The following is a 56,587-nucleotide window of genomic DNA, read 5'->3' as shown; positions in this document are numbered from 1 at the left end:
TCGACATCGTCGTCCCGCACGGGCTGGAGCGGCTGGAGGGCGCGGACCTGATCTGCGTGCCCGCCGACCGCGCGGCGGCGACCCGGGAGTACCCCGAGCCGCTGCTGGAGGCGCTGCGCCGGGCCGTCGACCGGGGTGCGCGGGTGCTGAGCGTGTGCAGCGGGGCCTTCGTCCTCGGCGCCGCCGGGCTGCTGGACGGCCGGCGCTGCACCACGCACTGGATGCACTCGCCGGCCCTGGCCCGGCGATTCCCGAAGGCGAGGGTGGACCCCGACGTGCTGTACGTGGACGAGGGGCCGGTGGTCACCGCCGCGGGCACTGCTTCGGGCATCGACGCGTGCCTGCACGTCGTCCGCCGGGAGCACGGCGCCGAGGTGGCCAACACCATCGCCCGGCGGATGGTCGTCCCGCCGCACCGGGACGGCGGCCAGGCGCAGTTCATCCAGCGGCCGCTGCCGCGCACGGCGTGCGACACGGTGGGCGAGGTGATCGGCTGGATGGCCCGCCACCTGGACGAGGAGATCACCGTCGAGCAGCTCGCCGAGCGCGCGCACATGTCACCGCGCACCTTCGCCCGCCGCTTCCTCCAGGAGACCGGGACGACCCCGTACCAGTGGGTGCTGCGGCAGCGCGTCCTGCTGGCGCAGGAGCTCTTGGAGGCTACGGACGACACGGTCGACGCGATCGCGGGCCGCAGCGGCTTCGGCAACGCAGCAGCCCTGCGCCACCACTTCCTGCGCGCCCTCGGCACGACCCCGAACGCCTTCCGCCGCACGTTCAGGGGCCCGCAGGCCGTGGCTTAGTCCGCGGGCCCGCAGGCCAGGGGCCAAGGGCCACGAAGGCTCAGGCGTTCGGGACCGTTTCGTAGCGCGGGGTGCCCTCTTCCATCTGGCGCAGGGCGTCCTTGCGGTCGCGCTTCGAGAGGCGGTCGATGTACAGGTACCCGTACAGGTGGTCCGTCTCGTGCTGCAGGCAGCGCGCGAAGTAGCCCGTGCCGCGCACCTTGATCGGGTTGCCCTGCGCGTCCTGGCCGGTCACCTCGGCGTAGTCCGGGCGGGCCAGCGAGGCGTACGCGGTCGGGACCGACAGGCAGCCCTCGTTCGAGTCGTCGAGCACGCGGGAGCCGGCCGGCAGCTCCACCAGCTTCGGGTTGACCACGACGCCGGTGTGGCGCACGCCGTCGTCGTCGGGGCAGTCGTAGACGAAGACCTTGGCGTCGACGCCGATCTGGTTCGCGGCCAGGCCCACGCCCTCGGCGGCCTTCTGGCTGGCGAACATGTCGTCGATCAACTGCGCCAGTTCGTCGCCGAACTCGGTGACGTCCTTGCACTCGTGGTGGAGGACCGGGTTGCCGACGACCGTGATCGGGCGGGCGGTGCCGCGCTCGCGGTGGGCGAGCTCGCGCTCCGCACAGTCCTCGGTGTCCACGACGTACCCGTCGTTCACAAGCTCGACGACCTCGTTCTCCTGCTGCGCCATGTCCGCCGTACGCCTTCCGTAAGTCCACCCGTTCACCAATGTGCCGGTACAGCCTACGGTGCCCGGTCAGCAGACTTCCTCGAGATCCCGCCACTCCCGGGTCTCCGGGCTGTCCGCGACCCAGCCGTCGAGCAGTCCGCGCACCAGGCCGGCCGGCGCCGCGATGCCGCATTCCCGCTCCGGCACCCACAGCGGGCCGGAACCGTTCGTACGGTGCCCGAGCGGTCCGGGATGTCCCGGTTCGCTGTGGTCGTGCGGGTCGAGGTGCTCGCCGTCGCCCTCGCCGCTCGGCATCACGCTCTCCGAGCAGGTCCGGCACAGCAGCCGTACCGACGACGACCAGTCCTCGGCGGCGAAGCCCGCGTCGGAGGCCAGCTGTTCCAGGGCGTCGCGGTCCGCCTCGGTGGCCGCCTCGAGCAGCACCACCCAGGTCGGCACCGGCGAGGGCGCCCACAGCTCGATCTCGTCGAAGACCGGGTACGAGGGTCCGGCCGCGGTGACCCGCTCGCCGTGCGGGACCCCGTCGTGCAGGACGACCTCGCCCCAGCGGCGTCCCGAGGAGGGCAGCGGGATCGACAGGACCTCCATGCGGGCCGGGTCAAGCCGGCGGCCCCAGACCACCTCGGCCTCCCCCTCGGGGGACAGCCGTACGGCGGCGCTGCCGAGCTCCATGCCGACCGGTTCGCCGCTGTTCTTCTTCCCTCCGGCGGCGGTGTCCCCGGGCACCTTCAGCCCGTACGCCTGCCAGGCCCGGCGGGCCAGCGGCCAGTCCTGAAGCGCGGTCGCGGCGATGCCGACGTTCCACCAGTCCGGGGCGCCGGTCTCGCGGTCCAGCAGGGCCACGGCGCGCAGTCCGGCGGCCCGCGCCTGCTCCCAGTCGTGCCGGAACTTGTGCAGCAGGGCCAGGTTGAACCAGGACTCGGACAGCCAGGGCTCCAGGTCCGCGGCTCTGGTCAGCAGCGCGCCCGCGTCCTCGTACCGCCCGTCGCCGATCAGCGTGAACGCGCGGTCGGTGGCCTGCCGCCACGAGGCGGAGGGCCGATGCCGTACCTTCCCGAAGATCCTCACGATTCCCGCCTGCCGGTCCAACGGTGCAGCCTTGCGGACACCCTCACGGACACTCCTACTGGCATCCAACCATGCCCACTCGGACGGCCGCTCATTACCCATGGGTTACCCAAGTGGGACTTGACCGACTCTGTCACGTCCGCCCCTGGCCAGAACCCTTGCAAGACACTCCACGACCTCTGGCTGATAGTCGCGCCCCGTGCCCAGCCGGAGCTGCTCCAGCACCGCCAGTGAGCCGCCCGGGTGACGGGTCCCGCCCAGCAGGTCGTCGTACGCGTTGACCGCCCGTACGATGCGCGCCAGGGCGGGCTGGTCCCGGTACGGGTCGGCCTGCCGCTCCACGACCACGGCCACCTCGGCGGGCACCCCGGTCTGGCGGGCGACCTCCCCGCCGAGCACGGCGATCCGGCGGGCCTCGGCGGCGGGCAGCCCGGCGGTGGCCCCGGCCCGGACCGGGTCGACGAGGGAGAGCTGGCCGATGTCGTGCATGAGAGCGGCGTATTCCAGCACGGTGAGCTCCCGCTCCGACAGCCCGAGCTCCCGGCCGACGGCGCAGCTCAGCGCGGCGACGCGGCGGGAGTGCCCCGGGCGGGTGCAGCCCGCGATCTCGGTGGCCCTGGCCAGGGAGGTGATGGTCTGGCGGTAGGTGGTGCGGATCGCGGTGATCCGGTGGAAGGACAGCTGGGTCAGCAGCAGCGGCACGCAGAGGACGGGCAGCGCCCACAGCCCGGCGACGGCCACCCCGAGGGCCATGACGACGCCGGTGGCGCAGATCGCCGAGCCGATGCCGAGCTGGGCGCGCAGCTCGTCGCGCAGCAGCGGCCCGTACGGCCGGCCCGTGCGGGCGCCGGCCGGCGCGGCGGCGAGCACGGCGTCGCACAGGGCGGTGAGGCCGAGCAGGAAGAGCAGGAAGAGGACGAGGTACGGGCCCTGTCCGATGCCGTGCTCCAGCCGGCCGGAATTGTAGAGCGGCTGGAAGCAGACGGCGGCGAAGGCGACGGTGAGGACCCGGCGGGCCAGGTGGTCGGCGGCGGGGCCGCGGCCCCGGGCGATGTGCGGGACGATCCCGGCGAGCGCCCCGGCGACGACGACCGCGACGATCTGGAGCACCCCGTGGTGGGTGGACTGGGCGGCGTTCGGGCCGAGCAGGGCGTACGCGAGGGCGCCGGCGGAGCCCAGCGGTGCGGGCTGGCGGTCCTCGGCCGCGTCCCGGCCGGCCGAGCGGTCCCGGGCGTCGCCCGGGTCGCGGCGGGCGAGCTCTCCGCAGGCGATGAGGGCGCCGAAGGCCAGGGCGGTGCCGGGCTCGACGACGCCGTACCACAGGGTGTGCCCGAGCCCGGCCAGGGTGAGCACCCCGGCGGCCCCGCGCACCGTCCACACGACCGTGGCCCTCATGCCCCGCTCCCGCCGTCCGGTTCCTGCCCGGCGCGCGGGTCCACGGTCCGTACGCCCAGGCGGGCGCCCTGCGCGGGGAGCCCGGACAGCGCGGAGCCGCCGGGGTCCGGCACGGCCGCGGCAGGTACGGCCGCCACGGGTGCCGCGGCGGCTGCGGCAACGGCCGCCGCCGCACGGCCGGGAGCGGAAGCGGAAGCGGAACCGGCCGGGATCACCTGCACGTCGTCGTCCGCGGTGGCCACCGGGTGCCAGCCGTCCCGGCCGATCGCGTCCACCAGCGCGTGCACCATCGCCGGGTCGAAGTGCGCCCCCGCACACCGTTCCAGCTCGGCCAGGGCCACCGGCACCGGCCGCGCCCGGCTGTAGGAGCGGGTCGAGGTCATCGCGTCGAAGGCGTCGGCCACCGCCACCACCCGGGCCAGCACCGGGATCTGCTCGCCGGCCAGCCCGTACGGATAGCCGGTGCCGTCGATCCGCTCGTGGTGGTGCAGGATCGCGGACCGGGCCTCCCCCAGGAAGCCGATGCCGCGCACCATCTCGTGCCCGTACTCGGGGTGCAGCTCGATGACCCGGCGCTCCTCGGGGGTCAGCGGCCCGTCCTTGCGCAGCAGCCGGGTCGGGACGCCGAGTTTGCCGACGTCGTGCAGGATCCCGGCGATCCGGACGACCTCGAGGCGGTCCCCGGCCATGCCCAGCTCGCGGGCGATCATCGCCGAGGCCTGGCCGACGCGCTCGCTGTGGCCGCGCGTGTAGCGGTCCTTGAGGTCGACGGCCTGGACGAGCGCCCGGATCGTGGCCTGGTGGGCGGCCCGTTCGCGGTGGTACTGGGCGAAGATCCAGCAGGAGATGTACATCGGCAGCAGGACGAGCAGCGCGGCCGGGAGCCCGTAGGGGCTGCGCCACATGACGGCCATCATCAGCCCGGCGAGGCCGTGCACGCAGTGCGGGGCCAGGGAGAGGGTGAGCAGTCCGCGCCACGTGGCTCGCGCGGGCCGTCCCTCGGCGGCGGCCAGGATGCCCGCGTCGAGGGCGGTCAGTACGAGGCAGAAGGCGACGGCCGCGGCCGCGGCGGGGAGCATCGCGTACGGGAAGTCCGCGAGCCGGCCGGCCGCGGCGGGCGGGCCGGACCCCCCGAAGGCCGCTCCGAACGACCCCTCGAAGGGGCTGCCGCCGAGCGCGTCCGGCCCGCCCAGCAGGGCGAACGTCCATCCCGCGGCCCCAGCGGCCGTGGCCTGCTGCGCCGCGTGCCACACCCGGCGCACCGGGGCGGGCCGCTGGACCACGGCCTGGGCGAACCCGCCGGGCAGCGCAACCAGCGCGGCGGCGGCCGGCGGCAGCAGGAAGACGGCGGCGAGCACCACGGGGAAGAAGGAGCCGATGCCCTCGGGGACCCGGCTGCGCCTGCCCGGCAGCGGGCACAGCCTGACGAGTTCGCAGCCCGGGCAGAGGAGGGCGAGAAGTCCTACGGCCGGCCAGGGGGTGCCGGAATCGGCGAAGGCCGGGGCGGTGCAGGCGCATGCCGTGAGGACGGCGCACAGGACGACGGCCCGCATGAGGGAAGGGCGCGCCGCCGGCGGAAGTACCCGCATGGCGCTCTCCTCCCCTGTGCCGTGCGCACCCGGTGCCGCCGGATCACCGGCACCGTCTGGGGAGAATAGGTGTGGCCCCTGGTGCAGCGGGCCACATTTTCGTATTGCGCCGTACGGGCGCCCCCGGATTAGCGCCTTCGGGTGAACGAAGTGGGTTTCCAGGGGCAGTTGTTCGATCAGCTGGTGGCGGGGTCCGCGGTGACGTCGTGATCGGGGACGGCCTGGCCCGAACGGATCAGCTCGATCCGGCCCATGACCTTCGAGCGCAGATCGGTCGGCACGTCGTCCGAACCGCAGCAGCGCTTCACCAGCTTCTTCACGGCCTGCTCGAGGCCGTACTTCTCCAGACAGGGATTGCACTCGCCGAAATGCGTCTCGAACTTCGTGCAGTCGCTGTCCGGCATCTCGTGGTCCAGGAACTCGTACAGGTGGTCCAGGACCTCAGAGCACTCCGTCTCGTGCGGCTCTCCGCAGCTCATGAGCCCGAGCCTTTCAGGTCGTTCGACTCTCCCGCGCCGGCGGGGACCAGCCCGCGCTCACGGGCATAGTCCTCCAGCATTCCGCGGAGTTGACGGCGGCCACGGTGCAGTCGCGACATGACCGTACCGATGGGTGTACCCATGATGTCCGCGATCTCCTTGTACGCAAAGCCCTCTACGTCGGCAAGATAGACCGCGATGCGGAACTCCTCGGGAATGGCCTGAAGCGCTTCCTTCACATCCGAATCGGGCAGGTGGTCGAGCGCCTGCGATTCGGCGGAACGCAGTCCCGTCGACATGTGCGACTCGGCGCGCGCCAGCTGCCAGTCCTCGATCTCCTCCGCCGCGCTGCGCTGCGGTTCACGCTGCTTCTTGCGGTAGGAGTTGATGAACGTGTTGGTCAGAATGCGGTAGAGCCACGCCTTGAGATTGGTGCCCTCGCGGAACTGGTGGAAGGACGCGTATGCCTTCGCGTACGTCTCCTGGACCAGGTCCTCGGCGTCGGCCGGATTGCGCGTCATGCGCAGTGCGGCCGAGTACATCTGGTCGAGGTAGCCGAGGGCGTCCCTCTCGAAGCGCGCATTGCGCTCCGGGGTCGTCTCCTCCGCGTGGCCTTCGTCGGTCCCAGCGACAGGACCCACCTCCTCCGACTGCGTGACGGCTCCGAAAGCGGACCCGCTCGAATCGGAGAATAGTCGACCATCCCGGCCTTCCGCCGCCTGAAGCTGGCTGCGCTTGGGCCCGGGCAGGACCGTCCAGTCCAGGCCTGCCGCCTGCGGACGGTGCTGGCTGATGACCTGGGTCATGCGCTCCCTCTCCTCCGACGATTTCCCGTGCGTTTCCGACATCCGGCACAACAGAAGGGCCGGGCCGTGCATTCCCGGGGTTTGCGGCCTCTGCCGGGCAGGCGGAGAAAGGTGACCGGATTCACATCAGAGGGGTAGTGCGGCGAGCCACGCGGCGACGGCCCCGGTGATCACCTCGAGGGTCTCCTCCTGGGTCGGACCGGTCTTCTTGGGCACCGCGAAGCCGTGATCGGCGTGCGGGACCTCCACCAGTTCGTACGCCGCCTGCGCGCTCGGCGGCGGGAACTCCTCGGGCCTCCCGAAGGGGTCCCGGCCGCCCTGGACGACCAGGGTGGGCCGCCCGGCGCCGGTCAGCTCCCCGGCCCGGGACTTCTCGGGCCGGCCCGGCGGGTGCAGCGGAAACGCCAGCGCCAGCACCCCGGCCGCCCCCAGCTCGGCGGCGGTCCGGCAGGCCACCCGGGCCCCGGCGCTGCGCCCGCCCGCCACCACGGGCAGCCCGGGCCCGGCCAGGGCCGGCCACAGGCCGCGCCAGCCCTCGTCGAGCACCTTGGGCGCGGAGGCCACCTTCTTCCCGGCGACCCGCCACGGCTGCTCGACCAGCGCCACGGTGACCCCCTGCGCGGGCAGCGCGCCGGCCAGGGCCCGGAGGTCGCGGGCCTCGATCCCGCCGCCGGCGCCGTGGCTCACGGCCAGCACGAGGCGGGCCGTACGGGCGGGGGCGGGGTGCCAGGTGATGCGGGCTTCGCCCGCCGGGGTGTCGACGCTCTCCGTACGCGTGGTCATGGACCCATCCTGCACGGGTCAGAACAGCGTGCACTCCTCCGGCGCGGCCAGCTCGTCGAGCAGCTCGGGCCCGTTGTTGCGCACGTTGCTGACGGCCGTGGACACCGGGTACGCGCGCATCAGCCCGCCCGGCGGCGGCGCGAGCAGGGTCTGGAGTTCGTCGGGGTCGGTGCGGGCCGGGTCCAGCCAGGCGTCCCAGCGGTCCGGGGTCAGCATCAGCGGCATCCGGGGGTGGATCTCGGCGAGCGAGGCCGGGCCCTCGGCGGGAGCCACGGCCAGCGGCCCGGTCTCGGCTTCGGCCGTGATCACCGAGCAGGTCGCCCACCAGGCCTGTGGGTGGTCGCCGGGGAGGGCCGGGTCGCGCCAGAACTCGTATATCCCGGCCATGGCGAAGACGGAGCCGTCGGCGGGGAGCACGAAGTAGGGCTGCTTGCGGGCCCGCTTCTTCTTGCCCTCGACCTCGAGCTGCCGTTCGTCGTGGGCGGTGACCCACTCGTAGTAGCCGTCGGCGGGGACGATGCAGCGGCGCTGCGCGAACGGCCTGCGGAAGGACGGCTTCTCGGCCAGCGTCTCGGACCGGGCGTTGGTCATCCGGGCGGCACCGTCGGGGTTCTTGGCCCAGGAGGGGACGAGCCCCCACCTGAGGGTGCGCAGCTGACGAACCGGACGCGGATCCGGAGCGTCCTTCACAGGACGGTCGAGGACGACGTGGACCTCCTTCGTCGGCGCCACGTTCCAGTCCGGGGCCAGGGTCTCCTCCGGCTCCCACCGCTCGATGCCGAAGGCCTCCACCAGGTCCTCGGGTCTGCGACTCGCTGCATACCTTCCGCACATGGCTGCCACACTGCCATCCCACCCGCCCACCACCGCAAGGAGTCCGCCACTCTATGGACAGCACCACGACCGCCGGCCTGTGGGACCGGCTGACCGGTATACAGACCCCGCCGCCCCTGTGGCTGGTGATCGTGACGGGCTTCGTCGCGCTGGCCGCCGTGGGGCCGCGCCCGCTGTGGCGGCTGTCCCGCAACGCCGTGACCATCGCCCACGAGGGGGGCCACGGGCTGGTGGCCCGGCTGACCGGACGGAAGCTCGACGGGATCCGGCTGCACTCCGACACCAGCGGCGTCACCGTCAGCGTCGGCAAGGCGACCGGGCCCGGGATGATCCTGACCGCCGCCGCCGGGTACCCGGCGCCCGCGCTGCTCGGTCTCGGCGGGGCCGCACTGCTGTCGGCCCACCGCATCACGCTGCTGCTGTGGGCGGCCACCGTGCTGCTCCTCGCGATGCTGGTGATGATCCGGAACGCGTACGGGGCCCTGATGGTGGTGCTGGCCGGAGCCGCGTTCGTCCTGGTCTCCTGGCTCGCCACCGCCGAGGTCCAGGCGGCCTTCGCGTATCTGGTGGTGTGGTTCCTGCTGATGGGCGCCGTACGGCCGGTCTTCGAGCTGGGGGCCCAGCGCCGGCACGGCGGGGCGCCGGATTCCGACGCGGACCAGCTGGGGCGGCTCACCCACGTCCACCCGGTCGCCTGGCTGCTCCTGTTCCACACCGTCGCGCTGTGCTCGCTCATCGGCGGCGGGCGCTGGCTTCTCAGCCTCTGAGACGGATCCCGCGCGGGCCCGCTGCGGCGGCGCGATCAAGATCTGGGCCCGGGAGGAGCCACTAAAGTGGGGGCCATGACCGAGACCCCCGCGCTCCACGCCCTCTGGCCCGCTCCGCTCGCCGACGGCACCGTCCACGCCACCGTCACCGTGCCCGGGTCGAAGTCGGTCACCAACCGCGCCCTCGTCCTCGCCGCGCTCGCCGCCGAGCCGGGCTGGGTGCGCCGCCCGCTGCGCTCGCGCGACTCCCAGCTGATGGCGGACGCGCTGCGCGCGCTGGGCGTCGGCATCGAGGAGACGGCATCCTCCAGTTCCGGCGACGGCTCCGGCGGCGAGGCCTGGCGCATCATCCCGGCCGGCCTGCACGGCCCGGCCACCGTCGACGTCGGCAACGCGGGCACGGTCATGCGCTTCCTGCCGCCCGTCGCCACCCTGGCCTCCGGCGACATCCGCTTCGACGGCGACCCGCGTTCCTACGAGCGCCCGCTCGGCCAGGTCATCAGCGCCCTGCGCACCCTCGGCGCCCGGATCGACGACGACGGCCGGGGCGCGCTGCCGCTGACGGTCCAGGGCGGCGGGGCCCTGGAGGGCGGCGTCGTCGAGATCGACGCCTCGAACTCCTCGCAGTTCGTCTCGGCGCTGCTGCTCTCCGGCCCGCGCTTCAACCAGGGCGTCGAGGTCCGGCACACCGGCACCGCCCTGCCGTCGATGCCGCACATCCGGATGACCGTGGAGATGCTGCGCGCGGCGGGCGCCCAGGTCGACACCCCCGAGGCGGGCGGCGAGCCGAACGTGTGGCGGGTCGCGCCGAGCGCGCTGCTGGGCCGCGACATGGTCGTGGAGCCGGACCTGTCGAACGCGCAGCCGTTCCTGGCGGCGGCCCTGATCACCGGCGGCACGGTCACGGTCCCGGACTGGCCGCGCCGCACCACCCAGCCGGGCGACGAGCTGCGCCGGATCTTCACCGAGATGGGGGGTTCCTGCGAGCTGACCGACGCGGGCCTGGTCTTCAGCGGCAGCGGCAAGATCCACGGCATCGACGTGGATCTGAGCGAGGTCGGCGAGCTCACCCCCGGCATCGCGGCCGTGGCGGCGCTGGCCGACTCCCCGTCCACCCTGCGCGGGGTGGCGCACCTGCGGCTGCACGAGACGGACCGGCTGGCGGCGCTGACCGCGGAGATCAACGGCCTCGGCGGCGAGGTCACCGAGACTGCGGACGGCCTGCACATCCGCCCGCGCCCGCTGCACGGGGGTGTCTTCCGCACGTACGACGACCACCGGATGGCCACCGCGGGCGCGGTGATCGGCCTGGCGGTGGAGGGCGTGCAGATCGAGAACGTGGCGACGACCGCGAAGACCCTGCCGGACTTCCCGAAGATGTGGGCCCGAATGCTCTCGGGAGCGGGAGCGTAGGGCCCGTCATGCGCAGGTACGGAAAGCACACCGACGAGGACGACATCCGCCAGCGGCCCAACCCCAAGGGCAACCGGCCCCGGACCACCATCCGGCCCAAGCACGAGGACGCGGCCGAGGGCTTCGTCCTGACCGTCGACCGCGGCCGGCTGACCTGCCTGGTCGACGGCCGCTCGATCACCGCCATGAAGGCCCGCGAGCTGGGCCGCAAGGCGGCGGTGGTCGGCGACCGGGTCTGGATCGTGGGCGACCTGACGGGCAAGAAGGACACCCTGGCGCGGATCGTGCGGATCGAGGAGCGCAAGTCCGTCCTGCGGCGCACCGCGGACGACGACGACCCGTACGAGCGGGTGGTCGTCGCCAACGCGGACCAGCTGGCGATCGTCACGGCGCTGGCCGACCCGGAGCCGCGGCCCCGGATGATCGACCGCTGTCTGGTGGCCGCGTACGACGCCGGGCTGGAGCCGCTGCTGGTGCTCACGAAGTCGGACCTGACCTCCCCGGACAAGATCCTGGAGATCTACTCCACGTTCGGCCTGAACTACGTGGTCACCAACCGCGAGGAGCTGGCGAGCGGCGACGCGGCCGACCGGGTGCGCGACCGCCTGAACGGCCGGATCACCGCCTTCGTCGGGCACTCGGGCGTCGGCAAGACCACCCTGGTGAACTCGCTGGTCGCCGAGGGCCGCCAGCGCGCCACAGGGCACGTCAACGCGGTGACCGGCCGCGGCCGGCACACCACCACGTCCGCGCTCGCACTGCCGCTGCCGGGCGGTGACGGCTGGGTCATCGACACCCCGGGCGTGCGCTCGTTCGGCCTGCACCACGTGGACCCGTCCCGGGTGATCCTGGCCTTCCCGGAACTGGTTCCCGGTACGGAGGGCTGCCCGCGGGCCTGCAGCCACGACGAGCAGGACTGCGCGCTCGACAAGTGGGTGGAGGACGGCCACGCGGATCCGGCGCGCCTGTACTCGCTGCGGCGGCTGCTCCAGACCCGCGAGCGCCGGGAGGGAGACTGATCGTCCGGCGGGGTTTGCCGGGTACCACGTCTGGTAAATGCATAATCCCACCACGTGACACGACGTCACCTGACGCGGGGAGGCATGCGCCATGGCGTGGCTGCTGGTGGTCGTCGCCGGAATGCTGGAGACCGGTTTCGCGGTCTGCCTCAAGCTGTCCCACGGGTTCACCCGGCTGTGGCCGACCATCGCCTTCGCCGCGTTCGCGCTCGGCAGCTTCGGGCTGCTCACCCTGGCCCTGAAGAAGCTGGACGTGGGCCCGGCCTACGCGGTGTGGACGGGCATCGGGGCCGCCGGGACGGCCATCTACGGCATGGTCTTCCTCGGCGATCTGGTCTCGACGCTCAAACTCGTCTCGATCTCGCTGGTCATCCTGGGCGTCATCGGCCTCCAGCTGTCCGGTTCGGCTCACTGAGCAGGCGCAGCAGCCGCATCAGCTCCCCGAGCCCCGGCTCCTCGCCCGGGGCTATCACGTACGACAGCGCGAGGCGCACGGCGAGCTCGCACCGCTGTGCGCCCTCTCCCGGGGTGAGCGCCGCCGATGCCCGGTCGCGGACGGCCCGGGCCAGCTCCCCGGGCCCCGGGGCCGGCACGCCCGGCCGCACTCCCTGCCCGGGCGGCACGGGTAAGTTCCCGTCCCAGCACCCCGTCAGCAGGGCCCGTACGAGGGGACGCGCGCGGGCCGCCCGTACGGTCCACTCCGCGACCGAGGCGAGGCGCTCGGCGGCCCCGGCCGGGGAGCGCAGGACCCGGTCCACCCCTTCCAGGTACCAGTCGGCCTCGCGGCGCACCAGGGCCCGGCCCAGGCCCGCCTTGCCGCCGAACTCGTTGTAGAGGGTCTGCCGGGACACCCCGGCGGTGGCCGCGACGTCGACCATCCGCACGGACGGCCAGGGGCGCGCCAAGAGCGCCGCTCCCGCCGCTTCCAGCAAGGACTCCCGGGCTGCCGGCATCTGCGCCTCCCCGCTCGACTTCCCCCGCTCCGATTCCCCGCTCGGCCTTCCCGCCAGAGTTGACGGACCGGCAGATCCTGTCAAGGGCGCCGGTGGGTCGCACCGTGGACGGCGCTCGCCCGGTCCGGGGAGTCCCGATACTGTTCGGCCATGCCCGAGTATGACGATGACCTCCGCCTTGCCCTTGAGCTCGCCGACGCGGCGGACGCCGCCACGATGCAGCGTTTCCGCGCCCTCGACCTGAAGGTCGAGACGAAGCCGGACATGACCCCGGTGAGCGAGGCGGACAAGGCCGCCGAGGAGATCGTCCGGGCCGGGATCGAGGCCGCGCGGCCCGCCGACGCCATCCTGGGCGAGGAGTACGGCCTCAAGGGCAGCGGCCCGCGCCGCTGGGTCGTGGACCCGATCGACGGCACGAAGAACTACGTGCGCGGCGTCCCCGTCTGGGCCACGCTGATCTCGCTGATGGCGGAGGGCGCCGACGGGGTCTTCCGGCCGGTGGTCGGCGTCGTCTCGGCACCTGCGCTGGGCCGCCGCTGGTGGGCCGCGCAGGGCGGGGGCGCGTACGCCGGCGGTGCGCTGGGCGGGACGCCCGTACCGCTCGGGGTCTCGAAGGTGGGCACCTTGGGCGACGCCTCCTTCGCGTACTCCTCGCTGAGCGGCTGGGAGGAGCAGGGCCGCCTCCCGGGGTTCCTGGACCTGACCCGGCAGTGCTGGCGCACCCGCGGCTACGGCGACTTCTGGCCGTACATGATGGTCGCGGAGGGCTCGCTGGATCTGTGCGCCGAGCCGGAGCTGAACCTGTGGGACATGGCGGCCATCGCGGTCGTGGTCCAGGAGGCGGGCGGCCGGTTCACCGATCTGGACGGCGTGGAGGGCGTGCACGGCGGGAACGCGGCGGCCTCGAACGGGCTGTTGCACGAGGAGATGCTGGGATGTCTGCGCCCGCGCGCCTGAGCCGCCCGGGCCCTGCGCCCGGACAACCGGGTGCGCCCTCTTGATGACCCTCCGTGTCCATGGGAATCTGAGAATCCATCCGCTTGTGCGCTTGTGAAGGACTTCTCTAAGTTCCGTGCCCGTTCGGTGCGGGCCTTCACCGGGTGCACCCACCCAAGCGGAGGGACTCTCCCCAGGAGGTGGCTCTCTTCATGCTCGTCCGTGACGCCATGAGCACCGTGATCCTCACCCTCGGACCCGCCCACACCCTCCGGCAGGCGGCCTGCCTGATGTCCGGCCGACGGGTCGGCGCAGCCGTCGTCCTCGATCCCGACCACAGTGGGATCGGCATCCTGACCGAACGCGACATCCTCAACTCCATCGGCGCGGGACACGATCCCGACCGGGAGTCCGTGGGCGCGCACACCACCAACAACGTGGTGTTCTGCACCCCGCAGGCCACCGTCCAGGAGGCTGCCGAGGCGATGGTCAACGGCGGCTTCCGCCATCTGATCGTGCTGGAGCACGGCGGCCCCGTCGGCATCGTGTCCGTACGCGATGTCATCCGCTGCTGGGTGCCGGCGCGGCGCAGCACCGTACCGGCGTAGCACCGCACGTACCGGCGCAAGCCGGAGGGCCGGACCCCGACGGGGTCCGGCCCTTCAGCTCTCGGCGAGCGGGGAATCAGCCGCGGAGGGCCTGGACCGCGGCCTCCAGCCGCTTGCCGAAGTCACCGTCCGCCTGGCGGAAGTTGTCGATCGCGCGCTCGGCGATGTCGTCACGGGAGACCTTGGCGATGAAGCCGGAGAGGTTCTCGATCAGACGGGACTTCTCGTCCTCGGACATCAGGCGGTAGAGGTTGCCCGCCTGGACGAAGTCGCTGTCCTCGGAGTGCACCGGGGCGGCGTGGTTGCCCGTACCGCCGGTGACCGGGGTGGACTGCCACAGCGGGCGGTCCGTCTGGAAGGGGCCGCCGAAGCTGTTCGGCTCGTAGTTCTTCGCACCCTTGTGGCGGCCGTCGTACAGGAAGCCGTCACGGGAGTTGGTGCGCGCCTCGGTGGCGTGCGGGCGGTTCACCGGCAGGTGGTCGGCGTTGATGCCGACGCGGTAGCGGTGGGCGTCGCCGTACGCGAAGAGACGGCCCTGGAGCATCTTGTCGGGGGACGGGCCGATGCCGGGGACGAAGTGCGCCGGGCTGAAGATGCTCTGCTCGACCTCGGCGAAGACGTTCTCCGGGTTGCGGTTGAGCTCCAGCTTGCCGATCTCGATCGGCGGGTAGTCCTCGTGCGGCCACACCTTGGTGAGGTCGAACGGGTTGAAGCGGTAGCCGGACGCCTCCGCCGCCGGCATGATCTGGACCTGCACGGTCCAGGTCGGGAACTCGCCGCGCTCGATGGACTCGCGCAGGTCGCGCTGGTGCGAGTCGGGGTCCGCGCCGGCGAGGGCGTTGGCCTCGGCCTGCGTGAGGTTCTTGATGCCCTGGTCGGTCTTGAAGTGGTACTTGACCCAGAAGACCTCGCCGGCCTCGTTGTTCCACTGGAACGTGTGCGAGCCGTAGCCGTTCATGTGACGGTAGGACGCCGGTATGCCGCGGTCGCCGAACAGCCAGGTCACCTGGTGGGTGGACTCGGGCGACAGACCCCAGAAGTCCCAGACGTTGTCCGCCTCCTGCGAGCCCGTGTACGGGTCGCGCTTCTGGGTGTGGATGAAGTCGGGGAACTTGATGGCGTCCTTGATGAAGAACACCGGCGTGTTGTTGCCGACGAGGTCGTAATTGCCCTCTTCGGTGTAGAACTTCAGCGCCCAGCCGCGGGGGTCGCGCACCGCGTCGGCCGCACCGAGGTTGCCCGCGACGGTGGAGAAGCGCAGGAAGGTCTCGGTCTGCTTGCCGACCTCGGACAGGAACTTCGCCCGGGTCCACTGCGACACGTCACGGGTGAGAGTGAAGGTGCCGTACGCGCCGGCGCCGCGGGCGTGCACGACGCGCTCCGGGATGCGCTCGCGGTTGAAGTGGGCCAGCTTCTCGAGGAGCAGCTGGTCCTGGACCAGAACGGGACCTCCGACGCCGGCCGTCTCGCTGTTCTGGTTGTCGGCGACCGGAGCCCCGGCCTCCGTGGTGAGCGGTCCCTGCGTCACGTGCGCCTCCTGCGTCATTCCCTGCGTGTCCTGTCCTTGGCCTTTGCCGTACTCGATCCTACGATGGACTTTGTCTAAGTCAAGCAAGGATCCAACTCCATACCAGTTCGGGAGTTACACCCAATCCCCTCGCTGTTAGGCTGGTGTCCATGAGTGACCTGCTGGAACGACTTCGCGGACGCGGATGGCGCATGACCGCACAGCGGCGCGTCGTGGCCGAGGTGCTCGACGGTGACCACGTTCACCTGACGGCCGACGAGGTGCACGCCCGGGCGGTGGACAAGCTGCCGGAGATCTCGCGCGCCACCGTCTACAACACACTGGGCGAGCTCGTGTCCCTCGGCGAGGTCCTGGAGGTCTCCACGGACCGCCGGGCCAAGCGCTATGACCCGAACGCCCACCAGCCCCACCAGCACCTGGTCTGCGCCCAGTGCGGTGCGATCCGCGACGTGCACCCGTCGGGCAACCCGCTGGCCGACCTCCCGGACGCGGAGCGCTTCGGCTTCGTGGTGTCGGCGGTCGAGGTGACGTACCGGGGCCTGTGCCCGTCCTGCTCGGGGGCATGACCAACGCAGACGGGCCCGGGAGCGATGCTCCCGGGCCCGTCTTTTTTGGCGTGAAACGTGGCGCGAAACGACTGAAGGCCCGGATCCAAGGATCCGGGCCTTCGGCCTTCAGTAGCGGGGACAGGATTTGAACCTGCGACCTCTGGGTTATGAGCCCAGCGAGCTACCGAGCTGCTCCACCCCGCGTCGGTAAACACGACTTTACGCGAGGCCCCCCGACAGATGCAAATCGCTTAACCATCCGGCCCCCCGCGCTTGAGGCGCGGGGGCCAGGGGTCAGGCGGAGAGCTCCTCGGCCAGCGCCTCGCGGAGCCTGGCCGCCCGTTCGGAGACCTCCGCCGGCCCCAGCTCCATGGCCCGGACGCACCACTTCTGCCCCTCCGCCAGGTCCCCGTGCCGCGCAGCGAGGAGCCCCAGCCGCAACGCCGCCCGGCCGTGCCCGGCCACCGCGGCCCGGGTCCACCACAGCGCGGCCTCCGGCTCGTTCCCCTCGCGGGCGAGCAGCAGCCCGAGGTTGAACGCCCCGTTGCGGGAGCCCGCCTCCGCCGCCTCCCGGTACCACCGCGCCGCGACCGCCAGATCGCCCCGCGCAGCGGCCAGCATCCCGACCCGGACCTGCGCACGCCGGTGCCCCAGCTCCGCGGCCCGCTCGTACCACTCCTCGCTCTCGGTGCGCTCGGCGCCGCCGACCGGCTCGCCCAGCGCCACCGGCTCCGGCGGCGGAGCCAGCGATTCCAGAAGCGCGGCCAGCCGGAACGCCGCCTCCGCGCTGCCGCCGCCCGCGGCGCACCGCAGGTGCCGCTCCGCCGCCCGGTCCTCGCCGTCGCGGACCAGCGCGATGCCGACCTGGAGCGCCGCGTCCGTGTGGCCCGCCGACGCGGCCCGCTCGTACCACTTCAGCGCCGTCCGGTCGTCGTCCCGGCTCGCGAACAGGATCCCGAGGTTGAACGCGGCGTCGACGCTGCCCGCCTCGGCCGCCTTCGAGAACCACGGCTCGGCCCCCGCCGCGTCGCCGACCTGCAACAGCATGATCGCGAGGGCGTTGGCGGCCTCCCGGTGGCCGGCGTAGGCCGCCCGCCGGTACCACTGCTCGGCCTGGGCGGTCCGCTCCTGTGCGGCGCACAGCAAAGCAAGGTTGTACGCCCCGTTCTGGTCGCCCGCGTCCATGGCGGTGCGGTACCACTTCTCCGCGGTCTGGGTCTCGCCCCGTGCGGCGTGCAGCGCGCCCAGCGCATTGGCGGCGTTCCCGTCGCCGTCCTGTGCGGCGCGGTTCCACCACGCGACGGCGCTCTCCTCGTCGCCGGCGTCGCGCAGCAGGAAGCCGAGCGCGCACGCGGCCCGTGCCTCGCCCTGCTTGGCGGAGGTCAGGTACCAGCGCCCGGCCTCCTTGAGTTCCCCGCGCGCCTCCAGCAGGGCGCCCAGGTGCAGCGCGGCCCGCCGGTGCCCGCGCGCGGCGGCCTGCCGGTACCACTGCTCGGCCTCGGCGGGGTCGCCCTTGCGCAGGTGCCGGGCGAGCCGGTACGCGGCCTCACGGTGCCCCTGCTCGGCCGCCTGGCGCAGCCAGCGCTCGACGCCCTTGTCGCCGCGGTGCTCGAGCAGGTCGGCGAGCCCGTACGCACCGAGGGCATGGCCGGATTCGGCCGCCTGGCGCAGCCAGTACTCGGCGGCGGGCTCGTCCCCGCGCTCACGGAAGTGGCGGCCCAGGGCGTGTGCGGCCGGCGCGGATCCGGCCACGGCGGCGACCCGCCACCAGCCGGCGGCCTCCTCGGGGTAACCCCGCTGGAGCAGCAGCACTCCCAGGTTGTTGGCGGCGGCGCGGTCCCCTTCCGCGGTGGCGCCGCGCAGGTACGGCTCGGCGCCGGTCAGGTCGCCGCGGCGCAGCAGCAGCGCCCCGAGCACGCTCATCGCGCCCGGGTCACCCCGGTCGGCCGCGACCCGGTGCCGTGCTTCCAGCTCGGCGTCGCTCGCCGGATCGGTTTCGGCGAACATCTCTTCCGCGAAATCCGCATCGGTCAGTGCGGTCTGCGCGTTAACGACCGGAGCCTCCTCGTTGGCCTCTGCGCCCGATTCGACTTCCGCCCTCACAAACCGCCCTGTCTCCAGCAGAGTTGACCTGTCCCCCATAAATCCCATCGTCGCATCACCTGCTACCCGCGTACACCTGGTATGTCGCAGCCTGTGAGGTCACTACAGCGTTTTGTCGACATGCCCACAGAGAGATAAGTCAAACACGCTCCCGCCCCAACTCACCCGTCCCGGCTACCTCGTGACACCCGCGTGTCCCCCTGGACATGACGAAGGCCCGGATCCCATGGATCCGGGCCTTCATCTTCAGTAGCGGGGACAGGATTTGAACCTGCGACCTCTGGGTTATGAGCCCAGCGAGCTACCGAGCTGCTCCACCCCGCGTCGGTGAAACCACAGTATCACGACGCGAGACTGAGCCATTACCGACGCTGCGCCCTTCTCACTGCGTACCGGGCTTCGGGGCCGTCAGCTTCGCCTCCGCGTCGATCGCCCGCTGCAGCGCCGCCTTGATGTCGTCCTGGGCCTTGCCGAAGGCCGCCCAGTCGCCTGCCTGGCGGGCCTTCTCGGCTGCCTCGATCGCCTTCTTCGCATCGTCGAGGGCCGCCTTGACCGTCGGGTCCGTGGCGGTCGGGGGCGTGGTGGTGCCTTCGCCCGGCGGGGTCTCGGGAGTTGTGGGCACCGTCGGCGCCTCGGCTCCGAAGACCACGTTCAGCGCCTTCTCCAGGGAGTCCTCGAACGCGGTCTGGCCGCCGTACGTCACCAGCACCTTGCGCAGCAGCGGGTACTTCAGCCCCGAACTGCGCACGTACACCGGCTCCACGTACAGCATCCCGCCGTCCAGCGGCACCGCGAGCAGGTTGCCGTACTCGACCTCGGAGTCGCCGCCGCGCAGCAGCCGGATCGACTCGGCGATCTTCGGTTCGGACTGGAACTTGCTCTGCACCTGCTTGGGGCCGTCGACCGGCTTGCTGGTCGGCAGCTTCAGGATTCTGATCTTGCCGTAGTCCGGGGTGCCGGGATCGGCGTTGACCGCCATGAAGGCGCTCAGGTTGTCCCGCTCGTTCGGCGTGAACGTCGTCGTGAGCGAGAAGACCTGGTCCTTCTCCTTCTGGTCCGGCATCTTCATCGACAGGTAGTACGGCGGGACCGCCGTGCCGGCCTTGGTCGTCGGGTCGTCCGGGACGGCCCAGGCCTCACTGCCGCTGAGGAAGGTCTGCGGGTCCGTGACGTGGTACCGGGTGAGCAGCTCGCGCTGGACCTTGAACAGGTCCTGCGGGTAGCGCAGGTGGTCCATGAGCGGCTTGGAGATGTCGCTCTTGGGCTTGACCGTCCCCGGGAACGCCTTCATCCAGGTCTTCAGGACCGGGTCCTCGGTGTCCCACTGGTACAGACTGACCGTGCCGTCGTACGCGTCGACGGTGGCCTTGACCGAGTTGCGGATGTAGTTGACCTGGTTCTCCTGCGCCACCACCGCGCGCTGGCTGTTGGTGAGCGAGTCCGCGGTGCTCTGGCCCAGCGTGGTGCGCGAGGCGTACGGGTAGCCGTTCGTCGTCGTGTACGCATCGACGATCCACTTGATCCGGCCGTCGATGACCGCCGGGTACGGGGCGCCGTCGATGGTCAGCCACGGGGCGACGGCCTCGACGCGCTCCTTGGGCGTGCGGTGGTAGAGGATCCGCGAGCCGTCGCCGATGGCGCCCGAGTAGAGGATCTGCGGCTCGTTGAACGCGAGCGCGTACGCCGCCCTGTTGACCGGGTTGTCGAGGTTGACGCCGGAGTCGCCCTTGTAGCTCGTCTCCTTCTCGCCCTTGTCGTCCGAGTAGTCGAGCTCCTTCTGCGGTCCGCCGACGATCGAGTACTGCTTCGTCTGCTCGCCGTAGTAGATGCGCTGCTCGAAGTCCGTGCCGAACATCCCCTTGGAAGGCAGGTCGGACTGCGTGAAGTCGGGGGCGCCGTCCTTGACGGTGGTGCCCTTGGCCGCGACGACCCCGTAGCCGTGCGTGTACTTGAAGTGGTCGTTGATCCAGTTGTTCTTCGGGATGCCGCCGATGTTCAGCTCGCGCAGCCCGATGACCGTGTCCTGGCCGCTGTACCGGTCCACGGCGAGCGTGGACGGGAAGGCGTAGTAGCCCTTGACCTGCTGGAGCTGCTGGAACGCCGGCGAGACGATGTTCGGGTCGAGGAGCCGGACGCTTGCGGTGGTGTTGGCCGCCTGCCGCAGCTTGGTCTTGTCCTCGGTCTGCGGGACGCCCGGGTAGTCCTTCACGTCGGACTGGTCGATCCCGTACGCGTCGCGCGTCGCCTTGATGTTCTTCTCGACGTACGGCGATTCCTTGGCCTGCTCGTTCGGCTGGACCTGGAACTTCTGCACGATCGCCGGGTAGAGCCCGCCGATCAGGATCGCCGAGAGCACCATCAGGCCGAAGCCGATGACGGGCAGCTGCCAGGTGCGGCGCCACAGCGTCGCGAAGAAGAGCACGGCGCAGATGGCGGCGATGGCGATGAGGATCGTCTTCGCCGGCAGGTACGCGTTCGCGTCGACGTAGCGCAGGCCGGTCCAGTTGTCCGCGGCCTTGAAGTCGCTGGACTTCACGGCGAGGCCGTACCGGTCGAGCCAGTACGCGACCGCCTTCAGCGTCACGAAGAGGCCGAGCAGCACCGACAGGTGCCCGGTCGCCGCGGCGGTGGCCCGGGCGCCCGGGCTGGTCACGCGCAGCCCGCCGTACAGGTAGTGGACGACGACCGCGGCGATCACCGACAGCACGACCGCGGCGAAGCCGAAGCCGAGCAGGAAGCGGTACCAGGGCAGGTCGAAGGTGTAGAACGACACGTCCAGGTGGAACTGGGGGTCCTTCTGCCCGAAGGGCACCCCGTTCACGTACATCAGCCAGGTCTTCCACTGGCCCGCCGCCGAGGCGCCCGCGATCATGCCGACGAGCGCCGCGATCCCGAAGAGCAGCCACTTCTTGTACGGGGCGACGCTCATCCGGTAGCGGTCGAGGCTCTGCTGCTCCATCGACATCGCGGACAGCGGCGGCCGCAGCCGGTACGCCAGCCAGATGTTCAGCCCGACGGCACCGGCCATCAGCAGGCCGAAGACGGCGAAGAGGCCGATCTTGGTCCACAGGGTGGTGGTGAAGACGCTGGAGTACTTAACGGAGCGGAACCAGAGCCAGTCCGTCCAGAAGCCCGCGAACATGATGAACGCCATGCCGAGGACGGCCAGTACGCCCAAGGTCATCAGAAGAGTTCGGGCACGCCGGGAGGGGCGGCCGACTCTCATCCGTGGCCCGGAGGGGCCTCCGCCGCGGTCCGGCATCTGGAAAGCCAAGGTGCGCACCTCGAAAGTCGCTGAGTCTCGTTGCTGGACATTTCTCAAGCTGGGCCCCGATGGTAGGGCCCACTCATGCAACTTACTGAGGCTTTAGTCAGTTCCCGGTATCGGGTGGAAAGGAGGCAGGATGTTGTCCATGTCCAACCTTTCGCCTTCCCCGGGCGGCACGCCGATGGCGGCCACCCCCCTGACGCGTGCCGTCCTCGAGATCGACGAGTACGCCTCCACCCTCGGCTGGGACAAGCCCGCCCGGCTGTTCGCGCTCGTCGACACCGCCAAGCTCCGCAAGTCGGAGCCCCGGCTCGCGAGCCAGCTCGGCCTCGACCAGGACGACGCGGGCAAGAGCCAGCTGACCCCGATCGAGCAGGACGAGGTGCCGAAGGGCACGCCGCTGGACAAGTTCCTGGGAACCATCGCCTGGCCCCCGTCGATCGTGGGCTGCGCGCTGACGGTGGAGCGGCTGATGCTGCCGCCGTCCGCGGAGGCCTCCGTTCCGGAGGGGCTGAGCGACAAGCAGCTGGCGAAGTGGGTCGCCTCGCACCCGGACCGGCAGGAGGTGCGGCTCACCGTGGGCGTGCTGCGCGACGGGTCACGGGAGTCGGCCGTGCGCCTGCGCGAGAAGGACTCGTCGACCGAGGTGCTGACCGGCGCGAGCCTGGTCCCGGGCCTGGCCGACGCGCTGGCCGCGACCTTCCTGGACTGAGCGGGACCGGCCGCCCCGTTTCCGGCGGACCGGTCAGGGCTTGCCGCACTGCGGCAGCCCGGCCGTGTCCCCCTTGCTGATCTTCTCCAGCGCCTTCGTGGCGTCGTCGATGGTGGAGACCTTCACGAGGGTCAGGCCGTCGGGTACGTGCTGGACGGCGGAGGGGCAGTTCTCGGCGGGCGTCAGGAAGTACTCGGCGCCGGCCTGGCGGGCCCCGATCGTCTTCATCTGGATGCCGCCGATGGGGCCGACCTTGCCCGCGTCGTCGATGGTGCCGGTGCCCGCGACGAACTTGCCGCTGGTCAGATCGCCCGGGGTGAGCTTGTCGACGATGCCGAGGGCGAACATCAGGCCCGCGCTCGGTCCGCCGACGTCGGCGAGCTTGATGTCGATCCCGAACGGGAAGGTGTGGTCGGTGCCCGCCCGGATGCCGACGATGGCGTGCCCGTCGCCCTCCGCCCTGGCGGTGGTGATCACGACCTTGGCCGACCCGGTGGGCTCGCGGTGCGCCTTCTCGGCCTCGGCCGCCTCGGCCGTGGGCACGATGGTGAACTCGACCGGCTCGCCGGCCTTGTGCTTGGTGACGAGCTTGGCCACGTCCTCGGGGGCGTTGACCGGGTTGCCGTCGACCGCCCGGATCACGTCACCGGCGTGCAGTTCGCCCTCGGCGGGGCTGCCCTTGACGACGGTGGAGACCACGACGCGGGAGGTGACCCCCGGAGTGCCCAGCTGCTTGAGGGCCGCCACCTTGGCGCTCTCCTGCGACTGGCTGAACTCCTCCGCGTTCTCCTGGGTGGACTGCTCCTCCGTCTTCCCGTCCGGGTAGAGGTTCTCGTGCGGGACGACGATGTTGTCGTCGGACAGCCAGCCGTAGACCGCTTCGAGCAGGTTCATGTCGTAGTCGGCGCCCGTGACGCGGACCGTCGTCATGTTGAGGTGCCCGCTGGTCGGGTACGTCTTGTGGTCCGCGATGCTGATGACGGGCTCGCCGCGCGAGTCCCCGAGCGTGTTCACCGTCGGGCCCGGGCTCATTTCCGAGTACGGGACCTTGATGAACACCCCTGCGCAGAGCAGCGCGAACAGCATGAGGGTGGAGGCGAGCATCGTCGCAGTGCGGCGTGGCATGGATCGACAGTACGGGACGGCCCTGACGGGCGGCCGCCGGGGCCCGGTCCGTATAGGGCACGTACGGAAACTCTCAGCGGATTCTCAGGGAACCCGGGGGCCTCGCCCGGGACGCGTCACACCGCGTCGGAACCGGAATGGGCCGCTGCCTTCGCCCTGGCCGGATCGGCCTTGTCCATCGCTTCACGGAACCTCGCGTAACCCGCGAGTTCGGATATGTCACCTTGAGTGCGGTCGCGCGCCGCCCAGCTGCCCCATATCGCCGCTCCGATGGCGGCGAACAGCGGAATCAGCAACCACGCCAATGACGCCATGGACGTGCCTCCCTGCCCCGAAAGTACGTGTCGTTGGTGGCTTCAACGCTCGTGCCCGGGAGGGGGTTACGCAAATCGAGGGCGTGTTGCGCGGCCGAACGGGTGGGACAGTACCGGTACGCGAAAACCACCCCGCGCCCGGGGGCCCCTGTCTGATCAGCAGGCGCCGACCCATTCCTCCGTGCCGTCCGAGAAGGTCTGGTGCTTCCAGATCGGGACCTCGTGCTTCAGGTCGTCGATCAGCATCCGGCAGGCCTCGAAGGCCTCGCCGCGGTGCGGGCAGGACACGGCCACGATCACCGCGAGATCGCCGACGGACAGGTCGCCGACGCGGTGGACGGCGGCCAGGGCTCGGACCGGGTACTTGGCCACCACGCGCTCGGCGATGCGCCGCATCTCGGCCTCGGCCGTCGGGTGGCAGGAGTAGCCGAGCGCCTCGACGTCCGCCCCGGCGTCGTGGTTGCGCACCGTGCCGACGAAGAGCGTCGTACCGCCCGTCGCGTCGTCGCCGACGGCCGTGAAGACCTCGTCGAGCGAGAGCGGGGTCTCGCGGATCTCGAGCAGCCGGATCGGGTCCGAAGCGGCCTGCTCGCCGGGGTGGTCGAAGTGCGGTGCCATGAAGCCATCGTGCACCACCGCTCTCACATCCAGGAATAGCCGATTCGACCGGCTGTACGACCTGCGGATATGGAGCGTCCTACAGAACCCCCGCCCGATCCGGGGCCGGGCCCGGGCCGGGGCCCGGCACGGATCAGGCGGGGCGGGGGTCAGAGGCCCCGGCGGCGGCGGGCGGCCCGGACCACAGCGGCGGCGCCCAGCAGGGCCACCGTCGCACCCGCGGCGCCCGCGGCGGTGGCGTCCTTGCGGCCCAGGCGGCGGCCCGCGACGGTATGCCGGCCCGCGGCCTCCTGGAGGAGCTCGGCCAGCACCTCCTCGTTGGTCCAGCGCGGCCGCCAGCCCGCCGCGTGCAGCCCGCTGACGCTGACCACCCACGGGTGCATCGTGTACGCCAGGTCGCCGGCCGGGGACGGCGTCAGGCCGATCCGGTGCAGCCGGGCCGCCGCGCCCAGCGCGACCGCCGAAGGGAGCTCCATGCGGCGGATGCCGCTCAGCTCCTCGACCTCCTCCTGCTCCAGCCAGCCCTCGCAGCCCACCGCGAGCTCGCCCTCGACCTTCTCCAGGGCGGCGTACTCCAGCGCGCTGACCAGGTCCTCGACGTGGCAGAACTGCCAGGTCGGCCTCGATCCGGCCACCACCAGCAGGCGCGGGGACTCGAAATAGCGGGTCAGGGCGGTGTCCGTGCCGCCGACCAGGACCGCGGGGCGGACCACCGTGACGTTCAGGCCGGGGTGCGCCCGGGGCGCCCGGCGGCCCAGCCGCTCGATCTCCAGCAGGTCGCCGACGCCGGTCGCCTCGGCCGTGGCCCGCAGCTCGGAGTCCTCCGACAGCGGGATGTCGTTGTCCGGCAGGGCCCCGTAGACCATCGCCGAGGTGCACAGCACGACCCGGTGCACCCCGGCCGCCGCGGCGGCCGTCAGGACGGTCTGGGTCCCGCGCACGTTGTACGCCGTACGGGCCGCCGGGTCCGTCTCGAGGTCGAGGTCCAGCGCCAGGTGGACGACCACGTCGGCGCCGCGCAGCTTCTCGGCGATCGCGGGGTCCCGTACGTCCAGGACGTGCCACTGCGCGGCCGCGCACTCGCCGCGCCGCTCGTCGATCGCCACGACCTGCTTGACCTCGTCGGAGGCGGCCAGGCGCGCCACCAGGGCCGCCCCGACCCCGGCGGCGGCGCCGGTCACGGCGATCACCGGACCTCGCGCTGCCTGGTTTCGCGGCCGGCGAACGCCGTCGGCGCTTTCACCGTGCTCAGGGCGGTTTTCGGCGTCGTGCGGCGCGCGAACCTGCGGATCTGGGGAACTCACCAGGCGTCTCCAGCGGTTGTCTTCAGTAGGGACGCGCCGTGACGCGTACCTACCAGGTGATGTCCATCCTGCCGCAGCCCAGGAGCCGGCGGAGCACCGAGCCCGGGAAGCGGGCGGGGTGTCTACGCTGGGTGGTGTTGTCGGACCATTTCCCGTCGGCCCTGCCGGCGGCCCTACGAGCCGAGGAAACCCGTGAGCGACACCCCATTCGGATTCGGCCTTCCGCCGGAGGAGCCGGAGAACGGCGACGAGGGCGAGAAGAAGGGCAATCAGGGCGGTCAGGGCGGCCCGAATCCGTTCGGGTTCCCGGGCATGGGCCTGCCGGGCGGCGCCGGCGGCCCCGGCGGCGCGGACAATCCGTTCGCCGCGATGTTCGGTTCGATGAACCCGAACGACCTGGGCGCGGCCTTCCAGCAGCTCGGCCAGATGCTCAGCTACGAGGGCGGTCCCGTGAACTGGGACATGGCCAAGGACATCGCCCGCCAGACCGTCGCCCAGGGCACGGCGGACGGCGTGAAGGACACCAGCGTCGGCGTCGCCGAGAAGTCCGCCGTCGAGGAGGCCGTGCGCCTGGCCGACCACTGGCTGGACGGGGTGACCTCGCTGCCCTCGGGCGCCACCACGTCCGTCGCGTGGAGCCGCGCCGAGTGGGTCGAGGCGACCCTCCCGGTGTGGAAGGAGCTCGTCGACCCGGTCGCCGAGCGCGTCGGCGCGGCCATGGGCAGCGTCCTGCCCGAGGAGATGCAGGCCATGGCGGGCCCGCTGCTCGGCATGATGCGCTCGATGGGCGGGGCCATGTTCGGCCAGCAGATCGGCCAGGCCGTGGGCGTGCTCGCGGGCGAGGTCGTCGGCTCGACCGACATCGGCCTGCCGCTGGGGCCGGCCGGCAAGGCCGCCCTGCTGCCGCTGAACATCGAGAGCTTCGGCAAGGACCTGGGCGTCCCCGCCGAGGAGGTGCGGCTGTACCTGGCGCTGCGGGAGGCGGCCCACGCCCGGCTCTTCGCCCACGTGCCGTGGCTGCGCTCGCACCTGTTCGGCGCGGTCGAGGGGTACGCGCGAGGCATCAAGGTCGACACCTCGAAGCTGGAGGACGTGGTCGGCCAGCTCGACCCGTCGAACCCGGAGCAGCTGCAGGAAGCCCTGCAGGGCGGCATGTTCCAGCCGCAGGACACCCCCGAGCAGAAGGCCGCGCTGGCCCGCCTGGAGACGGCGCTCGCGCTGGTCGAGGGCTGGGTGGACGCGGTCGTGCACGAGGCGGCCAAGCCCCGGCTGACCTCGGCGGACGCCATGCGCGAGACCATGCGCCGGCGGCGCGCCTCGGGCGGCCCCGCGGAGCAGACCTTCGCGACGCTGATCGGGCTGGAGCTGCGCCCGCGCCGGCTGCGGGACGCCTCGCGGCTGTGGGCCTCGCTGACCGACGCGCGCGGCGTGGACGGCCGCGACGGGCTGTGGGAGCACCCGGACATGCTGCCGACGGCCTCCGACCTGGACGACCCGGACGGGTTCGTGCACCGCGAGCAGCTGGACTTCTCCGAGATCGACAAGATGCTCGGCGAGGCGGCGCAGAAGCGCGATCAGGCCGCCGACCAGGGCAAGCAGGGCGATCAGGGCGACGGTGACTCCGACGGCGAGGGTGAAGCGAAGAAGTGAGCCTGTACGACGACGCGGTACTGGTCCTCAAGGACTACGAGGGCCAGCCCGAACTGCGGGACCTCTATCTGGAGCACCTGGCCGCTCACCCCGACGGGGTCTACAAGCCCTGCCAGGCCGGGCACATCACCGGCAGCGCGCTGGTCGTCGACCCGGCGGGCGGGCGCGTCCTGCTGACCCTGCACAAGAAGCTCGGCATCTGGCTCCAGATGGGCGGCCACTGCGAGCCCGAGGACACCACCCTCGCCGGGGCCGCGCTGCGCGAGGCCGTCGAGGAGTCGGGCATCGCGTCCGGGCTGACCCTGCTGCCGGGCGGCCCGGTGCGCCTGGACCGGCACCCGATCCCGGCGCCGTGCAACTGGCACCTGGACGTGCAGTACGCGGCGCTGGCGCCGGCCGGCGCGGTGGCGGAGATCAGCGAGGAGTCGCTGGACGTGCGCTGGTTCCCGTACGAGGAGGTGGCGGCGGTGGCCGACACCTCGGTCGTCCGGCTGATGGAGGCGACCCGAGCGCGGCTCTGACGTGCTCTGAACAGCCCGGAAGGGGCAGCCCCGCATCCGCGGAGCCGCCCCTTCCGTGTGTGGCCGCTCAGTTCCAGGCGTTGTTCTGGTTCTGGGCGTGGGCGCCGTGCTGACCCATGCCGTACTGCGCGGCGATGCCCTGCCCGAGCTGGGCGTTCTGCGGCGGCAGCACCTCGCTCGGCTGCACCAGCGCGAAGCCGGTGCCGAGGAAGCTGAGCTCCCAGCCCTCGCCGGTGTTGCCGCGCCGCCGCCAGACGCCGGTGGAGTGCGTCTGGGCCTGCATCTGCACGCGCAGCGAGGTGGACCAGGCGACGATCGCGTCCGCGTCGGCGTTGACGTACTTGTCGGGCGTGACCTGCATCATCAGCGGCTGCCCGGAGGTCATCAGCGCGACCTTGCCGCGGCCGGAGATGTTGAGCTGGTACTTGCCGGAGCCGGAGATCCCGTACTGGCTGTCCACCGCGATGACCTCGGTGTGCAGGGTGGAGTCCATGGCCAGGACGTAGCTGCTGTCGACGGTGAGCCCGTCGTGGTCGACGTCCACGACGTGCACGTACTGGGCGAGGTTGGCGAAGTAGACCGTGCCCTGCCCGGAGCAGCGCATCAGGTCGAGGCCCTCGCCGGTGCGGCGGCGGGCGTTGCGCTGGTTGCTGCTCTGGTACTCGCCGTCGAAGTCGATGATCCCCTGGTAGGCGACCATCGCGCCCTTGCGGGCGAGTACGTCGTCGGAGCCGGTCAGGGTGACCCGCAGCAGCTGCGGGTTCTGGACGGCGTACCGCTCCTGGGACTGCGCCTCGGCGTGGGCGAAAAGTGCGCTCTGCATGATGTGTCCGCTCCCCCTCAGCCCCGGGTCCGGAGCCGGTCGGTGCTGTCCTCGCTGGGCTGTACGACGACGATGCCCTGGCCGGAGAAGGCCATCTGGTAGGCCTCCCCGCTGCCCCGGCCGATCATCGACGAGGCCTTGAAGCTGCGCTTGCCCTTCACCTTGAGGTTCGGGGACCAGGCGACGAGCGCGTCGGGGTCGACGTACGTCTCGTCCTCGCCGCGGCCGCAGTCGACGACGATCGGGGTGCCGCGGGAGGTGATCGCGACCCAGCCGGTGCCGGCGACCTGCACGTTGAACAGGCCCTGGCCGGCGAACTTGGCCATGCCCTTGACCCGTTCGACGCCCCACTGGAGGTGGGCGTCGAAGGCGAGCAGGTTGGTGCCGTTGACCGACAGCGCGTCGTTGTTGAGGTTGATCACGACGACGTCGGCGCCGTAGTCGGCGAGATAGAGCAGGCCGTCGCCGGTGCACTTCATCAGCGGGGCGCCCTCGCCCGTGAGCCACTGCGAGGCCATCTGGCGCAGGGCCGGCGGATTGGGCTCGTACTGGACGAAGCCCTCGTACGCGACCATCGATCCGGTGCGCGCGAAGAGGTCCTGGCCGCTCTGCATGGCGACCTTGAGCATGGCCCGGCCGTGGTTCTCCATGCGGGCCGTGACGGGGGTGGGGGCGTAGCCCGCGAGCTGCTGGTTCATTGCGTTCATGACGGGCTCCCTCAGACCTCGTACGGCTGGACGACGATGAAGTTGCCGGGAGCGCCGCGGAACTGGAGGTTCACGGTCTCCCCGCTGTGGCCGGGGTAGGCGTTGCGCCGCAGCCGGACCTGGCTGGAGACGATCACCTGGGAGGCCGCGGACCACGCGACGATGGCGTTGCTGTCGGCGAAGGTGGTCGGGGTGACGGGCAGCACGACCGGCGTGCCGTGCGTCTTGACGATCACCGTGCCGGAGCCCTGGAACAGCATGGTGAACAGGGCTCCGCCGGGGATGCCGTGGCCCTCGATGCGGCGGACCTCGTGCTGGAGGGACTCGTCGAAGGCGAGGACGCTCTCGGCGGAGACGCAGATCCCGTCGCCCTGGAGCTCGATGGCGTGCAGGTGCGCACCGTTCTCGGCGAGGAAGACCTGGCCCCGGCCGCTGCAGCGCATCAGCTGCATCTCCTGGCCGGTGGCGTTGCCGACGATGCGGCCGGCGAAGCCCGCGCCCTTGTAGCTGAAGTCGACCTTGCCCTGGTAGAGGACCATGCTGCCCTGGCGGGCGAGGACGGGCTGGCCGCCCATCGCCAGGTCGACCCGCATGAGCTGCTGGTTCTGCGCGGTCCAGCGGGTGCCGGTGGGGACTTCCTTGTACGGCTGGAGGGCGGCGGCCAGACCGGCGCCGGCGGCCTGCGGGGCGCCCTGGCCGTAGCCGGGCTGCTGGCCGGGCACCTGCCCGGGCGCCTGGCCGTACGGGGGCGGCTGCTGGCCGGGGACCTGGCCGTAGCCGGGGGGCTGCTGGCCGTACGGGGCGGGGGCCGGTGGCGGGGCCTGGCCCTGGCCGGGCATCTGGCCGTACGAGGGCTGCGGCTGCTGTCCGTACGGCGGCGGGCCGGGCGGCTGCGGGGCGTGGGGCGGCTGGCCGTACGGCGCGGGGGCCGGCGGGGTGGTGATCGGGCCGACCATGGTCGGGGCCGAGTGCACCGGGGCGGGAGCGGCCGGCTGCTGGTACTGCGGGGCGGGGGCCGGGGCCGGCTGCGGGACGTGCGGGGGCTGAGGTGCCTGGGGTGCCTGGGGTGCCTGGGGTGCCTGCGGGGCTTGGACCGGGGCGCCGAAGGACGGCGCCGGAGCCGCTGCCTGTGGCGGCGGGGCGAAGCCCGGGGCGGCACCGGCCTGGGCCTGGGCCTGGGCCTGGGCCTGCGGCTGCTGCTGAGCCGGCGCCTCGTCCTCCTCGGCGACCTCGCCGCCGAAGTTCTTGAGCAGGGCGGCGAGTCCGCCGTCGAAGCCCTGGCCGACGGCGGCGAAGCGCCACACGTCCTTGAGGTAGAAGTCGCCGAGCATCACCGCGCGCTCGGTGCTGAACTCCGCGCCCGTGAAGGAATACCGGACGACTTCCTCGCCGCCGGCCACGATCCGGATGTAACCCGGGCCGATCTGCGACATCTGTCCGGCGCCGTCGATCGTGGCGGTGAAGGACAGCTTGTGGATGCTCGCCGGAACGCGGTCGAGCGTCACCCGGAAGGACTCGGTGTCGCCGGCCTGCGTGCCCAGCTGCTGAATGGACTCCTCAGGCGACTTCGGCTGGTTGTAGAAGACGAAGTAGCGGTCGTCCGACAACTGCTCGTTGGCGTCTAGCCCGAAGCAGCTGATGTCGAAGGCGAGTCCGGGACCGGCGATCTGGACACCCACGTACAGATCGGTGCCTGCCGTCAGATCGCTGATCTTGGCCTTGTGACCGCGTTGGAATTCCCTGGCCATACGTAACGACCGTCCCCCATCCCGACAGTGAAATGCGTGCCGCTCAGGCTAGCCGCATCTGCCGACATCCGGCCAAGCCGGTACCGACCCGGTACATATCGATACGTACGCGCCCGACGGTGCGCGGGCGGGTCATTCCTCGCGGGCCGCCGGGACCTTGGGGAGGCGCTCGGCGGCGACCACTCCCTCGAGGTAGCCGCGGGCCCGCTCGGTGCGGGGGTAGGCCTCGAGCAGTTCCCAGAAGCGGGGGCCGTGGCCGGGCACGAGGAGGTGGGCGAGTTCGTGGAGCAGCACGTAGTCGACGACGTACTCCGGCATCCCCTGGAGGCGGTGCGAGAGCCGGATGCTGCCTTCGGCCGGGGTGCAGGAGCCCCAGCGGGTGTTCTGGTTGGTGACCCAGCGCACGGAGCGGGGGCGGGCACGGGCGCTGAAGTACTGCTCGGACAAACGCTCGGCGCGCTCGGTGAGTTCCGCGTCCCCGAGGGTGCGCTTGCTCTCCTGCGCGGCCAGCTTGTCGAGCATGACCCCCACCCATCGCCGTTCCTCGGCCTCGGACATCCGGGCAGGAATGAGGACCACCGTACGGTCACCCTCGCGGTAGGCGGATACGGTCCTGCGGCGGCGCGCGCTCCGGCGGACTTCGACGGCGCGCTGCTGTGGGTCGGCGGACACGCCCAAGACCGTACCCGCTCGCCGTGGCGGAAGTCGCCCTGCTCCACGGTTCGAACATGATCGATTCTGAGCCGGTACAGGAAACACCCTTTTTCTCCATCTCATATGCCTAATAACCCTTGCCTGTGGACAAATGCGCGCACGGAATGCGGCGGGCGGGCACTCTGCGGGAGAAGGGAAAGAGGCGGAGTTCATACGAGGGGGGAAAGCCATGTATCCGAAGGTGAAGCCGGCGCTGGCGAGGGCCTGGCGGGATCTGCAGACGGTGCAGTTCGGGGTGACGCCCGCGCATGCGGTGGTGCTCGGCCCGGTGGACACGGCGACGGGATCGCTTCTCGACCGGATCGACGGGACGCGGGGCATGGAACTGCTGCGCGCGGAGGCGGCGGCCGTGGGACTGCCCGAGGGTCAGGTGGACGCGCTGGTGCAAAGGCTGGCGGCGGCCGGGCTGCTGGACGATGCCACCGCGGGCGGGGCGCGGGCCCAGGCGGTGCGCAAGCGGCCGGAGACCCTGGAGCGGCTCGGACCCGATCTGGGCTCGCTCTCGCTGGTCCACCGCGACCCGGGAGGGGACTTGCGCGGGGTCGCCGCCCGCCGGGCCATACGGGTCCAGGTGCGCGGGAGCGGCCGCGTGGGCGGGTTGATCGCCGGGGTCCTGGCAGGAGCCGGCGTGGGCCGCGTCGAGGTCCTCGACGGCGGCCGCGTGGAGCCGGCGGATGTGGCTCCGGGCGGACTGGGGCCCGGCAGCATCGGCCGATTGCGGGCCGAGGCGGCGGCCGGGCTGGTCCGCGCATCGGCCCCGGGGCGCGCGCCGCGGACCGCCGAGCACGAGGGACCCGAGCCGGGGGTGTCCCTGGTGGTGGTCGCGCCCCGGGACGGCCTGCAGGCATGGGCCCCGGATCCCGGCCTCGCGGCCGACTGGATCGCCACCGGCACGCCGCACCTGTATGCCGGTGTTCTGGAGGGCACGGGCCTGGTGGGGCCGCTGGTGCTGCCGGGCGCCACGGCGTGCGCGGGCTGCATGGAACGCGACCGGGTCGAGGCGGACCCGGCGTGGCCCCGGATGCTGGTCCAATGGCGCTCGGCCCACCGCCGCCGCTCCACCGCGGCCTGCGACCTGGGCCTGGCCACGGCGGTGGCCGGCCTCGCCGCGGCCCACGCCCTGTCCTTCCTCGACGGCGAAATCCCCGCCTCCACGGCCGCCCGCTGGGAAGCCGCCCTCCCGGCCCTCCACTGGGACCGGACCCCACTGCACCCCCAGGCCGCCTGCCCCTGCGCGGCGGCCCGGGTCCCGGCGGAGCAGGCGGCGGGGTCGTGAAGGCTCGACCCGCTGTCCGGCGATGGCTGGATCGGTGTCCGGTCCGGGGCGGGTGCCTCGGGCGGGGTGGGGTGGGGGCGCCATGACAGGATGCGGGTGGCCGAGGGGTCATCCTGAACCGCCGCTTGCGGCACAGCAGTCTGGGAACTGGAGGGGCATATGTCTGATCTTCCCCGGAAGGCGGTCACCCGTACCGTCAAGCTGGCCGCGCTGCCGCTCGGCTTCGCGGGCCGGGTCACCTGGGGGCTGGGGAAGCGGATCGGGGGCAAGTCCGCGGAGATCGTGGCGCGCGAGCTCCAGCAGCGGACCGCCGAGCAGCTGTTCCGCACGCTCGGGGAGTTGAAGGGCGGCGCCATGAAGTTCGGGCAGGCGCTCTCGGTCTTCGAGTCGGCCCTGCCCGAGGAGGTCGCCGGGCCGTACCGGGCTGCGCTCACCAAGCTCCAGGAGGCGGCCCCGCCGCTGCCGGCCGAGACGGTGCACCAGGTGCTGGCGGAGCGGCTGGGCGCCGACTGGCGGGACCTGTTCGAGGAGTTCGAGGACAAGCCGGCCGCGGCCGCCTCGATCGGGCAGGTGCACCGGGCGGTGTGGCACGACGGCCGGCAGGTCGCGGTGAAGGTCCAGTACCCGGGGGCCGGCGAGGCGCTGCTGTCGGACCTCAGGCAACTGGGGCGGTTCGCCGGGCTGCTGGGGCCGCTGATTCCCGGTATGGACGTCAAGCCGCTGATCAAGGAGTTGCGGGACCGGGTCGCGGAGGAGCTGGACTACGAGCTCGAGGCCGAGGCCCAGCGGATCCACGCGGACGCGTTCCAGGGCGACGAGGACGTCGTCGTACCGGACGTGGTGCACCAGGGCGACCAGGTGCTGGTGACCGAGTGGATGGAAGGGACCCCGCTGTCGGAGGTGATAGCGGACGGCACCGAGGAGGAGCGCGACGGCGCCGGTCAGCTGCTGGCCCGGTTCCTCTTCTCGGGGCCTGCCCGCACCGGGCTGCTGCACGCCGACCCGCACCCGGGCAACTTCCGACTGCTGACGGGGGCGGACGGCCGGATGCGCCTCGGCGTGCTGGACTTCGGCACCGTCGACCGCCTGCCCGGCGGCTGGCCCAAGCCCATCGGCACGTCGCTGCGGATGACGCTCGAGGGCGATGCCGAGGGGATATACGGGCACCTGTGCGCCGAAGGGTTCGTGAAGGAGACCATCGAACTGGACCCGGAGGCGGTGCTGGACTACCTGTTGCCCATCATCGAGCCGGCCCAGGCAGAGGAGTTCACCTTCACGCGGCCGTGGCTGCGCGGTCAGGCGGCCCGGATCGCCGATCCCCGTTCCCCCGCACACCAGTTGGGCCGGCAGATCAATCTGCCGCCCTCGTACCTGCTGATCCACCGGGTGACGCTGAGCACCATCGGCGTGCTCTGTCAGCTGGGCGCGACGGTACGGCTGCGCAGCGAACTGGAGTCCTGGCTACCGGGGTTCCTGCCCGAGGAAGCCTGAGGGCCCAGGTCACCACCAGGACGAATCGAGGCGGCCCTCGATCGCCCTGAGGTTGGCGCGCGCGCAGTCGACGCAGAAGTACTGTCTGCTCCCGTTCTCCACCGAGCAGGTCCAGGTGGGCGGGGCGCCGTCGGGTGCCTTCTTGCCGCAGCGCGCGCAGACGACGGGCTGGGCCTCGGGTCCCGACGGGGCGGGGTGGGGAGTCGGCTGGTCCACCTCCAGACGATATCTCCGCAAGGGGTGGAGAACCGTCCGCAACGCACCGGGGGGACCGGTCCGTTCGGACCGGTCCCCCCGTACGCTGCTGCGCCGCTGGTCAGCGGCAGTTCAGCGGCTGATCAGTGCATGACCGCCATGGCGAGTGCACGCCGGGCGCGCAGCGAGACGCGCTCGGCTCGCCGCTGCATGCGGCGTGCGGCGACCAGGCGCAGGGCCTGACGCTCGGCGTCGACCTCACGCATGCGGTCGTCCATATGGGCACGAGCCAGGGCTTCTGGGATGAGTTGCATTTCACGGGTCCTGTTCTGACGCGAGGTGATCGCGCCGGCGGTGATGAAGTCTGCGGTGGCGGAGCCGTACGGCTGCTCGCTCGGCGTGTGGGCGGTCATGGAGGCCTGCTTCAAGGGGTCGTGCGTCACGGGGCGGTCGATGGTTCCGATGGCGGTCATGCCGCAACAACCGGGTTCTTGCGCGGACGGCCACGGGGGCGCTTCCGGGCTACGACGACACCCTGGACGAACAGCTCGCCACCCCAGACACCCCAGGGCTCGCGGCGCTCGACCGCACCGGCGAGGCAGGCCTCGACCAGCGGGCAGGTGGCGCACAGGGACTTGGCGTACTCGACGTCCGCCGGGGACTCGGCGAAGAAGACCTCGGGGTCGTAGGTACGGCAGGCGACGGGTACGCCGAGGTTCTCGATGGCGTCGTCGAGCGCGGTGAGCGCGGTGAGGGGAGTCAAGGTGGAGTCCTCCGGGACTGCGGGCGGGGAGATCGTCTGGGTCTGCGGTACGGACGGGGCGTGCGCTTCGAGTTGCACGGTGTTTTCTTCCTCGTCTTGGTTGGCTAGTCGTTCCGGCCGGGTCCGGCCGGGGGCGGCTGGGCTACCTCTCACACCGACTGGTCTTGCCAGTCCCGAGGCTCCTTCGTGCCGTCGTCCCCGTTCGGGGACAAACAGAAGGGCCGCGGATCCCGGGTGGGGTTCCGCGGCCCTGAAGGCGCCGGCCTGATCTTGGAATCAGGCTGGATCACTCCAGGGTTCGAGCCCGCGGAAGGCCCACATCAGGTGGTGCTGCTGCTTCGTCTGCTTCGTCTGCTGCGTCTTGAATCCGGCACTGGCGGCACCGGCTGCGGCCGCAAACCCATAGGCGCCATGCGCCTGGGCTTCCAGTACTGCCACCGGTGCCTGGGTCGGTCGCTCATTCCGCTCGCTCGCAAGGCGCGCGGCGGGCGCGGCCAGCAGGGCGCGGCTGTCAGCGCAAATCGCAGACAGACCGGTACCCAGGAGCGGGAGGAGCGAGGAGGAGCCGAGCGTGCAGGAAGCGGCGACCGAGCGATCGGTCATTTTGGTGCTGGTGATGAAGCTGGCCACTGGTCTCGCCTCCTCTCGGCGTCTCGGGGACGGGGCCCGGGGGCCTGTCCCATACGTATTCGGATAAGTACAGCACGGATCCGGAGCTTCGGAGAAGCCACCGTTTCCGTTGCTAAGAACCTATGGGGATTCGCTGGGCATGTGCAAACTATTTTTCCGACGAGTTTCTACGCGTCGTCAGAATCCGCGTCCCCAGGCTCCTGACCTGCACAGATGGCCAGGACGTCGGCCCCGTACCGGTCGAGCTTGCGGCCGCCGACTCCAGAGATCATCGAGAGCTCGCCCTCCTCGGACGGCGCGGCCTCGGCGATCGCGACGAGCGTCCGGTCCGTGAACACGCAGTACGCGGGCAGCCCCTGCTCCTTCGCCTGCCCCGCGCGCCACTCGCGCAGCCGCTCGTAGAGGCCTTCGTCCATGTCGGACGGGCAGTCGTCGCAGCGCATCAGTTTCAGCTCGCCGGCCTCGGTCAGGGTCTTGCCGCACACCCGGCACAGCGCCGGGCCGCGGCGGCCCCGCTTGCGGACACCCCGCTCGGCCGTGGCGTCTCCGGCGCCCGCCCTGCCGCCCGGGGCCGCAGAGCCCGGCCGCAGCCCGTTCAGGAAGCGGCTGGGGCGTCGGGAGGCACGGCCGCCCGGAGCCCGGGAGAGCGCCCAGGACAGCGTCAGGTGCAGCCGCGCCCGCGTGACGCCGACGTAGAGCAGCCGGCGCTCCTCCTCCACCTGCTCGTCGGTCTTGGCGTACGTGATCGGCAGCATGCCGTCGGTCAGGCCGGCCAGGAACACCGCGTCCCACTCCAGGCCCTTCGCCGCGTGCAGCGAGGCGAGGGTGACGCCCTGGACGGTCGGGGCGTGCTGGGCGGCCCGGCGCTCGTCCAGCTCGACGGTCAGGTCCGCCAGGGTGGCCCCGGGACGGCTCCGGGCGAAGTCCTCCGCGAGCCGGACCAGGGCGGCCACGGACTCCCACTGGTCGCGGACCGCGCCGGAACCGGCGGGCGGCTCGCTGGTCCAGCCGGTGGAGCTGAGCACGGCCCGCACCTGGGAGCCGAGCTCGACGACGTCGTCGAGCAGCGGGTCGTTCCCGCCGGAGCGGGCGGCGCCGCGCAGGGCGAGGATCGCCTTCTGCACCTCGCCCCGCTCGAAGAAGCGCTCGGCGCCGCGCAGCTGGTACGGGACCCCGGCGTCGGCGAGGGCCTGCTCGTAGACCTCGGACTGGGCGTTGATGCGGTAGAGCACGGCGATCTCGCCGGCCGGGACGCCCGCCGCGATCAGGTCCCGGATCCGGATGGCGACGCCCTCGGCCTCGGCGGGCTCGTCGGGGTACTCGGCGTAGACCGGGTCGGGGCCGGGCTCGCGCTGGGAGACCAGCTCGAGGCGGTGTTCGGCGGCGCGGCCCTTGGCCTGGGCGAGGAGCCCGTTGGCGAGGTGGACCACCTGGGGGGTGGAACGGTAGTCCCGGACCAGCTTGACCAGGGTGGCCTGCGGGTAGCGGGTGCGGAAGTTCAGCAGGTGGTCCGGGGTGGCCCCGGTGAAGGAGTAGATCGTCTGGCTGGCGTCACCGACGACGCAGAGGCTGTCGCGCTCGCCGAGCCACAGGTCGAGCAGCCGCTGCTGGAGCGGGCTGACGTCCTGGTACTCGTCCACCACGAAGTGCTGGTACTGGGTGCGGATCTGTTCCGCGATGTCGTGCCGGTCCTGGAGGATGCCGACCGTGAGCAGCAGCACGTCCTCGAAGTCGATCATGCCGCGGTCGCGCTTGAGCTGCTCGTACGTCCCGTAGATCTGGGCGATCTCCGCCATGTCCCGGGGGGCATCGCGGCCCGCCTTGAGGGCGGCCGCCGGATAGTCGGAGGGCACGGTCTGGGTGACCTTCGCCCACTCGATCTCGCCGGTGACATCGCGCAGCTCGCCCCGGTCGAGCCGGATGCGGCAGCGCGCGCCCGCCTCGGCGACCAGCTGGACCTTGCGCTCGACGAGCCGGGGCACCTCGCCGCCGATCGCCCTGGGCCAGAAGTACTGGAGCTGGCGCAGGGCGGCGGAGTGGAACGTCCTCGCCTGCACCCCGCCGGCGCCGAGGGAGCGCAGGCGGCCGCGCATCTCGCCGGCGGCGCGGTTGGTGAACGTGACGGCCAGCACGCTCGCCGGCATCAGCTGGCCGGAGCGGACCCCGTAGGCGATGCGGTGGGTGATCGCCCGGGTCTTGCCCGTCCCCGCGCCCGCCAGCACGCACACCGGCCCGCGCAGGGTCGTCGCGACCTCGCGCTGCTCCGGGTCCAGGCCCAGGAGCACCGCGTCGGCCGAGTCGGCTCCGGCAGGGAAGGATGAGAGGTGCGTTGCTGATGTCACCCCGCCATGCTGCCAGGTCTGCAGAGGCGCACGGGAAACTTGTCCACAGGGTGTGGGCATTCTTCGTACCGGCGTCCTTGACGGACGTGACGTACTTGACGTACCAGCCGTACCGCGGGTGCGGGAATGGCCCCGCGGTCCCGTACGTTCGAGTACTCGGACCACCCAGACCCCACAGAGGAGAGCGCAGCATGCAGGACACGGGTTCCGTCACGATGTACAGCACGACCTGGTGCGGCTACTGCCGCCGGCTGAAGACCCAGCTGGACCGGGAAGGCATCGCGTACAACGAGATCAACATCGAGCTGGACCCCGAGTCCGCGGCGTTCGTCGAGAAGGCGAACGGCGGCAACCAGACGGTCCCGACCGTCCTCGTGGTGTCCCCGGCCGGCACCGAGGCCGTCATGACGAACCCGAGCCTGGCCCAGGTCAAGCAGGCCCTCGCCGTCTGAACCGCAGCTCAGCGCGCTGTGTGGACAGAGCTGCGTGAACGCAGAGCTGCGTGAACAGAAAGGCCCCCGCCGCGGCGGGGGCCTTCTGCCGTGTGAGAAGCCTTACGCCGTCCGTCCCGCGCCCTACGCGAGCGGGCGCGGCAGCGGCTCTCCGTACCAGCGCTCGACCAGGCGGGCCGCAATGGAGATCCCCGACGGGGGCACCATCGCACCCGACTCGAACGCCGCGCGCAGCTCCTCGCGGGAGAACCAGCGGGCCTCCTGGATCTCCTCGCCGTCGACCGTGATCTCCGTGGTGGTGGCGCGCGCCGTGAAGCCCAGCATCAGGCTGTACGGGAACGGCCAGGGCTGGCTGGCGACGTACTCGACCTCGCCGACCCTGACGCCCGCCTCCTCCCACACCTCGCGCACGACCGACTGCTCGATCGACTCGCCCGGCTCCACGAACCCGGCCAGCGTCGAGAAGCGCCCCTCCGGCCAGTGCACCTGCCGGCCCAGCAGCGCACGGTCGTGCTCGTCGGTGACCAGCATGATCACCGCCGGGTCGGTGCGCGGGTAGTGCTCGGCTCCGCAGCCCGGGCAGCGCCGGATGTGCCCGGCGGCCGCGACCACCGTCCGCTCGCCGCAGCGGGAGCAGAACCGGTGCATCCGCTGCCAGTTCTCCAGGGCCACCGCGTGCACCATCAGCCCGGCGTCGCGCGGGGACAGCAGCAGTCCGGCCTCGCGCAGGCCGGCCGCGCGGGCCGACTGGTCCATCCGGCCGGGCAGCGCGTCCTTCTGGAGCGCGAAGTACCGTACGCCGTCCTCGTCGGTGCCGAGGAAGTAGCGGTGCGTCTCGGTGACCGGGGCCTCGAAGGCCGGGGTCATCACGATCCCGGTCTCCCCGTCGGGGGTGTCGTCGATCAGGACCTGGCCGCCGGAGACCACGAACACGCGGGTCGTCGGGTGGCTCCAGGCGGCGGCGAGCCAGGCCTCGTCGAGGCGGTGGTGCGCGGCGCGGTCGATTCCGCTGGGCGCGGTGAGCGAGATCGGCTGCTCGGTATGGGTGCTCACAGGTACTTCCAACTCCCCCGGTGGTGGGACAGGCAGGCTCGGCGACTCGTGACTCTTGACTCGGTACGTCTCGGTACGTGCGGTGCGGTGGCGGGTGCGTGCGTCAGGCGGGCTTCCCGTGGTGGGCGGCCAGGTCGCCCCACAGGTGGGCGGCCGTTTCGACGCCCTTGAGGAGCAGGTCCAGCTCGACCTTCTCGTTCGGCGAGTGCCAGCCGTCCGACGGCACGGAGATGCCGAGGAACAGGACGGGCGCGTCCAGGACGTCCTGGAGGTCCGCCGCCGGTCCGGAGCCGCCCTCGCGGGTGAAGCGGACCTTCTCGCCGAAGGCGCGGCCCATGGCCCGCACGACGGACTGCAGCGCCGGATGGTCCAGCGGCGTCAGGCACGGCCGGGTGGGGGCGCCGAAGACGATGGAGTGGCGGATCCCCTCCGGGATGCGCGCCGCGACCCAGTCCCGGACGGCCGCCTCGACCTCGTACGGGTCCTGCCCGGACACCAGGCGGAACGACAGCTTCAGGTGCGCGGAGGCGGGCACGATGGTCTTGCCGCCGGGGCCCTGGTAGCCGCCGCCGATGCCGTTGACCTCGGCGGTCGGGCGGGCCCAGACCCGCTCCAGGGTGGAGTAGCCCTTCTCGCCCGCGGTGGCGTGCGACTTGGCCGTACGCAGCCACTCGGACTCGTCGAACGGCAGCTCGGCGATCAGCGCCCGCTCCTCGTCCGTGAGCTCGGCGATGTTGTCGTAGAAACCGGGGATCGTGACCCGCTCGTCGGCGTCGTGCAGCGCTGCGACCAGGCGGGCGGCGACGGTGGCCGGGTTGGGCACGGCCCCGCCGAAGGCGCCGGAGTGGATGTCCTGGTCGGGCCCGTGGAGGTCGATCTCGCAGTCGGCGACGCCGCGCATGCCGGTGCAGACGGTGGGGGTGGTCTCGGACCACATGCCGGTGTCGGAGACGATCACGACGTCGGCCGCGAGGCGCTCCGCCTCGCGCTCGACCAGGGCGCGGAAGTGCGGGGAGCCCGACTCCTCCTCACCCTCGACGATCAGCTTGAGGTGCACGGCCGGGGCCTCGGCGCCGGTCGCGGCCAGGTGGGCCCGTACGCCGAGGGTGTGGAAGAAGACCTGGCCCTTGTCGTCGGCGGCGCCGCGCGCGTACATCCGGCCGTCGCGGATCACCGGCTCGAACGGGTCGGTGTGCCAGCCGTCGGCGACGGCGGCGGGCTGCACGTCGTGGTGCCCGTACACGAGGACGGTCGGGGCGTCCGGGTCGGCGCTCGGCCACTCGGCGAAGACGGCGGGCGCGCCGGGGGTCGGCCAGATCTCCGTGACCGGGAAGCCGGTCTCCTTGAGCTTGGCGGCGAGCCATTCGGCGCTGCGACGTACGTCGTCCGCGTGCTCGGGCTGGGCCGAGACGGAGGGAATGCGGAGCCACTCGGCGAGGTCGTCGAGGAAGGCGCCGCGGTGGGTCTCGATGTACGTGCGGACGACGTTGTCCGCCGGGGTTTCGCTCATGCCCTGAGCCTAACCGCCGGGTTGCCGGTCACTGTCCGTGGCCGGTTCGCCTTGGAGGATCCGCTCAAGACCGGCCCGGTCGGGGAGGTTGCGGGGCCTGATCACGCGGCCGCTGCGGACGTGGAGGAAGGCGGCGGTGACCCGGTCGAGGGGCGTGCCGGTGGCTTCCGCCCAGGCCAGGCGGTAGACGGCGAGCTGGAGGGGGTCGGCCTCGGTGGTGCGGCCGGTTTTCCAGTCGACGATCTCGTACGAGCCGTCGTGGTTGCGGTACACGGCATCGATCCGGCCGCGGACGACGCGGCCGGCGAGGGTGAGCTGGACCGGGACCTCCATGCGGTGGGGGGTGCGCTCGGCGTACTCGCTCCGCTCGAAGGCGGCCTTGAGGGAGTCGAGGTCGGCCTCGTCGGCGATCTCCTGGTCGGAGCCGGGCAGCTCGGTGGCGGGGTCGAGGACGTCGAGGAGCGGCAGCGGGAGCTCGTCGAACCGGGACTCGACCCAGGCGTGGAAGCGCGTGCCCTGGCGGGCCGCGGGCTGCGGGGGCTTGGGCATGGGGCGGGCGAGGTCGCGGGCGAAGCCCTGCTCGTCCGCGGCGAGGCGGAGGAGCTGGCTGGCGGAGAGGGCGGCCGGCAGCTCGACGTCGCGCACGGCGGCGCGGGCACGCCGGAGCTCGCCCTCGAGGGCGTCGAGATCCCGGTCCCAGGATGCGATGGCCCGGGCCTCCTCGGGCGTGAGCCGTGCGGTGCCCCGGACCCCGGGCGCGGCTGTGACGCCGGGAGGCGGGTCTGCGGCCCACGGCTCCTCGGAGCCCGGCACACCGGAGCCGGCCTCGGCGCGGGCGGGCGGCACCGCCGCGCCGTCGCTCGGGGCGGAAGCGGCGAAGGCCGCGTCCGCCGCCCAGAGGTCGGCGTCGTCCGGCGCGGGCAGGGCGTCGTCTCCGGCCCAGAGGCCGGCGCCCGCCTCGGCACGCGCGTGCGGGACCTGCGGGGCGGTGGCCGGGGCGGCCCAGGGGGCGTCTGCCGCCCACAGGTCGGCGTCGGCAGAGGCGGGTTCGTCCGCGTACGACGGGTCCTCGCAGTGCGGGGGCCAGACGAAGGGGTCCGCCGGGGCCAGGGCCGGGTCCGGGTCCGGGGCCGGGTCCGGGGCCGGGGCCGCCAGGTGGGACTCGACCAGGGCTGCTGCCTCGCGGCGGAGCCTGAGGGAATCCGGGTCCAGGGGCAGCGGCCAGGACCGGTCCGGGGTGGACTCCGTGGCCAGGGACGGGTTCTCCGCGTCCGGATCCGGTTCCTCCGCCCAGGCTTCGATCTCGCCGTGGCCCGCCACGCAGTGGTCGTGGAGGGAGGACAGGAACGGGGACGGGCCGCGGCGCTTCTTCTGCGTGGGGCCCCACCAGTGCGCCGAGGCCAGGAGGAGCGAGCGCGGGCGGGTGAACGTCACGTAGCCCAGGCGGAGTTCCTCCACCGCCTTGTGCTCCTTCAGGGCGGCCTTGAAGGACTTCAGGCCTGCCGAGGTCCACGCCGGATCGGCCGGGAGGGTGGCCGCGTCGCCGCGCAGACCGTACGGCAGGACCTTGGCGTACGAGGTCCACGGCTCCGGGGCCTTCTCCTTCGGGAACGAGCCCGCGCAGAGGTCCGGGACCACCACCACGTCCCACTCCAGCCCCTTGGACTTGTGGGCGGTGAGCACCTTCACCGTGTTCTCCCCGCCGGGCAGGGCGTGGTCCAGGCCCTTCTCGTACTGGACCGCCGTGCGGAGGAAGCCGAGGAAGGCCAGCAGGGACGCCTCGCCGTCCAGCGACGCGAAGCCGGCCGCCACGTCCAGGAAGCCGGACAGCGACTCGCGGCGCCGGGCCGCCAGCGCGTGCGGCGACGCCGACAGCTCCACGTCGAGGCCGGTCGCGGCCAGCACCCGGTGCAGTACGTCCATCAGCGGGTCGGAGAGCGAACGCCGCAGGTCACGCAGCTCCTGGGCCAGGTGCGCGAAACGGACCCGGGCTGCGGCAGAGAACGGCAGGTCGTCCGCAACAGAGCCGGAGCCGTCGAGGAACGTCTCCAGCGCGTCCGCCAGCGACACGATCTCCGCCGGGTCCACGCCCTCCACCGCCGCCGCGAGGCGCTCGTCCGGGTCCACCTCACCCGCCGCGCGGCCGACCAGCTGCCGTGCCCGGCGGCCCAGCAGCGCCAGGTCGCGGGCGCCGATCCGCCAGCGCGGGCCGATGAGGAGCCGGACCAGGGAGGCGTTGGCCCCCGGGTCCTGGAGCACCTCGCACACCGCGACCAGGTCCGCGACCTCCGGCAGGTGCAGCAGCCCGGAGAGCCCGACGACCTCCACCGGCACGTCCCGGGCCACCAGTACGGCCTGGATCTGCGCGAAGTCCCGCGCGGACCGGCACAGCACCGCGATCTCGCGCGGCTCCGTCCCCGTGCGGACCAGGTGCGCGACCGAGTCCGCGAGCCACTCCATCTCCTCGGCGTGCGTGTTCAGCAGGGCGCAGCGGACGGTGCCGGCCTGCTCCTCCCCCGGCGCCGCGCGCAGCGCTTCGACGCCCTCGTGCATGGACCGCAGCGGGGCGGCCAGCTCGTTGGCCAGGTCGAGGAGGCGGCCGCCGCTGCGCCGGTTCTCGCTCAGCGAGAACCGGGTCGCGGGGCTGCCGTCGGCGTGCGGGAAGTGCTCGGGGAAGTCGTCCAGGTTGGCCACGGACGCTCCGCGCCAGCCGTAGATCGCCTGGCAGGGGTCGCCGACGGCGGTCACGGCGTGTCCGCTGCCTCCGCCGAACAGGCCGGACAGCAGGAGGCGCTGGGCCACGGACGTGTCCTGGTACTCGTCGAGGAGGACCACCCGGAACTCCTCGCGCAGCAGCGCCCCGACCTCGGGCCGGGTGGTGGCGAGCTGCGCGGAGAGGGCTATCTGGTCGCTGAAGTCGAGCAGGTCGCGGGAGCGTTTGGCGGTGCGGTAGCGCTCGGTCAGCTCCAGCAGCTCGAGGCGGCCGCGCACGGCCTCGGGGACCTTGCGCAGGTCGTCGTTGGTGAGCTTGGCGCCGGCGAGGGCGTCGAGGAGCTCCGTGTCGTACGCGCGCAGCTCGGCCGGGGTGACCAGGTGCTCGGAGAGTTCGCCGTCCAGCGCGAGCAGGTCGCTGACCAGGTCGGGGACGGATTTGGTGAGCGCCGGGTACGGGCCGGGCGCCTCGCGGAGCACGCGCGCGGCGAGCTGGAAGCGGGTGGCGTCGGCGAGGAGGCGGGCGCTGGGCTCCAGGCCGATGCGCAGGCCGTGGTCCTTGAGGAGCTGGCCGGCGAAGGCGTGGTACGTGGAGATGCGCGGCTCGCCGCCGGCCGCGTCGGGCCCGGCGGCGGTGGGGGTCCCCCCGGCGAAGCCGGGGGGAGGGTCCGGGTCGGTGATGCCGGCCCGCGCGAGGGCCTTGCGCACGCGCTCGGCGAGCTCGCCGGCGGCCTTGTTGGTGAAGGTCAGGCCGAGGACCTGCTCGGGCGCGACGGCTCCGGTGCCGACCAGCCAGACCACGCGGGCGGCCATGACCGTGGTCTTGCCGGAGCCGGCGCCGGCCACGATGACCTGAGGGGCGGCAGGGGCGGTGATGCAGGCCAGCTGTTCGGGCGTGAAGGGGATGCCGAGGAGCTCCTTGAGCTGCTCGGGGCCGGTGAGGACGGACGGACGCGCGGACACGTGAAGAGGCTAGCCGGACCCACGGACACTCCCGGCCGCCGTCTCACCGGCCGGTCGGCCGACGGCCAGCCGCTGGTTGCCCCGAGGTTGCGGCCGTGTGACTCACTCCACCGTCTGCCGGCCCTCCGGGCGGGCGCTGCACGAGCTGCGGAAGGAGCAGTGGTCGCAGTGCTTGCCGGTGGCGGGCGCGAAGCGCTCGTCCAGGACCCGGCCGGCGGCGGTGGCGAGCAGGTCGCCGACCCATTCGCCGTTCAGCGGCTGCTGCGCCTGGATCCTGGGCACCGCGTCGCCGCCGTCGCGCTGGGCGGCGCCCTGGCGCAACTGCACCAGCTCGGCACCGCCCGCTTCGGGGCGCAGCCCGTCGAAGACCTCGTCGACGGCGCCTTCGCGTACGGCGAGCTGGTACACGGCGAGCTGGGGGTGCCGCGCGACCTCGTCCTTCGTGGGCGCGGCCTTGCCGGTCTTGAAGTCCACGACGTACGCACGCCCCAGGGGGTCCGATTCGACCCTGTCCATGGAGCCCCGGATCCGGACGGTGTGGTCGCCCGCTTCGAGCGTGACGTCGAACGCGTGCTCCGTGGCCACGGCCGCCCTGCCCGCGCGGTCGGTGGTGTGCCAGCGCAGGAAGCGCTCCAGGGCGGCGCGAGCGTTGTCCTTCTCCTGGCGGGATTTCCAGGGGGCGTCGAAGGCGAGGGCGTCCCAGACGGAGTCGAGGCGTTCCATCAAGACGGCGAGGTCGGCGGGGGTGCGGCCGGAGGCGACCTCGTCGGCGAGGACGTGGACGACGTTGCCGAAGCCCTGGGCGGCGGTGGAGGGGGCGTCGGCCTTGACCTCGCGGCCGAGGAACCACTGGAGGGAACAGGTGTTGGCGAGCTGGTCCAGGGCGCTGCCGGAGAGCGTGACGGGCCGGTCCCGGTCGCGCAGCGGGACGCTGCTGCGGGTGGGCTCGTACAGCCCCCACCAGCGCTGCGGGTGCGCTGCGGGGACCAGCGGGCGGTCGTCCTCGTCGGTGAGCGCGGCGAGGCGGGCGAGGCGGCGGGCGGCGGCGTCGCGCAGCGCGGGCGAGGCATCGGGGTCGACGGTGGTGGCGCGCAGCTCGGCGACGAGCGCGGGGACGGCGAGGGGCCGGCGGGGTCGGCCGGTGACGTCCTTGGGGGTGACGCCGAGCTCGGTGAGGAAGCGGGAGGGCTGGTCGCCGTCCTCTGCGGGGGCCTTGACGGCGGTGACGACGAGGCGGTCGCGGGCGCGGGTGGCGGCGACGTAGAAGAGGCGGCGCTCCTCGGCGAGCAGCGCGCCGGGGGTGAGGGGCTCGGCGAGGCCGTCCCGGCCGATGCGGTCGGCTTCGAGGAGGGAGCCGCGGCGGCGCAGGTCGGGCCAGAGCCCTTCCTGTACGCCGGCCACGACGACGAGCCGCCACTCCAGGCCCTTGGAACGGTGGGCGGTCATGAGGCGGACGGCCTCGGAGCGGGTGGCGCGGGTGGTGAGGGTGTCGGCGGCGATGTCCTCGGCCTCGAGCTGTTCGAGGAAGTTGAGGGCGCCGCGGCCGCCGGTGCGCTCCTCGGCGCGGGCGGCGGTGTCGAAGAGCGCGCAGACGGCGTCGAGATCGCGGTCGGCGTTGCGGCCGGCCGCGCCGCCGCGGCGGGCGCCCCGCTCAAGGCGCTGGGGCCAGGGGGTGCCCTCCCAGAGGGTCCACAGGGCCTCCTCGGCGGTGCCGCCGCCCTGGAGGAGCTCGCGGGTCTTGCGCAGCAGCAGGCCGAGGCGCTGCGCTCCGCGGGCGTAGGCGGGGTCGTGGGCGGTGAGCCGTTCGGGCTCGGCAAGGGCGCGGGCGAGCAGGACGTCGGAGGGGGCCGGCACCTTGATGCCGGCGGCCCGCTCCTCGTCGCGCAGGGCCCGCCCGAGCCGCCGCAGATCGGCGGCGTCCATCCCGCCGAGGGGCGAACTCAGCAGCGCGAGCGCCGCCTCGACCCCGACCCACCCTTCGCCCTCGCCCGCGGCGTGCTCGGACCCGGCGCCTTCGCCGCCGGAACGCTCGGCTTCGCCGCCGTCGCCTGCGGAAGGCTCGGGGGCACCGTCGTCGCCGGCGGCAGGCTCGGGGTCCGGTGCGGTGCCGGGGCCGGGCAGGCCGGGGTCGGCCGTGCCCGCGGCGGCGGAGGCCGGGGCCGGGGTGGCGGAGGCCGGGGCCGGGGCGGGGTGGCGGTCGGCCGCGGCCGGGGTGGCGGCCGTGCGGAGGGCCGTGAGGAGGGGGGTGATCGCCGGTTCGTGGCGGAGGGGGGTGTCCGAGCCGTCCGTTTCCGCCGGGACCCCCGCCGAGATCAGGGCGCGGCGCATTGCCGGGAGGGTGCGGCCGCCGGCGCGGACCAGGACGGCCATGTCCTGCCACGGAACGCCGTCCTCCAGGTGCGCGCGGCGCAGGATGTCGGCGATGTTGTCCAGCTCGGCCCCGGCCGTGGGGTACGTGAACACCTCCACCGCGCCGCCCTCCCGGACGGGGGTCAGGGCGCGGTGGGCGCGGACCGCCGCCGAGGGGAGGCGCGGGACCGGCATACGGGTGGTCAGGAGGCGGGTCGCCGCCAGGAGGTTGGCGCCCGAGCGCCGGGCCACCGTCAGGGCGTGCACCGACGCGCCCGGGAAGGAGCCCTCGAAGTCCAGGACGTTGTTGATGTCGGCGCCGCGGAAGGCGTAGATCGACTGGTCCGGGTCGCCGAACGCCACCAGCGTGCCCGCCGGCCCGGCCAGGGCCCGCAGCAGGCGCATCTGGGAGGCGTCCGTGTCCTGGTACTCGTCCACGTAGATCACGTCGTAGGCGCCGGTGAGGGACGGGGTGCGTTCCGCCAGCAGGACCGCCCGGTGGACCAGCTCCGCGTAGTCCAGCGTGCCCTGCAGGTCGAGGACGTCCAGGTACTCGGAGAGGAACGCGGCCGCCGCCTTCCAGTCCGGGCGGCCCAGCCGGGTCGCGAACGCGTCCAGCGCCGTCGGGCCGAGGCCCAGCTCGCGGGCGCGGGCGAGCACCGCGCGGACCTCGTCCGCGAAGCCGCGCGTGGTCAGCGCGGCCCGCAGGTCGTCCGGCCAGCGGATGGACCGGATGTGCCGCTGGCCCTCCAGCAGGGTGCGGACGGTCACGTCCTGCTCCGGACCGGACAGCAGGCGCAGCGGATCCGCGAACAGGTCGGTGTCCTGGTGGGCGCGGACCAGCCCGTAGCAGAAGGAGTGGAACGTGGTGGCCTGCGGAGCCCGCGCCCCGCCGAGCCGCAGGGCGGCCCGGTCGCGCAGCTCCACCGCCGCCTTGCGGCTGAAGGTGAGGATCAGGATCCGGGCGGGGTCCGTCCCGGCTTCGACCCGGGCCGCGGCCGCCTCGACCAGCGTGGTCGTCTTACCGGTGCCCGGTCCGGCCAGGACGAGAAGCGGTCCGTGGGCGTGATCAACCACCGCCTGCTGCGCTGCGTCCAGAACAGGGGGATCCACCCGCTGCGGCCCGGTGCGCACGAGGCGGTACGCGTCAGGGGTCCGCGTACGCCGCCGCTCGGAGCGGTCGGATGGAGAGGTGATCACGTGGGGTGCCGGTCCAGGTCCTGGTGGGTCTGCGGTTACTGCGGTTGCTGCGCTCGCAGCGGGCTCCGCGGCCGCGGCCGCGCTTGCCGAAGAGGCAACGCTACGGCAACCGGCGGGTCCCGCGCAGTTCCCCGGGGCACGGGCAGGGGGGCCGCAGCAACCCTCGCCGGTCCCCCGTACCGTCGCCCGTACGGGCGCTCGACCGCCCGCCCGGGCCGCGCATGGACCAAGCTGTCAGATGTGACCCTCGTCCCGTGCGGCGTGCTCCTCCAGCCCGTCCCAGCGCGCCCGCGGCATGTTCAGCCGGGCCTCGCCGTCGGCGGTCAGCCGCAGCGGGGTGGCCTCCGCGCGGTAGCGCTCCAGGGCCCGGTGCTCGCTGCCGGGCAGCGGTCGCCCGTCCGACCGGACCACCCGCCACCAGGGCACGGCTCCCCCGTACAGGGCCATCACGCGCCCGACTTGGCGCGGCCCGCCCTCGCCGAGCCATTCGGCGACGTCCCCGTACGTCATCACCCGGCCGGGCGGAATCCGCTCGGCCGCCTCCAGCACCCGCTCCGCGTACGCGGGCAGCTCTTCGCTCATTGCGCCCATGGTGCCGTACATCACGGACCGGTTCCCGGAAGGTTTCCTTCCGTACCGGCGCGCACCCTGATGACCCGCCCGCCGGTCGGTCCGTGCCACCATCTTCCGGGCGGTGACTGGTGATACGCGATCAAGAAGAGACGGAAGTGACGACGAAGGAGCAGGGTGTGAGCCCTCCGGACGGCGCGGCTGAGGACGACGGCACGCGCCCGGACCCGCACCCCGGGCCCGGGAAGCTCCCCGACGAGCCACCCGGCCGGACCGCGCCCGGACCCCGGGCCCGGGCCAACGCCGGAACCGGAACCGGAGCCGGAGCCGGAGCCGGATCTGGGGACGAGCCCGGCGCCGACGGGCCGCACGGGCGCGCCTCCGCGTCCGCCGACCACGTCGAGGTCGACGAGCCGCTGCTCGCCGCCCGCGTCCACCGCCCCTCCGACCTCGTACGCCTGCTCGTCGGTGTCCTCGGCATCGCCGTCGTCCTCGCCATCGCCGCCTTCGCCCACCGCACCACCGCCGGCCTCGAAGCCGACATCTCCCAGGGCACCGGTGCCGCACCCGATCTGCTGATCAAGGTCGCCGGGCTGGTGTCCAGCATCGCCGTGCTGCTCGTACCCGTGGCCTTCGCCATCGAGCGGCTGATCAAGCGGGACGGGCTGCGCATCGCCGACGGCGTGCTCGCCGCGGTCCTCGCGCACGGCGTCACCCTGGCCACCGACCTGTGGGTCTCCCAGGCCGCCTCCGACACCATCCAGGAAGCCCTCACCCGTCCCACCAGCTTCGGCGGCCCCCTCACCGACCCGGTGCACGGCTACCTCGCGCCCGTCATCGCGTACATGACCGCCGTCGGCATGACCCGCAGGCCGCGCTGGCGGGTCGCGCTGTGGGTGGTGCTGCTGCTGGACGCCTTCGCGATGCTGGTCAGCGGGTACACCACTCCGTTCTCGATCATCCTGACCGTGCTGATCGGCTGGAGCGTCGCGTACGGGACCCTGTACGCCGTCGGCTCGCCGAACGTCCGCCCCACCGGGCAGACCCTCCTCGCCGGCCTGCGCCGGGTCGGCTTCAAGCCGGTCAGCGCCATGCGCGCGGAGCTCCCGGACGGCGCCGACGCCTCGGAGGTGAGCGACCGGGGCCGCCGGTACCACGTCACTCTGGAGGACGGCCCGCCGCTCGACGTCACCGTCGTCGACCGCGAGCAGCAGGCGCACGGGTTCTTCTACCGGGTCTGGCGCCGGCTCACCCTGCGCGGCATCACGACCCGGCGCAGCCTCCAGTCGCTGCGCCAGGCACTGGAACAGGAGGCGCTCCTCGCGTACGCGGCCATCGCGGCCGGGGCCAACGCGCCGAAGCTGATCGCCACCTCCGAACTGGGCCCGGACGCCGTCATGCTCGTGTACGAGCACCTGGACGGCCGGCCCCTCGACGCGCTCGCCGACGAGGAGATCACCGACGACCTGACCCGCAGCACGTGGAAGCAGGTACGGGCGCTCCAGTCGCGGCGGATCGCGCACCGGCGGCTCACCGGCGACGCGCTCGTGGTGGATCGTTCCGGCAATGTCGTCCTCACCGACCTGCGCGGCGGCGAGATCGCGGCCGGCGACCTGGTGCTCCGGATGGACATCGCGCAGCTGCTGACCACGCTCGGCCTGCGGATCGGCGCGGAGCGCGCGGTGGCCTCGGCGGTGTCGGTGCTCGGCCCGGACGCGGTGGCGGACTGCCTGCCGCTGCTCCAGCCGATCGCACTGAGCCGCTCCACCCGGGCGACGCTGCGCAGGCTGGCCCGCGAGCGGGCCGACCGGCAGCGGGAGGCCGTACTGGAGTCCTCGCGGGCGGCGAAGTCGGCGCGCGAGGCGGCTGCGGAGGAGGCGAAGCCGGACCGGAAGGCGGGCAAGGCGGGGAAGCCCGGGGCCAAGTCGGCGGCGGTCACGGCCGCGGAGAAGAAGGCCGAGAAGAAGGCGCTGGACGACGCGCTCGACGGGGCCCGCGAGGAGGACCTGCTGAGCCAGATCCGCCAGCAGGTGCTGCTGATCCGCCCGCAGGCGCCGGTGGAGCCGGCCCGCCTGGAGCGGATCCGGCCGCGCACGCTGGTGTCGTTCATCGCGGGCGCGTTCGGTGCGTACTTCCTGCTCACGCAGCTGGCGCACGTGGACTTCGCGACGATCGTCGGCGAGGCGGAGTGGGGCTGGGTGGGGGCCGCGCTGGCCTTCTCGGCGCTGACGTACTTCGCGGCGGCGATGAGCCTGCTGGGCTTCGTGCCGGAGCGGGTCTCGTTCCTGCGGACGGTGGTCGCGCAGGTGGCGGGGTCCTTCGTGAAGCTGGTGGCGCCGGCGGCGGTCGGCGGTGTCGCGCTGAACACGCGGTTCCTGCAGCGGGCGGGGATCCGGCCGGGTCTGGCGGTGGCGAGCGTGGGAGCCTCGCAGCTGTTCGGGCTGGCGAGCCACATCCTGCTGCTGCTGGCCTTCGGATACCTGACGGGCACCGAGAAGACCCCGGAGATGACCCCGTCCCGGACGGTCATCGCGGGTCTGCTCACGGTGGCGGTGCTGGTGCTGGTGGTGACGGCGGTCCCGTTCCTGCGGAAGTTCGTGGCGACGCGGGTACGGGCGCTGTTCGCGGGTGTCGTGCCGCGCATGCTGGACGTGCTCCAGCGGCCGCAGAAGCTCATGACGGGCATCGGCGGCATGCTGCTGCTGACCGGCTGCTTCGTGATGTGCCTGGACGCGTCGATCCGGGCGTTCGGAGGCGGCCAGGCCCTCAGCTACGCGAGCATCGCGGTGGTCTTCCTGGCGGGCAACGCCCTGGGCTCGGCGGCGCCGACGCCGGGCGGTATCGGCGCGGTGGAGACGACCCTGACGCTGGGCCTGATCGCCGCCGGGCTGGACAAGGAGGTCGCCATCTCGGCGGTGCTGCTGTTCCGCCTGATGACGTTCTGGCTGCCGGTGCTGCCGGGCTGGATCTCGTTCAACTACCTGACCCGCAAGGAAGCCATCTAGCTCCGCTGGGGTCGGGGGTGCCGGGCCGCGGCAGCAGGGCTGCGGCTGCGGCGCCGTCGCACAGCCCCGGCTGCGCCGGGCTCCGCCCCGGCGCCCGCGCCTCAAACGCCGGCGGGGCCGGACCATCCCGGCGTCCGAGCGACGGGTCCGGGCAGGGCCCGGTGAACGGAAGAAGGCCGGCCGCACGGGCGGGGCGCCAGCCAGGGCGACAGGCAGGCGGCCCCCCGGACGACGTGGGCCACCACGCCCGGCTCACCGGCAGCCGCGACTGCGACGACCGGCACCGGTGCGTCGCCCAGTCCGGCACCAACGGCCACCTCGACGTCCGCTTCACGTACGAGCCGGGCCGCACCACCCTGATCGACTCCCTGGGCCACCGGACCCAGTTCCTGGTCAACGACCTCGCGCAGATCACCGCGGAGATCGGCCCCACGGGCGCGACCACCCACTTCACCCACGACGCGTACAACCGCCTGCTCTCCCGCACGGACCCGCTCGGCCACACCACCGGCCGGTCTGGTCACGACGTACGCGTGCGACGTCTTCGACGCCCTCTCGAGTGCGGTGTCCCCGGACGCAACGGTCACCTGGCTGCGCGACGAGGCAGCCCGGCTGCTCGCGGAGACGGTCGACGGCCGCACCCTCACGTACGGGTACGACGCCCTGGGCCGCCGCACGAGCCGCATCACCCCCACGGGGTCGGAGTCCTCGTGGACGTACGACGCGGTGGGCAGGCGCTCGACGCTGACCACGGCGGGTCGCACGTTGAGCTTCGACCGGGACGCAGCGGGGCAGGAACTGACCCGCACGCTGAACCCGTCGCTCTCCCTCACCCACGAGTACGACGACATGGGCCGCCGGGCCGCGCAGTCGGTCGTCGGCCAGGACGGACGGACCCTCCAGCGCCGCGGCTACAGCTACCGGGCCGACGGCTACCTCACCGGCATCGACGACTCCCTCACCGGCCCCCGCACGTTCACCCTCGACTCCGCCGCCCGCGTCACGGCGGTGGAGGCGACGTCCTGGTCGGAACGGTACGCATACGACGAGGCCGGAAACCAGACGCACGCTTCCTGGCCGACCCGCCACCCGGGCGCGGAGGCCCAGGGCGAGCGCACGTACACGGGCACCCGCATCACCCGCGCGGGCTCGATCCGCTACGAACACGACGCGCTGGGCCGCGTGGTGCTCCGGCAGAAGACCCGCCTGTCCCGCAAGCCGGACACGTGGCGCTACGAATGGAACGCGGAAGACCGGCTCACGGCGGTCACCACCCCGGACGGCACGCGGTGGCGGTACACGTACGACCCCCTGGGCCGCCGCACGGCCAAACAGCGCCTCTCGGATACGGGCACGGTCGTCGAGGAAACGCTCTTCACCTGGGACGGCACGACCCTCTGCGAGCAGACCGCCGGCGGTGTCACCCTCACCTGGACCCACCAAGGCCTGCACCCCCTCACCCAAACGGAACGCCTCGACGAGGCGGAGGTGGACGACCGCTTCTTCGCGATCGTCACCGATCTGATCGGCACCCCGACCCAGCTCCTCGCCGAAGACGGCACGACGGCGTGGCGCACCCGCAGCACCCTGTGGGGCACCACAACCTGGAACCGCGACGCGACGGCGTACACCCCGCTCCGCTTCCCGGGCCAGTACTACGACCCGGAGTCCGGTCTCCACCACAACTACTTCCGCACGTACGACCCCGAAACGGCCCGCTACCTCTCCCCGGACCCCCTGGGCCTCACCCCGGCCCCGAATCCGGCCACGTACGTCCACAACCCCCACACCTGGTCGGACGCCCACGGTCTTGCACCAGATGGGTGCCCTGAGCGCGACCCCTTTGACTTCAGAGAGCCGAACCCCGCCCACCCGCCGAAACAGAATTTGATCGACGCCATGCGAGCAGCCCCCAGGGGCGAATACGTCGATTGCACCGAAATATCTGAATTCATCATGAGGCAGGCAGGGGGCGAAGGAAAGGTCGTCCACTACATCACCCCCTCCGGGACACTCAGGACACCTGAGGCCGAAGCCAACGGAATCAGAAATGTCGAATATGAATTCCACCAGGTATACACCGACGGTCGATACGTCTACGACCCGACCCTGAGTCTGGATCCAGTACCCCGAGGAGACTACGAGCGGGCTCTGCGCTCGCAGAACCCCGAGCGAGTCATACGATTGGAAGGCCCGGCCGACCTGAACGCGCTGCGGCAGCTACGTAGGAACACGCAGTGGAGGTGACCATGGAGGAACCACTGTCGCGCTTCCAGCGTGCCAGGGCGGCCCTTGAGCGATTCGCACCTGTGGTCTGGCTCAAGTCCACCAGCGAATTCAATCACGCCACCGGGCTCGTCCAGGCACCTACGCTCGGTTGGCGTTTCAGCGAGCCACACCCAGAGCTGAAGGGAATGTTCGCTTCTATCGTGCGAGATGCACCGCGAAACATCGCCTGGTTCTTCGACGAAAGGAAGAACTCGTTGATTATGCCGACGAGGCTGGTCAACGAGTCCGGTCCGGACGGAGCGGGCATCAACGATCTCGCAACGGCCATCAGCCAGCACGACCAGGAGTTCTGTGTCGCCGCGTCCGAGGACATCGAACTCATCATTCAGGCGATCGCCGTGCAGCCCGCACCGCCGACCGCGGCGCGGCTGTACGTGACCCAGCTCGCGAAGAGCTCCGCCGAGGAGCTGCTGTGCGTGGCGGAAAGCCTCACCGGTGAGGCACAGGTCGGCATGGTGTTCCGAGCCGTCGGTGTGCCCGGCGTCGAGGTTCTGCTGACAGCGCTCCGCTGGTACCCGCCCCGGCCGGAAACCAGGAGGCGCGGCCCGCTGGCCAAAGTCGCCCTCGTCGGCAGCGGAGCAGGTCGGATCGGCCTCAAGGAACTGCTCGTCAGCGTTCCCGGCCGCTGAAGCCGCCAGGTCGTCTCTGACCACGGCGACCCGAATGGGTCAGCGCGGGGGCGAGGGGTGCGGGGGGCACGCAGGATGGGGGCATGGGTCGAAACGTGGTGCGGGGTGCCGTTGCCGTTGTGGCTGCCCTTGGGCTGGCCGGGGTCAGTGGCTGTTCCGACAGCGGTTCCGGCAAGCCCGAGGCCGGCGGGACGCCCGGGGCCGCCCCGCTGAAGTGGGGGGAGTGCGAGGCGCCCACCGTCGCCCAAGGCGGGGGCCAGGCGCCGCCCAAGGACTGGGAGTGCGCCACGCTCCAGGTGCCCCTCGACTACGCCAAGCCCGAGGGCGAGACCATTCCGCTCGCGCTGATCCGGGCCAAGGCGCGGGACAAGGGCAAGCGGCTCGGCTCGCTCGTGTTCAACTTCGGCGGACCCGGGGGGTCCGGGATCAGTACGCTGCCGGGCGCCGCCAAGGAGTACGAGGCACTCCGCTCGCGGTACGACCTCGTGAGCTTCGACCCGCGCGGCGTCGGCCGCAGCGCCCCCGTCCGGTGCGAGGACGACAAGCAGCTCGACGCCTACTACGCCCAGGACTCGAGTCCCGAGACACCGGCCGAGGAGAAGGCCTTCGTCGGCAACATCGACAAGTACCAGCAGGCCTGCAAGGACAACTCCGGCCGCCTGCTGCCGTACGTCGGCACCGAGAACGCCGCCCGCGACCTCGACCGGATCCGCCAGGCCCTCGGCGACGACAAGCTGAACTACTTCGGGATCTCCTACGGGACCGAGCTCGGCGGGGTCTACGCCCACCTCTTCCCGAAGAACGTCGGCCGGGCCGTCTTCGACGCCGTCGTCGATCCGACCAAGACCTCCGAAGAGGGGGCACTGGGTCAGGCCAAGGGGTTCCAGCTGGCCCTCGGCAACTTCGCGCAGGACTGCGTGAACCGCGGCGACGAGTGCCGGCTCCAGGGCAGCACCGCCAAGGAGATCGAGGACAACATCATCAAGCTGCAGAAGAGCCTGGCCGACAAGCCCATCCCCGGCATCGGCACGCGGATGCTCACCGACTCCGCCGCGACCAACGGCATCGCGCAGGCCCTGTACTCCCAGGAACTGTGGCCGCTGCTGGAGCAGGGGCTGGACGAGGCCGACGGCGGGCAGGGGCAGCTGCTGATGGCACTGTCCGACGCGCTCAACGGCCGTGACCAGCAGGGGCACTACAGCAACATCGGCGCCGCCAACACGGCGATCAACTGCGCCGACTTCAGGGACCGGTTCACGCTCGAGCAGACGAAGGCGAAGCTGCCCGCCTTCCGCGCCGCCTCCCCCGTCTTCGGGGACTTCCTCGGCTGGGCCCTGATGAGCTGC

At 72.4% G+C, this 56,587-nt stretch carries 47 protein-coding genes, 2 tRNA genes and 1 pseudogene (2 of these 50 only partly in view); 18 read left to right on the top strand and 32 right to left on the bottom strand.

Features of this window, described 5'->3' with window-relative positions; translation table 11 throughout:
• On the top strand, positions 1-803 hold the 3' portion of the coding sequence (locus tag IF09_RS0101895) for a helix-turn-helix domain-containing protein (RefSeq protein ID WP_030291284.1). 166 nt of this gene lie to the left of the window's left edge; the window shows 803 of its 969 coding nt (coding positions 167-969); its start codon lies beyond the left edge, outside the window; the stop codon is at positions 801-803.
• Positions 804-843: 40 nt separating this feature from the next.
• Here IF09_RS0101895 and def read toward each other — a convergent pair whose 3' ends face one another.
• The 8 genes from def to IF09_RS0101855 all read right to left on the bottom strand — a co-directional run bounded on the left by def (position 844) and on the right by IF09_RS0101855 (position 8,433).
• Entirely contained in the window at positions 844-1,479 is a 636-nt protein-coding gene (gene def, locus IF09_RS0101890) for a peptide deformylase (protein ID WP_030291282.1), read from the bottom strand.
• A gap of 66 nt (positions 1,480-1,545) precedes the next feature.
• Positions 1,546-2,547, bottom strand: a complete 1,002-nt coding sequence (locus tag IF09_RS0101885) for a tetratricopeptide repeat protein (protein WP_030291280.1) — start codon at positions 2,545-2,547, stop codon at positions 1,546-1,548.
• Positions 2,548-2,652: 105 nt separating this feature from the next.
• Positions 2,653-3,942, bottom strand: coding sequence for an HD-GYP domain-containing protein (locus IF09_RS0101880; protein WP_030291279.1), 1,290 nt, complete (start codon positions 3,940-3,942; stop codon positions 2,653-2,655).
• Positions 3,939-5,531, bottom strand: coding sequence for an HD-GYP domain-containing protein (locus tag IF09_RS0101875; RefSeq protein WP_234320853.1), 1,593 nt, complete (start codon positions 5,529-5,531; stop codon positions 3,939-3,941). The genes IF09_RS0101880 and IF09_RS0101875 overlap by 4 nt, the downstream gene beginning before the upstream one ends.
• 176 nt (positions 5,532-5,707) lie before the next feature.
• On the bottom strand, positions 5,708-6,010 hold the full coding sequence (gene rsrA, locus IF09_RS0101870; protein ID WP_030291277.1) for a mycothiol system anti-sigma-R factor: 303 nt from the start codon (positions 6,008-6,010) through the stop codon (positions 5,708-5,710).
• Positions 6,007-6,651 carry a sigma-70 family RNA polymerase sigma factor gene (locus tag IF09_RS0101865; protein WP_008741505.1) on the bottom strand — a complete coding sequence of 215 codons (645 nt, stop codon included), beginning with the start codon at positions 6,649-6,651 and terminating at the stop codon, positions 6,007-6,009. The genes rsrA and IF09_RS0101865 overlap by 4 nt, the downstream gene beginning before the upstream one ends.
• Before the next feature lie 291 nt (positions 6,652-6,942).
• Complete coding sequence (locus tag IF09_RS0101860; RefSeq protein WP_030291275.1) at positions 6,943-7,599, bottom strand: alpha/beta family hydrolase; 657 nt, start codon at positions 7,597-7,599, stop codon at positions 6,943-6,945.
• Between the two features lie 18 nt (positions 7,600-7,617).
• Complete coding sequence (locus tag IF09_RS0101855; RefSeq protein WP_030291274.1) at positions 7,618-8,433, bottom strand: SOS response-associated peptidase; 816 nt, start codon at positions 8,431-8,433, stop codon at positions 7,618-7,620.
• Positions 8,434-8,486: 53 nt separating this feature from the next.
• Between IF09_RS0101855 and IF09_RS0101850 the strand changes: the two genes are divergently transcribed.
• The 4 genes from IF09_RS0101850 to IF09_RS0101835 all read left to right on the top strand — a co-directional run bounded on the left by IF09_RS0101850 (position 8,487) and on the right by IF09_RS0101835 (position 12,047).
• Positions 8,487-9,200, top strand: a complete 714-nt coding sequence (locus IF09_RS0101850) for a M50 family metallopeptidase (protein WP_030291273.1) — start codon at positions 8,487-8,489, stop codon at positions 9,198-9,200.
• Between the two features lie 75 nt (positions 9,201-9,275).
• A complete protein-coding gene (aroA, locus tag IF09_RS0101845) occupies positions 9,276-10,613 on the top strand; it encodes a 3-phosphoshikimate 1-carboxyvinyltransferase (RefSeq protein ID WP_030291271.1) in 1,338 nt (445 codons plus the stop codon).
• 8 nt (positions 10,614-10,621) lie between these two features.
• Positions 10,622-11,632 carry a ribosome small subunit-dependent GTPase A gene (gene rsgA / locus IF09_RS0101840; RefSeq protein ID WP_030291267.1) on the top strand — a complete coding sequence of 337 codons (1,011 nt, stop codon included), beginning with the start codon at positions 10,622-10,624 and terminating at the stop codon, positions 11,630-11,632.
• Positions 11,633-11,723: 91 nt separating this feature from the next.
• Positions 11,724-12,047 carry a DMT family transporter gene (locus tag IF09_RS0101835; protein ID WP_030291266.1) on the top strand — a complete coding sequence of 108 codons (324 nt, stop codon included), beginning with the start codon at positions 11,724-11,726 and terminating at the stop codon, positions 12,045-12,047.
• Here the strand turns inward: IF09_RS0101835 and IF09_RS0101830 are convergent.
• On the bottom strand, positions 12,013-12,585 hold the full coding sequence (locus IF09_RS0101830; RefSeq protein ID WP_030291265.1) for a TetR/AcrR family transcriptional regulator: 573 nt from the start codon (positions 12,583-12,585) through the stop codon (positions 12,013-12,015). The two genes, IF09_RS0101835 and IF09_RS0101830, sit on opposite strands and share 35 nt — an antisense overlap.
• Before the next feature lie 150 nt (positions 12,586-12,735).
• On the opposite strand from IF09_RS0101830, the gene hisN reads away from it, so the two are divergent.
• Positions 12,736-13,542, top strand: coding sequence for a histidinol-phosphatase (hisN, locus tag IF09_RS0101825; protein ID WP_030291263.1), 807 nt, complete (start codon positions 12,736-12,738; stop codon positions 13,540-13,542).
• A 191-nt stretch (positions 13,543-13,733) separates the two neighbouring features.
• Positions 13,734-14,129 (top strand): cyclic nucleotide-binding/CBS domain-containing protein, encoded by a 396-nt coding sequence (locus IF09_RS0101820; protein WP_030291261.1) that lies wholly within the window; start codon positions 13,734-13,736, stop codon positions 14,127-14,129.
• 76 nt (positions 14,130-14,205) lie between these two features.
• On the opposite strand, the gene IF09_RS0101815 is transcribed toward IF09_RS0101820, so the two are convergent.
• A complete protein-coding gene (locus IF09_RS0101815) occupies positions 14,206-15,675 on the bottom strand; it encodes a catalase (protein WP_030291259.1) in 1,470 nt (489 codons plus the stop codon).
• A gap of 131 nt (positions 15,676-15,806) precedes the next feature.
• Here IF09_RS0101815 and IF09_RS0101810 point away from each other — a divergent pair, with 131 nt between their 5' ends.
• Positions 15,807-16,223 (top strand): Fur family transcriptional regulator, encoded by a 417-nt coding sequence (locus tag IF09_RS0101810; RefSeq protein WP_030291258.1) that lies wholly within the window; start codon positions 15,807-15,809, stop codon positions 16,221-16,223.
• 112 nt (positions 16,224-16,335) lie between these two features.
• On the opposite strand, the gene IF09_RS0101805 is transcribed toward IF09_RS0101810, so the two are convergent.
• The 4 genes from IF09_RS0101805 to IF09_RS0101790 all read right to left on the bottom strand — a co-directional run bounded on the left by IF09_RS0101805 (position 16,336) and on the right by IF09_RS0101790 (position 21,570).
• Positions 16,336-16,409, bottom strand: a tRNA-Met gene (locus tag IF09_RS0101805).
• 90 nt (positions 16,410-16,499) lie between these two features.
• Positions 16,500-18,356 (bottom strand): tetratricopeptide repeat protein, encoded by a 1,857-nt coding sequence (locus IF09_RS0101800; protein ID WP_063607302.1) that lies wholly within the window; start codon positions 18,354-18,356, stop codon positions 16,500-16,502.
• A 202-nt stretch (positions 18,357-18,558) separates the two neighbouring features.
• Positions 18,559-18,632 (bottom strand) — tRNA-Met (locus IF09_RS0101795).
• A gap of 58 nt (positions 18,633-18,690) precedes the next feature.
• Entirely contained in the window at positions 18,691-21,570 is a 2,880-nt protein-coding gene (locus IF09_RS0101790) for a UPF0182 family protein (protein ID WP_234320863.1), read from the bottom strand.
• A gap of 142 nt (positions 21,571-21,712) precedes the next feature.
• Between IF09_RS0101790 and IF09_RS0101785 the strand changes: the two genes are divergently transcribed.
• A complete protein-coding gene (locus IF09_RS0101785; RefSeq protein WP_030291251.1) occupies positions 21,713-22,288 on the top strand; it encodes a PPA1309 family protein in 576 nt (191 codons plus the stop codon).
• A gap of 33 nt (positions 22,289-22,321) precedes the next feature.
• On the opposite strand, the gene IF09_RS0101780 is transcribed toward IF09_RS0101785, so the two are convergent.
• The 4 genes from IF09_RS0101780 to IF09_RS0101765 all read right to left on the bottom strand — a co-directional run bounded on the left by IF09_RS0101780 (position 22,322) and on the right by IF09_RS0101765 (position 25,649).
• Complete coding sequence (locus tag IF09_RS0101780) at positions 22,322-23,413, bottom strand: PDZ domain-containing protein (RefSeq protein ID WP_030291249.1); 1,092 nt, start codon at positions 23,411-23,413, stop codon at positions 22,322-22,324.
• 116 nt (positions 23,414-23,529) lie between these two features.
• Positions 23,530-23,727 (bottom strand): hypothetical protein, encoded by a 198-nt coding sequence (locus IF09_RS0101775; protein WP_030291247.1) that lies wholly within the window; start codon positions 23,725-23,727, stop codon positions 23,530-23,532.
• A 156-nt stretch (positions 23,728-23,883) separates the two neighbouring features.
• Complete coding sequence (locus IF09_RS0101770; protein WP_030291245.1) at positions 23,884-24,345, bottom strand: molybdenum cofactor biosynthesis protein MoaE; 462 nt, start codon at positions 24,343-24,345, stop codon at positions 23,884-23,886.
• Between the two features lie 149 nt (positions 24,346-24,494).
• Positions 24,495-25,649, bottom strand: coding sequence for an SDR family oxidoreductase (locus tag IF09_RS0101765; RefSeq protein WP_030291242.1), 1,155 nt, complete (start codon positions 25,647-25,649; stop codon positions 24,495-24,497).
• Between the two features lie 192 nt (positions 25,650-25,841).
• On the opposite strand from IF09_RS0101765, the gene IF09_RS0101760 reads away from it, so the two are divergent.
• Both IF09_RS0101760 and IF09_RS0101755 read left to right on the top strand, forming a co-directional pair.
• Entirely contained in the window at positions 25,842-27,299 is a 1,458-nt protein-coding gene (locus tag IF09_RS0101760; RefSeq protein WP_030291240.1) for a zinc-dependent metalloprotease, read from the top strand.
• Positions 27,296-27,820, top strand: a complete 525-nt coding sequence (locus tag IF09_RS0101755; RefSeq protein WP_030291239.1) for an NUDIX hydrolase — start codon at positions 27,296-27,298, stop codon at positions 27,818-27,820. Before IF09_RS0101760 ends, IF09_RS0101755 begins: the two co-directional genes overlap by 4 nt.
• Positions 27,821-27,887: 67 nt before the next feature.
• On the opposite strand, the gene IF09_RS0101750 is transcribed toward IF09_RS0101755, so the two are convergent.
• The 4 genes from IF09_RS0101750 to IF09_RS0101735 form a co-directional block, all read right to left on the bottom strand.
• Positions 27,888-28,643 (bottom strand): AIM24 family protein, encoded by a 756-nt coding sequence (locus tag IF09_RS0101750; RefSeq protein WP_030291237.1) that lies wholly within the window; start codon positions 28,641-28,643, stop codon positions 27,888-27,890.
• 17 nt (positions 28,644-28,660) lie between these two features.
• Positions 28,661-29,341, bottom strand: coding sequence for an AIM24 family protein (locus IF09_RS0101745; RefSeq protein WP_030291234.1), 681 nt, complete (start codon positions 29,339-29,341; stop codon positions 28,661-28,663).
• Positions 29,342-29,361: 20 nt separating this feature from the next.
• The gene (locus IF09_RS0101740; protein ID WP_030291233.1) at positions 29,362-31,098 is read right to left on the bottom strand and encodes a TerD family protein; all 1,737 of its coding nucleotides are present in this window, start codon (positions 31,096-31,098) and stop codon (positions 29,362-29,364) included.
• A 132-nt stretch (positions 31,099-31,230) separates the two neighbouring features.
• Positions 31,231-31,875, bottom strand: coding sequence for a M48 family metallopeptidase (locus IF09_RS0101735; protein ID WP_418953008.1), 645 nt, complete (start codon positions 31,873-31,875; stop codon positions 31,231-31,233).
• Positions 31,876-31,981: 106 nt separating this feature from the next.
• On the opposite strand from IF09_RS0101735, the gene IF09_RS0101730 reads away from it, so the two are divergent.
• A complete protein-coding gene (locus IF09_RS0101730) occupies positions 31,982-33,088 on the top strand; it encodes a ThiF family adenylyltransferase (RefSeq protein WP_030291230.1) in 1,107 nt (368 codons plus the stop codon).
• A 159-nt stretch (positions 33,089-33,247) separates the two neighbouring features.
• Complete coding sequence (locus tag IF09_RS0101725) at positions 33,248-34,579, top strand: ABC1 kinase family protein (protein WP_030291227.1); 1,332 nt, start codon at positions 33,248-33,250, stop codon at positions 34,577-34,579.
• A gap of 9 nt (positions 34,580-34,588) precedes the next feature.
• Here the strand turns inward: IF09_RS0101725 and IF09_RS0101720 are convergent, their stop codons facing one another.
• From IF09_RS0101720 to IF09_RS0101700, 5 genes are all read right to left on the bottom strand, one after another.
• On the bottom strand, positions 34,589-34,795 hold the full coding sequence (locus tag IF09_RS0101720) for a hypothetical protein (protein WP_030291226.1): 207 nt from the start codon (positions 34,793-34,795) through the stop codon (positions 34,589-34,591).
• A 122-nt stretch (positions 34,796-34,917) separates the two neighbouring features.
• Positions 34,918-35,247, bottom strand: a complete 330-nt coding sequence (locus IF09_RS0101715) for a hypothetical protein (RefSeq protein ID WP_030291224.1) — start codon at positions 35,245-35,247, stop codon at positions 34,918-34,920.
• A complete protein-coding gene (locus IF09_RS0101710; protein WP_030291222.1) occupies positions 35,244-35,615 on the bottom strand; it encodes a WhiB family transcriptional regulator in 372 nt (123 codons plus the stop codon). The genes IF09_RS0101715 and IF09_RS0101710 overlap by 4 nt, the downstream gene beginning before the upstream one ends.
• A 198-nt stretch (positions 35,616-35,813) precedes the next feature.
• Positions 35,814-36,167, bottom strand: coding sequence for a hypothetical protein (locus IF09_RS0101705; RefSeq protein ID WP_030291220.1), 354 nt, complete (start codon positions 36,165-36,167; stop codon positions 35,814-35,816).
• Positions 36,168-36,334: 167 nt separating this feature from the next.
• Positions 36,335-38,569 (bottom strand): ATP-dependent DNA helicase UvrD2, encoded by a 2,235-nt coding sequence (locus IF09_RS0101700; protein WP_051831994.1) that lies wholly within the window; start codon positions 38,567-38,569, stop codon positions 36,335-36,337.
• A 131-nt stretch (positions 38,570-38,700) separates the two neighbouring features.
• Between IF09_RS0101700 and IF09_RS0101695 the strand changes: the two genes are divergently transcribed.
• Positions 38,701-38,961 (top strand): mycoredoxin, encoded by a 261-nt coding sequence (locus IF09_RS0101695; RefSeq protein WP_030291216.1) that lies wholly within the window; start codon positions 38,701-38,703, stop codon positions 38,959-38,961.
• Positions 38,962-39,084: 123 nt separating this feature from the next.
• On the opposite strand, the gene nudC is transcribed toward IF09_RS0101695, so the two are convergent.
• From nudC to IF09_RS0101670, 5 genes are all read right to left on the bottom strand, one after another.
• A complete protein-coding gene (gene nudC / locus IF09_RS0101690) occupies positions 39,085-40,026 on the bottom strand; it encodes an NAD(+) diphosphatase (RefSeq protein ID WP_030291215.1) in 942 nt (313 codons plus the stop codon).
• A 91-nt stretch (positions 40,027-40,117) separates the two neighbouring features.
• Positions 40,118-41,524: a dipeptidase gene (locus tag IF09_RS0101685; protein WP_030291213.1), complete on the bottom strand. Its 1,407-nt coding sequence runs from the start codon at positions 41,522-41,524 to the stop codon at positions 40,118-40,120.
• 9 nt (positions 41,525-41,533) lie between these two features.
• Complete coding sequence (locus IF09_RS0101680) at positions 41,534-45,199, bottom strand: ATP-dependent DNA helicase (protein ID WP_030291212.1); 3,666 nt, start codon at positions 45,197-45,199, stop codon at positions 41,534-41,536.
• Between the two features lie 102 nt (positions 45,200-45,301).
• The gene (locus IF09_RS0101675) at positions 45,302-48,745 is read right to left on the bottom strand and encodes an ATP-dependent DNA helicase (RefSeq protein WP_030291210.1); all 3,444 of its coding nucleotides are present in this window, start codon (positions 48,743-48,745) and stop codon (positions 45,302-45,304) included.
• Positions 48,746-48,982: 237 nt separating this feature from the next.
• Complete coding sequence (locus tag IF09_RS0101670) at positions 48,983-49,330, bottom strand: MGMT family protein (protein WP_051832013.1); 348 nt, start codon at positions 49,328-49,330, stop codon at positions 48,983-48,985.
• Positions 49,331-49,449: 119 nt separating this feature from the next.
• Here IF09_RS0101670 and IF09_RS0101665 point away from each other — a divergent pair, with 119 nt between their 5' ends.
• From IF09_RS0101665 to IF09_RS0101650, 4 genes and pseudogenes are all read left to right on the top strand, one after another.
• Positions 49,450-52,323, top strand: coding sequence for a lysylphosphatidylglycerol synthase transmembrane domain-containing protein (locus IF09_RS0101665; protein WP_051831993.1), 2,874 nt, complete (start codon positions 49,450-49,452; stop codon positions 52,321-52,323).
• A 293-nt stretch (positions 52,324-52,616) separates the two neighbouring features.
• A pseudogene (locus IF09_RS0101660) lies at positions 52,617-54,570 on the top strand (RHS repeat-associated core domain-containing protein); the annotation flags it as partial.
• Positions 54,571-54,572: 2 nt separating this feature from the next.
• Entirely contained in the window at positions 54,573-55,241 is a 669-nt protein-coding gene (locus IF09_RS45425; RefSeq protein WP_158709894.1) for a hypothetical protein, read from the top strand.
• Between the two features lie 83 nt (positions 55,242-55,324).
• Positions 55,325-56,587 carry the 5' portion of an alpha/beta hydrolase gene (locus IF09_RS0101650; protein ID WP_051831992.1) on the top strand. The gene runs 333 nt beyond the window's last position, so only the first 1,263 of its 1,596 coding nucleotides appear in the window; its start codon is at positions 55,325-55,327; the stop codon falls past the right edge of the window.

This window comes from Streptomyces katrae, assembly GCF_000717655.1.
GTDB lineage: Bacteria > Actinomycetota > Actinomycetes > Streptomycetales > Streptomycetaceae > Streptomyces > Streptomyces katrae_B.
The sequence above is the reverse complement of the archived record's forward strand: the minus strand, read 5'-3'. Positions and strand labels throughout refer to the sequence as shown.

Bases quoted from the DNA above. Each gene is read 5' to 3' on its own strand.
- def (WP_030291282.1), bottom strand. From the start codon at position 1,479: ATGGCGCAGCAGGAGAACGAGGTCGTCGAGCTTGTGAACGACGGGTAC.
- IF09_RS0101880 (WP_030291279.1), bottom strand. From the start codon at position 3,942: ATGAGGGCCACGGTCGTGTGGACGGTGCGCGGGGCCGCCGGGGTGCTC.
- IF09_RS0101875 (WP_234320853.1), bottom strand. From the start codon at position 5,531: ATGCGGGTACTTCCGCCGGCGGCGCGCCCTTCCCTCATGCGGGCCGTC.
- rsrA (WP_030291277.1), bottom strand. From the start codon at position 6,010: ATGAGCTGCGGAGAGCCGCACGAGACGGAGTGCTCTGAGGTCCTGGAC.
- IF09_RS0101860 (WP_030291275.1), bottom strand. From the start codon at position 7,599: ATGACCACGCGTACGGAGAGCGTCGACACCCCGGCGGGCGAAGCCCGC.
- IF09_RS0101855 (WP_030291274.1), bottom strand. From the start codon at position 8,433: ATGTGCGGAAGGTATGCAGCGAGTCGCAGACCCGAGGACCTGGTGGAG.
- IF09_RS0101850 (WP_030291273.1), top strand. From the start codon at position 8,487: ATGGACAGCACCACGACCGCCGGCCTGTGGGACCGGCTGACCGGTATA.
- aroA (WP_030291271.1), top strand. From the start codon at position 9,276: ATGACCGAGACCCCCGCGCTCCACGCCCTCTGGCCCGCTCCGCTCGCC.
- rsgA (WP_030291267.1), top strand. From the start codon at position 10,622: ATGCGCAGGTACGGAAAGCACACCGACGAGGACGACATCCGCCAGCGG.
- IF09_RS0101835 (WP_030291266.1), top strand. From the start codon at position 11,724: ATGGCGTGGCTGCTGGTGGTCGTCGCCGGAATGCTGGAGACCGGTTTC.
- IF09_RS0101830 (WP_030291265.1), bottom strand. From the start codon at position 12,585: ATGCCGGCAGCCCGGGAGTCCTTGCTGGAAGCGGCGGGAGCGGCGCTC.
- hisN (WP_030291263.1), top strand. From the start codon at position 12,736: ATGCCCGAGTATGACGATGACCTCCGCCTTGCCCTTGAGCTCGCCGAC.
- IF09_RS0101820 (WP_030291261.1), top strand. From the start codon at position 13,734: ATGCTCGTCCGTGACGCCATGAGCACCGTGATCCTCACCCTCGGACCC.
- IF09_RS0101815 (WP_030291259.1), bottom strand. From the start codon at position 15,675: ATGACGCAGGAGGCGCACGTGACGCAGGGACCGCTCACCACGGAGGCC.
- IF09_RS0101810 (WP_030291258.1), top strand. From the start codon at position 15,807: ATGAGTGACCTGCTGGAACGACTTCGCGGACGCGGATGGCGCATGACC.
- IF09_RS0101800 (WP_063607302.1), bottom strand. From the start codon at position 18,356: ATGGGATTTATGGGGGACAGGTCAACTCTGCTGGAGACAGGGCGGTTT.
- IF09_RS0101790 (WP_234320863.1), bottom strand. From the start codon at position 21,570: ATGCCGGACCGCGGCGGAGGCCCCTCCGGGCCACGGATGAGAGTCGGC.
- IF09_RS0101785 (WP_030291251.1), top strand. From the start codon at position 21,713: ATGTTGTCCATGTCCAACCTTTCGCCTTCCCCGGGCGGCACGCCGATG.
- IF09_RS0101780 (WP_030291249.1), bottom strand. From the start codon at position 23,413: ATGCCACGCCGCACTGCGACGATGCTCGCCTCCACCCTCATGCTGTTC.
- IF09_RS0101775 (WP_030291247.1), bottom strand. From the start codon at position 23,727: ATGGCGTCATTGGCGTGGTTGCTGATTCCGCTGTTCGCCGCCATCGGA.
- IF09_RS0101770 (WP_030291245.1), bottom strand. From the start codon at position 24,345: ATGGCACCGCACTTCGACCACCCCGGCGAGCAGGCCGCTTCGGACCCG.
- IF09_RS0101750 (WP_030291237.1), bottom strand. From the start codon at position 28,643: ATGCAGAGCGCACTTTTCGCCCACGCCGAGGCGCAGTCCCAGGAGCGG.
- IF09_RS0101745 (WP_030291234.1), bottom strand. From the start codon at position 29,341: ATGAACCAGCAGCTCGCGGGCTACGCCCCCACCCCCGTCACGGCCCGC.
- IF09_RS0101740 (WP_030291233.1), bottom strand. From the start codon at position 31,098: ATGGCCAGGGAATTCCAACGCGGTCACAAGGCCAAGATCAGCGATCTG.
- IF09_RS0101735 (WP_418953008.1), bottom strand. From the start codon at position 31,875: ATGAGATGGAGAAAAAGGGTGTTTCCTGTACCGGCTCAGAATCGATCA.
- IF09_RS0101730 (WP_030291230.1), top strand. From the start codon at position 31,982: ATGTATCCGAAGGTGAAGCCGGCGCTGGCGAGGGCCTGGCGGGATCTG.
- IF09_RS0101725 (WP_030291227.1), top strand. From the start codon at position 33,248: ATGTCTGATCTTCCCCGGAAGGCGGTCACCCGTACCGTCAAGCTGGCC.
- IF09_RS0101715 (WP_030291224.1), bottom strand. From the start codon at position 35,247: ATGACCGCCATCGGAACCATCGACCGCCCCGTGACGCACGACCCCTTG.
- IF09_RS0101700 (WP_051831994.1), bottom strand. From the start codon at position 38,569: ATGCCCACACCCTGTGGACAAGTTTCCCGTGCGCCTCTGCAGACCTGG.
- IF09_RS0101695 (WP_030291216.1), top strand. From the start codon at position 38,701: ATGCAGGACACGGGTTCCGTCACGATGTACAGCACGACCTGGTGCGGC.
- IF09_RS0101685 (WP_030291213.1), bottom strand. From the start codon at position 41,524: ATGAGCGAAACCCCGGCGGACAACGTCGTCCGCACGTACATCGAGACC.
- IF09_RS0101670 (WP_051832013.1), bottom strand. From the start codon at position 49,330: ATGAGCGAAGAGCTGCCCGCGTACGCGGAGCGGGTGCTGGAGGCGGCC.
- IF09_RS45425 (WP_158709894.1), top strand. From the start codon at position 54,573: ATGGAGGAACCACTGTCGCGCTTCCAGCGTGCCAGGGCGGCCCTTGAG.